The 57,671-nt window shown below is 42.9% G+C and carries 47 protein-coding genes, 1 other RNA gene and 1 pseudogene (1 of these 49 cut by a window edge); 20 read left to right on the forward strand and 29 right to left on the reverse strand.

The genetic code is table 11. The features are described from left to right. Window positions 1-21 precede the first annotated feature (21 nt). Both ftsY and I3252_RS00465 read left to right on the forward strand, forming a co-directional pair. Complete coding sequence (gene ftsY / locus I3252_RS00460; protein ID WP_238033979.1) at window positions 22-933, forward strand: signal recognition particle-docking protein FtsY; 912 nt, start codon at window positions 22-24, stop codon at window positions 931-933. 78 nt (window positions 934-1,011) lie between these two features. Continuing rightward, entirely contained in the window at window positions 1,012-1,584 is a 573-nt protein-coding gene (locus I3252_RS00465; RefSeq protein ID WP_238033871.1) for a methylated-DNA--[protein]-cysteine S-methyltransferase, read from the forward strand. Window positions 1,585-1,685: 101 nt separating this feature from the next. Here I3252_RS00465 and I3252_RS00470 read toward each other — a convergent pair whose 3' ends face one another. Next, window positions 1,686-2,435 carry a YebC/PmpR family DNA-binding transcriptional regulator gene (locus tag I3252_RS00470; protein WP_238033872.1) on the reverse strand — a complete coding sequence of 250 codons (750 nt, stop codon included), beginning with the start codon at window positions 2,433-2,435 and terminating at the stop codon, window positions 1,686-1,688. Between the two features lie 401 nt (window positions 2,436-2,836). On the opposite strand from I3252_RS00470, the gene I3252_RS00475 reads away from it, so the two are divergent. Then, window positions 2,837-3,667, forward strand: coding sequence for an ion transporter (locus I3252_RS00475; RefSeq protein ID WP_045446426.1), 831 nt, complete (start codon window positions 2,837-2,839; stop codon window positions 3,665-3,667). A gap of 48 nt (window positions 3,668-3,715) precedes the next feature. Here the strand turns inward: I3252_RS00475 and I3252_RS00480 are convergent, their stop codons facing one another. After that, complete coding sequence (locus tag I3252_RS00480) at window positions 3,716-5,017, reverse strand: AarF/ABC1/UbiB kinase family protein (RefSeq protein WP_060491174.1); 1,302 nt, start codon at window positions 5,015-5,017, stop codon at window positions 3,716-3,718. A 134-nt stretch (window positions 5,018-5,151) separates the two neighbouring features. Then, window positions 5,152-5,688, reverse strand: a complete 537-nt coding sequence (gene aroQ, locus I3252_RS00485; RefSeq protein ID WP_201601020.1) for a type II 3-dehydroquinate dehydratase — start codon at window positions 5,686-5,688, stop codon at window positions 5,152-5,154. Between the two features lie 477 nt (window positions 5,689-6,165). Here aroQ and I3252_RS00490 point away from each other — a divergent pair, with 477 nt between their 5' ends. Beyond that, window positions 6,166-6,381: a cold shock domain-containing protein gene (locus I3252_RS00490; protein WP_238033873.1), complete on the forward strand. Its 216-nt coding sequence runs from the start codon at window positions 6,166-6,168 to the stop codon at window positions 6,379-6,381. Window positions 6,382-6,670: 289 nt separating this feature from the next. Continuing rightward, window positions 6,671-7,825, forward strand: a complete 1,155-nt coding sequence (locus I3252_RS00495) for a DEAD/DEAH box helicase (protein WP_045446437.1) — start codon at window positions 6,671-6,673, stop codon at window positions 7,823-7,825. A 149-nt stretch (window positions 7,826-7,974) separates the two neighbouring features. On the opposite strand, the gene I3252_RS00500 is transcribed toward I3252_RS00495, so the two are convergent. From I3252_RS00500 to ilvA, 9 genes and pseudogenes are all read right to left on the reverse strand, one after another. After that, window positions 7,975-8,877 carry a sulfite exporter TauE/SafE family protein gene (locus tag I3252_RS00500; RefSeq protein WP_238033874.1) on the reverse strand — a complete coding sequence of 301 codons (903 nt, stop codon included), beginning with the start codon at window positions 8,875-8,877 and terminating at the stop codon, window positions 7,975-7,977. 208 nt (window positions 8,878-9,085) lie between these two features. Then, the gene (ccoS, locus tag I3252_RS00505; protein WP_238033875.1) at window positions 9,086-9,382 is read right to left on the reverse strand and encodes a cbb3-type cytochrome oxidase assembly protein CcoS; all 297 of its coding nucleotides are present in this window, start codon (window positions 9,380-9,382) and stop codon (window positions 9,086-9,088) included. Between the two features lie 125 nt (window positions 9,383-9,507). Next, on the reverse strand, window positions 9,508-10,281 hold the full coding sequence (locus I3252_RS00510; protein WP_238033876.1) for a YdcF family protein: 774 nt from the start codon (window positions 10,279-10,281) through the stop codon (window positions 9,508-9,510). Next, entirely contained in the window at window positions 10,271-11,377 is a 1,107-nt protein-coding gene (gene murB / locus I3252_RS00515) for a UDP-N-acetylmuramate dehydrogenase (RefSeq protein ID WP_238033980.1), read from the reverse strand. The genes I3252_RS00510 and murB overlap by 11 nt, the downstream gene beginning before the upstream one ends. A gap of 134 nt (window positions 11,378-11,511) precedes the next feature. Then, window positions 11,512-12,009, reverse strand: a complete 498-nt coding sequence (locus tag I3252_RS00520) for a low molecular weight protein-tyrosine-phosphatase (protein WP_238033877.1) — start codon at window positions 12,007-12,009, stop codon at window positions 11,512-11,514. A gap of 206 nt (window positions 12,010-12,215) precedes the next feature. Further along, the gene (locus I3252_RS00525) at window positions 12,216-12,656 is read right to left on the reverse strand and encodes a S4 domain-containing protein (protein ID WP_087815957.1); all 441 of its coding nucleotides are present in this window, start codon (window positions 12,654-12,656) and stop codon (window positions 12,216-12,218) included. Between the two features lie 125 nt (window positions 12,657-12,781). Next, window positions 12,782-13,480, reverse strand: a complete 699-nt coding sequence (locus tag I3252_RS00530) for an FMN-binding negative transcriptional regulator (RefSeq protein WP_345945875.1) — start codon at window positions 13,478-13,480, stop codon at window positions 12,782-12,784. Window positions 13,481-13,486: 6 nt separating this feature from the next. Beyond that, a pseudogene (locus I3252_RS00535) lies at window positions 13,487-13,624 on the reverse strand (excalibur calcium-binding domain-containing protein); the annotation flags it as partial. A 371-nt stretch (window positions 13,625-13,995) separates the two neighbouring features. Further along, window positions 13,996-15,549: a threonine ammonia-lyase, biosynthetic gene (ilvA, locus tag I3252_RS00540; RefSeq protein WP_238033878.1), complete on the reverse strand. Its 1,554-nt coding sequence runs from the start codon at window positions 15,547-15,549 to the stop codon at window positions 13,996-13,998. 195 nt (window positions 15,550-15,744) lie between these two features. Here ilvA and I3252_RS00545 point away from each other — a divergent pair, with 195 nt between their 5' ends. The 5 genes from I3252_RS00545 (at window position 15,745) to rpiA (ending at window position 19,748) form a co-directional block, all read left to right on the forward strand. Continuing rightward, a complete protein-coding gene (locus I3252_RS00545; protein ID WP_201539673.1) occupies window positions 15,745-16,119 on the forward strand; it encodes a metalloregulator ArsR/SmtB family transcription factor in 375 nt (124 codons plus the stop codon). Between the two features lie 297 nt (window positions 16,120-16,416). Further along, on the forward strand, window positions 16,417-16,821 hold the full coding sequence (gene arsC, locus I3252_RS00550; RefSeq protein WP_238033879.1) for an arsenate reductase (glutaredoxin): 405 nt from the start codon (window positions 16,417-16,419) through the stop codon (window positions 16,819-16,821). Next, window positions 16,811-17,557 (forward strand): arsenical resistance protein ArsH, encoded by a 747-nt coding sequence (gene arsH, locus I3252_RS00555; RefSeq protein ID WP_238033880.1) that lies wholly within the window; start codon window positions 16,811-16,813, stop codon window positions 17,555-17,557. The genes arsC and arsH overlap by 11 nt, the downstream gene beginning before the upstream one ends. Window positions 17,558-17,638: 81 nt before the next feature. Next, window positions 17,639-18,949, forward strand: coding sequence for an arsenic transporter (locus tag I3252_RS00560; RefSeq protein WP_238033881.1), 1,311 nt, complete (start codon window positions 17,639-17,641; stop codon window positions 18,947-18,949). 139 nt (window positions 18,950-19,088) lie between these two features. Further along, a complete protein-coding gene (gene rpiA, locus I3252_RS00565; protein WP_238033882.1) occupies window positions 19,089-19,748 on the forward strand; it encodes a ribose-5-phosphate isomerase RpiA in 660 nt (219 codons plus the stop codon). 115 nt (window positions 19,749-19,863) lie between these two features. Here the strand turns inward: rpiA and argF are convergent, their stop codons facing one another. The 3 genes from argF to dnaB all read right to left on the reverse strand — a co-directional run bounded on the left by argF (window position 19,864) and on the right by dnaB (window position 23,645). Next, window positions 19,864-20,781, reverse strand: a complete 918-nt coding sequence (gene argF / locus I3252_RS00570) for an ornithine carbamoyltransferase (protein WP_193012283.1) — start codon at window positions 20,779-20,781, stop codon at window positions 19,864-19,866. Between the two features lie 189 nt (window positions 20,782-20,970). Next, window positions 20,971-22,077: an alanine racemase gene (gene alr, locus I3252_RS00575; RefSeq protein ID WP_238033883.1), complete on the reverse strand. Its 1,107-nt coding sequence runs from the start codon at window positions 22,075-22,077 to the stop codon at window positions 20,971-20,973. A gap of 164 nt (window positions 22,078-22,241) precedes the next feature. Beyond that, window positions 22,242-23,645: a replicative DNA helicase gene (gene dnaB, locus I3252_RS00580; protein WP_055124901.1), complete on the reverse strand. Its 1,404-nt coding sequence runs from the start codon at window positions 23,643-23,645 to the stop codon at window positions 22,242-22,244. Window positions 23,646-23,993: 348 nt separating this feature from the next. On the opposite strand from dnaB, the gene pdxA reads away from it, so the two are divergent. The 4 genes from pdxA to I3252_RS00600 all read left to right on the forward strand — a co-directional run bounded on the left by pdxA (window position 23,994) and on the right by I3252_RS00600 (window position 27,766). Then, the gene (pdxA, locus tag I3252_RS00585) at window positions 23,994-25,085 is read left to right on the forward strand and encodes a 4-hydroxythreonine-4-phosphate dehydrogenase PdxA (RefSeq protein WP_238033982.1); all 1,092 of its coding nucleotides are present in this window, start codon (window positions 23,994-23,996) and stop codon (window positions 25,083-25,085) included. A gap of 145 nt (window positions 25,086-25,230) precedes the next feature. Next, window positions 25,231-25,614: a hypothetical protein gene (locus tag I3252_RS00590; protein ID WP_101212631.1), complete on the forward strand. Its 384-nt coding sequence runs from the start codon at window positions 25,231-25,233 to the stop codon at window positions 25,612-25,614. A gap of 349 nt (window positions 25,615-25,963) precedes the next feature. Beyond that, complete coding sequence (rsmA, locus tag I3252_RS00595) at window positions 25,964-26,827, forward strand: 16S rRNA (adenine(1518)-N(6)/adenine(1519)-N(6))-dimethyltransferase RsmA (RefSeq protein ID WP_238033884.1); 864 nt, start codon at window positions 25,964-25,966, stop codon at window positions 26,825-26,827. 96 nt (window positions 26,828-26,923) lie between these two features. After that, on the forward strand, window positions 26,924-27,766 hold the full coding sequence (locus tag I3252_RS00600) for a symmetrical bis(5'-nucleosyl)-tetraphosphatase (protein WP_238033885.1): 843 nt from the start codon (window positions 26,924-26,926) through the stop codon (window positions 27,764-27,766). Window positions 27,767-27,868: 102 nt separating this feature from the next. On the opposite strand, the gene I3252_RS00605 is transcribed toward I3252_RS00600, so the two are convergent. The 8 genes from I3252_RS00605 to I3252_RS00640 all read right to left on the reverse strand — a co-directional run bounded on the left by I3252_RS00605 (window position 27,869) and on the right by I3252_RS00640 (window position 42,474). After that, window positions 27,869-30,349: a site-specific recombinase gene (locus tag I3252_RS00605; RefSeq protein WP_238033886.1), complete on the reverse strand. Its 2,481-nt coding sequence runs from the start codon at window positions 30,347-30,349 to the stop codon at window positions 27,869-27,871. Between the two features lie 405 nt (window positions 30,350-30,754). After that, a complete protein-coding gene (locus tag I3252_RS00610) occupies window positions 30,755-32,539 on the reverse strand; it encodes an acyl-CoA dehydrogenase C-terminal domain-containing protein (RefSeq protein WP_201614220.1) in 1,785 nt (594 codons plus the stop codon). 320 nt (window positions 32,540-32,859) lie between these two features. Then, window positions 32,860-34,653, reverse strand: a complete 1,794-nt coding sequence (locus tag I3252_RS00615) for an acyl-CoA dehydrogenase C-terminal domain-containing protein (RefSeq protein ID WP_201614221.1) — start codon at window positions 34,651-34,653, stop codon at window positions 32,860-32,862. A 393-nt stretch (window positions 34,654-35,046) separates the two neighbouring features. Continuing rightward, window positions 35,047-36,759 (reverse strand): sensor domain-containing phosphodiesterase, encoded by a 1,713-nt coding sequence (locus I3252_RS00620; protein ID WP_238033887.1) that lies wholly within the window; start codon window positions 36,757-36,759, stop codon window positions 35,047-35,049. A gap of 54 nt (window positions 36,760-36,813) precedes the next feature. Continuing rightward, window positions 36,814-37,707: a 16S rRNA (uracil(1498)-N(3))-methyltransferase gene (locus I3252_RS00625; RefSeq protein ID WP_238033888.1), complete on the reverse strand. Its 894-nt coding sequence runs from the start codon at window positions 37,705-37,707 to the stop codon at window positions 36,814-36,816. Window positions 37,708-37,885: 178 nt separating this feature from the next. Continuing rightward, window positions 37,886-38,731 carry a methylenetetrahydrofolate reductase gene (locus I3252_RS00630; RefSeq protein WP_193008082.1) on the reverse strand — a complete coding sequence of 282 codons (846 nt, stop codon included), beginning with the start codon at window positions 38,729-38,731 and terminating at the stop codon, window positions 37,886-37,888. A 13-nt stretch (window positions 38,732-38,744) separates the two neighbouring features. Continuing rightward, complete coding sequence (ahcY, locus tag I3252_RS00635; RefSeq protein ID WP_238033889.1) at window positions 38,745-40,169, reverse strand: adenosylhomocysteinase; 1,425 nt, start codon at window positions 40,167-40,169, stop codon at window positions 38,745-38,747. 358 nt (window positions 40,170-40,527) lie between these two features. Continuing rightward, the gene (locus tag I3252_RS00640) at window positions 40,528-42,474 is read right to left on the reverse strand and encodes a TonB-dependent receptor (RefSeq protein WP_238033890.1); all 1,947 of its coding nucleotides are present in this window, start codon (window positions 42,472-42,474) and stop codon (window positions 40,528-40,530) included. 502 nt (window positions 42,475-42,976) lie between these two features. Between I3252_RS00640 and I3252_RS00645 the strand changes: the two genes are divergently transcribed. Continuing rightward, the gene (locus I3252_RS00645) at window positions 42,977-44,887 is read left to right on the forward strand and encodes a mechanosensitive ion channel domain-containing protein (protein WP_238033891.1); all 1,911 of its coding nucleotides are present in this window, start codon (window positions 42,977-42,979) and stop codon (window positions 44,885-44,887) included. A 174-nt stretch (window positions 44,888-45,061) separates the two neighbouring features. On the opposite strand, the gene I3252_RS00650 is transcribed toward I3252_RS00645, so the two are convergent. From I3252_RS00650 to I3252_RS00670, 5 genes are all read right to left on the reverse strand, one after another. Continuing rightward, window positions 45,062-45,694 (reverse strand): DNA-3-methyladenine glycosylase 2 family protein, encoded by a 633-nt coding sequence (locus I3252_RS00650; protein WP_238033892.1) that lies wholly within the window; start codon window positions 45,692-45,694, stop codon window positions 45,062-45,064. 157 nt (window positions 45,695-45,851) lie between these two features. Then, window positions 45,852-46,583 carry a Smr/MutS family protein gene (locus tag I3252_RS00655; protein WP_055124887.1) on the reverse strand — a complete coding sequence of 244 codons (732 nt, stop codon included), beginning with the start codon at window positions 46,581-46,583 and terminating at the stop codon, window positions 45,852-45,854. Window positions 46,584-46,651: 68 nt separating this feature from the next. After that, window positions 46,652-47,530, reverse strand: coding sequence for an indole-3-glycerol phosphate synthase TrpC (gene trpC, locus I3252_RS00660; protein WP_238033893.1), 879 nt, complete (start codon window positions 47,528-47,530; stop codon window positions 46,652-46,654). Window positions 47,531-47,600: 70 nt separating this feature from the next. After that, window positions 47,601-48,722 carry an anthranilate phosphoribosyltransferase gene (gene trpD, locus I3252_RS00665; protein WP_238033894.1) on the reverse strand — a complete coding sequence of 374 codons (1,122 nt, stop codon included), beginning with the start codon at window positions 48,720-48,722 and terminating at the stop codon, window positions 47,601-47,603. 108 nt (window positions 48,723-48,830) lie between these two features. After that, the gene (locus tag I3252_RS00670; protein WP_238033895.1) at window positions 48,831-49,454 is read right to left on the reverse strand and encodes an aminodeoxychorismate/anthranilate synthase component II; all 624 of its coding nucleotides are present in this window, start codon (window positions 49,452-49,454) and stop codon (window positions 48,831-48,833) included. A gap of 705 nt (window positions 49,455-50,159) precedes the next feature. Here I3252_RS00670 and glnA point away from each other — a divergent pair. After that, on the forward strand, window positions 50,160-51,569 hold the full coding sequence (gene glnA / locus I3252_RS00675; RefSeq protein ID WP_055124883.1) for a type I glutamate--ammonia ligase: 1,410 nt from the start codon (window positions 50,160-50,162) through the stop codon (window positions 51,567-51,569). A gap of 194 nt (window positions 51,570-51,763) precedes the next feature. Next, entirely contained in the window at window positions 51,764-52,561 is a 798-nt protein-coding gene (locus I3252_RS00680) for a DUF4124 domain-containing protein (RefSeq protein ID WP_238033896.1), read from the forward strand. 160 nt (window positions 52,562-52,721) lie between these two features. Here I3252_RS00680 and I3252_RS00685 read toward each other — a convergent pair whose 3' ends face one another. Beyond that, on the reverse strand, window positions 52,722-53,438 hold the full coding sequence (locus I3252_RS00685; protein WP_238033897.1) for an SIMPL domain-containing protein: 717 nt from the start codon (window positions 53,436-53,438) through the stop codon (window positions 52,722-52,724). 264 nt (window positions 53,439-53,702) lie between these two features. On the opposite strand from I3252_RS00685, the gene ffs reads away from it, so the two are divergent. The 3 genes from ffs to I3252_RS00700 form a co-directional block, all read left to right on the forward strand. Then, window positions 53,703-53,799, forward strand: an RNA gene (gene ffs, locus I3252_RS00690) — signal recognition particle sRNA small type. Between the two features lie 197 nt (window positions 53,800-53,996). Continuing rightward, on the forward strand, window positions 53,997-54,593 hold the full coding sequence (locus tag I3252_RS00695) for a LemA family protein (protein WP_083475715.1): 597 nt from the start codon (window positions 53,997-53,999) through the stop codon (window positions 54,591-54,593). Window positions 54,594-54,651: 58 nt separating this feature from the next. Continuing rightward, window positions 54,652-57,671: the 5' portion of a M48 family metalloprotease gene (locus tag I3252_RS00700; protein ID WP_238033898.1), read on the forward strand. The gene runs 49 nt beyond the window's last position; the window shows 3,020 of its 3,069 coding nt (coding positions 1-3,020); it begins with the start codon at window positions 54,652-54,654; its stop codon lies beyond the right edge, outside the window.

Raw genomic sequence — 57,671 nt, forward strand, 5'->3', positions numbered from 1 at the left:
AAAGGCAGCTGGTTTAACCGCATGAAAACGGGGCTAAGTAAGTCGCGTAAAAATCTTGCCGAAGGTATGGTCAGCATCCTGATCGGTGGCAAAGAGATTGATGATGAGCTATTGGAAGAAGTTGAAGATCAGTTATTGGTGGCCGATATCGGTGTCAACGCGACCAATCGTATTATCAAAAGTCTGACCGAGCAGACAGACCGTGGTGATTTGATTTATGCGCATTCATTATATAAAGCGTTGCAAACTGAATTGGTTGAGATTTTAACGCCAAAAGTCGCACCACTCATTATTGATACCAGCAAAAAACCTTTTGTGATTTTAGTTGTGGGTGTCAACGGTGTCGGTAAAACCACGACGATTGGTAAACTTGCCAAGCGTCTACAAGGCGAAGGTAAATCCGTTATGCTGGCTGCTGGCGATACCTTCCGTGCCGCTGCTACTGAACAGCTGCAAATTTGGGGTGAGCGTAATAACATTCCAGTCGTCGCTCAAGGTCACGGCTCTGATAGTGCCTCTGTTATCTTTGATGCCATGCAGTCTGCCAAAGCAAAAAATATCGATGTATTAATCGCTGATACTGCTGGGCGTTTGCAAAATAAAACCCACCTAATGGCAGAGCTTGAAAAAGTGGTACGCGTCATGCGTAAAGCTGATCCAAGCGCACCGCACGAAGGTATGATTGTGCTTGATGCCGGCACCGGTCAAAATGCGATTAATCAAGTAGAACTCTTTAACAAAGTCGTACCATTAACGGGTATTACCATTACCAAACTAGATGGCACAGCAAAAGGTGGCGTAGTCTTTAATATTGCTGAAACGACGGATGTTCCTATTCGTTATATTGGTGTCGGTGAGTCGATTGATGATTTACGTGCCTTTAGTCCAAAACAATTTGTCGCCGCATTATTTGAGACCGATGATAAAGAGTAGCGCTCGATAGGTTGTTTTAATAGATCATTTTAGTCGATGAACGATTTTTGAAAATATCATCATTTGAAAGGAAGCATCATGATAGTCACCACAGCCGCTTTTGGAGCACGCCAGCTAACGTTAATTGCGAGTGTCAATGAGCATAGTCGTCCTAAGCTGGTAGAAGTCAACTGGCTGCAAGCGGGTGACTCTTGGCACAGCTCAAAATCTATTCCTAAACTTAAAAAGCATTATGGTATTGACGATCAGAGCTTTACGTTTATCAATGAGGACAGCCTAAGCGAAAATGAGCCTGCCCAAGCGCTACTCATAGAGACTATAGCACAATTAAAATCGTATTTTAAAGGTGATCGTCAGGCATTCGATTTGCCATTAGATATCAGCTTAGGAACCAAGTTTCAGCAACGAGTTTGGCAAGCGTTACAAGATATTGGCTATGGCGAAACAATAAGCTATGCGACACTGGCACAAAATGTCGATAGTCCCAAAGGGTTTCGCGCGGTTGCTAATGCTAATAGTAAAAACCCTTTTAGCATTATTGTTCCGTGTCATCGTGTCATTGCTAGCGATGGCAAGCTTGGTGGCTATACAGGTGGACTAGATAAGAAAACATACTTGCTAGCTCTCGAAGGTGTCACTTGCAAAACTTAGTAGGAGCGAAGCGTTCGTCACATATTGCTAAACAAAAAAAGCCAAACGTTTTAAACGTTTGGCTTTTTGATGTGTGAGACATAAAGGCTTACTGGATAAAACTATTGCTCGAGCTGGGTCATTACGTCAGAAGAAAAGTTCACGTTGCTATAAACCTCTTGCACATCATCAATATCTTCTAACATATCAATCATTTTCATGACTTTTAGTGCATCATCGACATTGTCTATTTCAGCACTGGTAGACGGTGCCATGGTCACTTCAGCATTATCAGAGACCAAACCTGCAGCATTAAGCGCATCTTTAACATGACCGAAATTTTCCCATTCAGTGATGACGAGTAAGCTGTCACCATCATTCTCGATATCAAGCGCGCCTGCATCTAATGCCACTAGCATGACTTCATCTTCTAGACTTGTATCATTAAAGATGATTTCACCGCGCTTATTAAATAGATAAGCGACCGAGCCAGTAGTACCCAGATTGCCTTCATTTTTGGTAAAGGCGTGGCGTACTTCACTGACTGTTCGGTTAAGATTGTCAGTCAAGGTTTCGACAAGTACTGCAACGCCGCCGATACCATAGCCTTCATAGCTTACTTCGTCCATATTGTCATTGTCATCACCGCCTGTACCACGAGCTACTGCACGGTTGATGGTGTCTCGTGTCATGTTGACAGACAGGGCTTTTTCAATGACAGCACGTAGGCGCGGATTCTTGTTAGGGTCAGGATCACCTTGCTTGGCAGCAGAGACAATTTCACGAATAATTTTAGTGAATACTTTACCTTTTACCGCATCCTGACGGGCTTTACGGTGTTTAATATTTGCCCATTTTGAATGGCCTGCCATATAACATCCTTAAGTTTTGCGTATTATTTATTGTGCTTAAAACAAGTGTTTAATAACAATCTTTCACTATGAGTGTGTCATGAATGAGCGTATTTATACATTTTAAGATTCTTCAATCTGCATGATGACACACCTCAGATCACCTGTTTCTATAATATAGCTTGCACTATCTCTTTGAAGTAACAGAGCTACCGACACGTTAACGATTTGTATTTTGTTGAGAGTGCTTTTTTGCTACACTGTGGCAACTTAGTGATTGTATTCACATGTGACCTGTGAGCAATATTATAAACCAATTTTATCTATTTTGACTAACTTGGCCTTATCCAGCGTATTTTAAATCATTGGTTGCCATCAAGCCATTAATTTTATATCGCTACTGACTCGATACTACTGACTATATGAAGCAACCGACGGCTGAAGCCATTACCCACCTGCGCAACCGCATTCATATTATTATTGAAGGCACAGATACCCGTTTGGGTAAACTTTTTGATATTGTATTATTGATTGCGATTTTGACCAGTGTGGCTGTGGTCATGCTTGACAGTGTGCTATACATGCGCCTGCAATATGGCACTATATTCTTTTATGCTGAATGGTTTTTTACCATTTTATTCACGATAGAGTATGCGCTCAGGTTGTTTTCAGCACCCAACCGCGTGCGTTACGTCTTTAGTTTTTTTGGGGTAGTCGATTTATTGTCTGTGCTACCAAGTTACCTAAGCCTTATGTTTGTGGGGGTACAGTATCTATTAGTGATACGGGTTTTGCGTATTTTACGTGTGTTTCGCGTACTCAAGCTCAAAGCTTATATGCAACAAGCGGGATTTTTGGCCTCGGCGCTTAAAACCAGTCAGCAAAAAATCACGGTATTCTTTTTGTCGCTGGTATTATTGGTCACGATTTTCGGCTCGATTATTTACGTGGTAGAAGGCCCTGAAAATGGCTTTACCAGTATTCCACTGTCTATCTACTGGGCAGTCGTCACCATGACCACGGTCGGTTACGGTGATATGTCACCCAAAACACCGCTAGGTCAAGCGATTGCGAGCATGGTCATGATTACGGGTTATTCGATCATTGCAGTGCCAACGGGGATTTTTACTTCTGAGCTGGCACGTAATATGCGTCCACAACTCAATCCCGTCACCTGTCCTAATTGTGGCAAATTCGGTCATGCCATTGCAGCAGAATTCTGTGATCGTTGTGGACACGCTTTGCATATTTAGCCGTGTTTGTGCGTTGTCTGCTTTTTTAACACTTTATATTTTATATCGTTATACATCAATATATTCACTAACGAGCGGTGATAAGTCAATCTCAACACCGAGGTTGACCAAGTTCCAGTATTGTCCTGACACTGTGCGATCTAGCATCATGGTGGTTGCAGAAGGTTGGAATTGACCAAAGTACTTCAACGACGTCCGCATTTGAGCAATGACTTCGTGATGAACCTGACTTTGAGCAAAATCAAAAGCGCCTTGTTGATAAGGTTGAATAGACAGAGGCTTTAGCCCAATGGATAGCCATTTCTCATAAAACTCTCCGGGGATATTTTTATCGTCATCACGGCGAATATCAAGAGCGATGAGGTCCTGCTCAAGGGCAGTCACATCTCCTTTAATGGCATGCTTGGCAAAACGGCGGAACAATTGAACTTCGCTGTCACTATAGCTACGAATGCCGCCAAAATCATAAGCCACCACACTGCCATCTTTGCGAAAGGCAAAGTTGCCGGGATGTGGATCACAGTGCATACGGTATAAGCCAAATAGTTGTCCTGCGGTAAAGTGGAACAGGCGCTTGGCTATGTGTTGTTTGATGTCATTGTCCCAAGTCGCCGCGACGGTTAGGGTTTCTCCCATCTCTTCTGTTAAGGTTAAAATCCGTTTAGAAGAGTGGCTGCTAATGACTTTAGGGATAATAAGACCTTTGTCTTCTGCATGAAATGCGCCAAACACTCGCAAGTTATGCGCTTCTTTAATATAGTCCAATTCATCATGTAAACTTTGGCGAATCTCGTTGAATAGTTGCTCTTGCAATTGTTTGCTCATATTGAGCACACCCGCGATTTTCAGTGCCATGCGTACTTGTTTGAGATCACTATCACAGTTTTCATCGACATCAGGATATTGAACTTTAACCACCACTTTTTGACCAGATGGCAAAACGGCTTTATGCACTTGACCGATGGAAGCCGCCGCAAACGGTGTTTCTTCAAATTCGCTAAATAATTCTGCAACAGGTGCTTTAAGCTCGCGCTCAATTTGTGCACGTATCTGCGCATAGGGCATGGGCGGCGCATCTTTTTGTAGTTTTTCTAACGCTGTCGCTACTTCTGGTGGGAACACGTCTTTATATTGCGAGGCAATTTGCCCGACTTTCATCACCGCGCCTTTCATTTCACCCAACGTTTCGGCTATCTGAATGCCCACATCTTGCATCAGCTCTGAGCGTGCTTGCAAACGTTTTTCTTCGTCACTTGAGAGGTGCTTAAATGAGTTTTTAGCTGCTTTGCCGGCAATGCTTGCTGTCATGCCAGCCAATTTCATAAAGCGCTTTCCAGACGATTTTGCCATTCATATCACCATGTAGTGGGTTGTTTGCTCAGTCATAATTTTAGTATTTTAGTCAAACAATTGCTGTTTAACTCGTGTGCTATTGATAAAGCATAGTTATACAATTCATGATTTTCGGTAATCAGGATTAAGCATTAATCGCTGATTGTGACAGAGTAGAGGCTATCAAGCCAGTAGGACAATGCCATTTGATAACCCAGATGCCCCAGACCACAAATAACACCGACGGCGATATCGCTTAGATAAGAATGATGGCGAAAAGGTTCGCGCGCGTGCACATTGGATAAGTGTACCTCGATAAACGGTTTTTGTGTGGCCAAGAGCGCATCACGTAACGCAACCGAGGTATGAGTAAAGGCGGCGGGGTTAATGATAATGGCATCGACTTGCAGCGCTGTCTCCACTAAAAGTCCATGATATTGGATGTCATCTATCAGTTTACCTTCATGATTGGATTGTATACATATCAATTCAATACCGTGCTGAGCTGCGCGTGCGATCAGACGTTCCTCGATATCTGCCAGTGTCGTATGACCATAAATCTCAGGTTCGCGCTTACCCAATAAATTCAAATTGACCCCATTAACGAGCAACAACTTATGAGTGAGTGTTTTATCGGCATTTTGCTTCGAAGGTGTGACGGTTGGTATAGACTGAGAAGGAGAGGTCATAATGGTCTCTATAAAGATGAAACGAGGTTGAGGATTTATTATTTGTTATAAGGTTTATATACTGTATAAGCATGAAATGGCATAAGCGTAAAATTGCACAGTTTAATCAAACCTTTCTCTTTATGATAACAGCTTGATGGCGAGGTTATAAAAAAATTACATGAAAAATAAAGCTAAAGCTAAAAAATCATGTTAAAAGTCTTTATGTTGCTAAAAACCCGTGCTATGATATTTTTTATGCAATAATTATTGCAAGTTTGTTGCTACTGCCGAAGTAGAGCAATCAGTAAGGCAGTCGTTATGTTTGTAAATACTCACTGTGTTGCTACATACCATTATTTGCTATAGATGCGGTATGTAGGTGATAATAGTGAGGATAGTACTCTTAAGTTTTTGATTTCATCATCTTAGATCCCGTTTATATGCAATGTTGCAAAGGAATTTGGGGCTAAGCGGACTTTTTTAGGAAGCAATATTATGTCAGCTCGTGAGCAAGGTATCGTTAAGTGGTTTAATGACTCAAAAGGCTTTGGCTTCATTCAACGTGACAGCGGAGAAGATATTTTTGTCCATTTCCGCGCGATTCAAGGTGATGGCTATCGTTCTCTAAAAGATGGCGAAAAGGTCGAATTCAGTGTGGTAGAAGGTGATAAAGGCCTTCAAGCTGAAGAAGTCAGCAAAGTAGAAGAGTAATCTATCCAGTCATTAGAGCGGTTTAGCTATAATGTCTGTAGACACTACTGATATACTACTGAGTCAAGCCCGTTTTATCTTACCCATGTTGAGTCAAAATCAGCATGTTTGGTGGGATTAGGCGTTAGGCTTGGCTTTTTTTATGCCCGTATCTCAGTCAGCTATATATAGATTTCATATTGTTGCTGCTTAATTTAGATAGCAATATAACGGGTTATCATGAGCCTATTTATCATGAGTCTACTTATTATTAGTAATGAACAAGTGATTAATTTAAAAGGATATTTTTTTGAGTAATTTTACCACGTTTACTGATTTGCCACTTTCAGCACCGACCTTACGTGCCGTAAGCGATCTAGGTTTTACGGCATTAACGCCCATTCAAGCACAAATATTACCGCATACGTTGGCAAATCAAGATGCTATTGGACAGGCGCAGACGGGTACTGGTAAGACGGCAACCTTTCTATTGACTATTATGGAGGCATTACTCAAGCGTCCTTTTACCAATGATGAAGAGCGTTATTTGGGTGAGCCGCGCGCAGTGGTCATGGCACCCACTCGCGAGCTTGCTCAGCAAATATTTGATGATTGTATCGCTTTGACCAAATATACTTCGCTACACAGTGTTTGTATCATGGGTGGCACCAATTATGAGACTCAGCAGCATGAGCTTGAGCGTCAATATGTCGATATTTTAGTAGCGACACCTGGTCGTTTGATTGATCTTGCCAATAAAGGCATGGTCTATTTAGATCGAGTGGAAGTACTGGTGTTAGATGAAGCAGATCGCATGCTGGATATGGGTTTTATCCCTGACATCAAGCGTTTGGTTGGTCGGATGCCAGCCAATACAGACCGTCAAAGCTTACTGTTTTCTGCCACCTTTAACCAAGATGTGATGAATTTAGCCTATCGCTGGTTGCATGAGCCGCAGTTTGTTGAAATCGAGCCAGAACATAAAACCAGTGAGTTAGTCGATCAGCACTTTTACTTACTGACAGAAGATCAAAAATTAGAAGCGTTGCAGCGTATTATCAGTGATACGGCAGTGGATAAAGTGATTGTCTTTGCCAATCGTAAAGACCAAGTCAAGCGCCTGTATCATAAGCTGCGTCAAGCGCATAAAATTGTGATGTTGTCAGGCGATGTCATTCAACAAAAACGCGAAAAGTATTTACAGCGTTTTAAAGATGGTCATGCTTCTGTCTTGGTGGCAACTGATGTCGCAGGACGCGGTATCCATGTCGATGATGTTAGCCACGTGGTTAATTATACTTTGCCTGATCAGCCAGATGATTACGTGCATCGTATTGGCCGTACGGGTCGTGCTGGACAAACAGGCATCAGCATTAGTTTTGTGAGTGAAGATGATGCTTTTAATATACCAGCGCTAGAGAAGCATTTAGATACTAAGTTTACCCTTGAGCAGTGGCAAGAATAGTGATTTATAAGCCGTCAGTTCTACTATAGTGTATAGCTGTTGGAATCATAAAAGCCCTCAACGTCATGATTGATGTTAAGGGCTTTTTTATATGGCAGATTTTGATGTTAAATGATTTTATATTTTAACAATATCTATTATCGATGATTCTATTGAGCTTGTTCCATCATTTCAGAATGTTCATCGTGGTTCATGTTGATCGCGCCATCACTCATATCATGCATACTATGATCCATACCTTGGGGAGTTGTGCTGTTATCAGTTGGCATCATATTATGGCTGCTGTGATCCATATTTGTATTCATCGGCATATCCATCATTTGTGAATCGCTCATTTGCATATGATCGCCTTGCATATTGGACATATCATGCCCCCCATGCATGCTAGACATTGCTATAGGGACAAACACAACGGCTAAGCCAGATAATACCATGACAGCGCCATTAAGCTGTCTCAAGCGAAAACGTCCAATCTTGTCACGTAACCAGCCAACGGTTTCGTGTGTGGCGACTAGCATCGGTACTGTTCCTAAGCCAAATACAAACATGAGTGCAGCACCGCTTAGTGGATTGTGAGCGACTACTGCAATCAATAATGCACCGTAAACCAATCCGCAAGGCAAAAATCCCCAAAGCAATCCAGCCGTTAATGCTCGCGGAAAGGTATTGAGTGGAAATACTTTTTGACGAAGTGGGCTGAGATATTGCCAAAATCGCATACCAAAACGCTCAAGATTTTTTAAAAATGGTGCGCCAAGCATGGTCACGCCGACGAACACTAACACCAAGCCTAGCAAGATACGTGGCGTACTATTACCTTTCATTAAGGGTTCTAGCACAGTGGTGCCAATCAGGCCTGCCATCAAACCCAAAAATGCATAACTGGTCAAACGACCTAAATGGTAAGTTGCCACAAGAGCACGGCGCTTGGTAGGGCTGACGTCTTTCATCGATAGCCCAAATGCTGTCACCAGACCGCCACACATGCCTAAGCAATGCGGTGAACCAAAAAATCCCATTAGTAGTGCCGCAATAAGTAAAGCGGTGGTCATGGGGCGATTCTCCTAAAAAATGAAAAGCAAACCTACACATAAAATCGGCATTTAACCAACACTTAACAGTAGGCTGCGCAGATAGTACAAGCCTTGATAAGTGGTTATGGCATTCACCTTGTTCAATGTACTAAGTCGTACGATTTGCGCTCGGTTGCCATATATTTACACTTTTAATAGCTTTTACTATAGATAAGGTGGCTCAATGCTAGATTTTTGGCTGTTTATCAAGGTCAGCATGATCAATTGACTCTATATCAGGATGGCTCACCTTATCATCAGCGATTATGTTAGTCGCTGTGGTATCGTCATTTTGCGAAATAGGCGCTGAGTAATCATGAGCCTGTATGGTTTGCCGTCGCTCTTGTCGATCATCCAATATGATGCGCTGTGATGCATTGTCCAAATCTTCAAACTGGTTTGATTTGACAGCATAGCGTACCGCCCAGATGGCAACCACAAATAGCATGAGACTTAATGGAATTAACAAAAATATACTGAGCATGGTAACTCTCTTAAATAGCATTTTCTTTTATTATTATACACTCATCACAAGTATAGTGGATGACCGGTAGTGATTAGGGTAAGTTCTTAAAAGATATTGAATTGGCTACCTGCTTGTATTTAACTTTATTCGTCAGGTTTTTTTGCTGCGTTACCTCTAGGGGTTAACAGCTGCTGTGAGGTCACATCGTTGGCATGACGACAATTCATTTGAGGGCGTATCACATCGCGTAAATAAGCGGCAACCTCATAAACAGCGCGTCGAGAATGACTTAAGTTTTTCGCAGGTTTCATCCAGTCACGGCTCACTGGTAAAGGGGCGCTAAGTGGTGTGCTATTGATACCGTTTAAGGCAAACTGTCTACGAGCACGTGCCATATGGTAGCTGTCAGTAATGAGATACACATGACGCAGTGGAATACGTTTGGCGGTAAAACGCGCATTTTCGCAGGTATTCATACTGGCATTTTCACTTATCAGCCCATCAATACCATGCTCAATGAGCCATTGACCGAGCCACGGCGCTTCAGCACCGCTTAGTACAATAGGTAGGGGTAAGTCGTGATAAGCGCTGGCAGCGGTACGGGCACGGTTGAGGCTGTAGCTATTAAGAATAATCTGATTGTCATGATCATTGGTTAGTCCGCCGCCTAAAACCACATAAGCGGTAGGCGGTGAACTCAAGGCAGCAGAGGGTAGGCTGGGCAATGGCAAAAGCGTAAATAGATAAACAATCGCTTGGGAGAACAGCGGCGTGAATAGGCTGATGAGTACTAAAATAACAGTCGTTGAACCAAGTAAAAAGGTAATATTAATAATACGAAATAGCTTTATCATACGCTCAGCTGAACGCAAGTAATAACGCCATAGTCGCTTAGATAATAGCCGCTTAGACCACATGCTCATCATACCCAATAGAGCCGTCAGCATTTACCCAAACTGGCTCACGCGCTAACTGAATCGCAAATTTTTCATAAACCGTATTGACGATATGTCGTTGGGCATCTGCTACATCATCTTGAGTGGCGTGATAAGGGGCATGATTGGTCAGCACCAAGGCTTGCTGCTGATGGGTGACAATCGGTGCAATACCACCACCTTTCAAGCCTGTCTGTTCAATCAACCAGCCTGCCGCAACCTTTATCATGGCATCAGGCATAGCGTAGCCGACGATAGTAGGGTAGGTCGATTGTAAAGCAATAAAGTGCGATTGAGGAATAATGGGGTTTTGAAAAAAGCTACCACAATTTGGCAGCTGCTTGGGATTAGGGAGTTTCTGTTGGCGAATATCAATAATCGCTTGCATGATATCCGCAGGCACTGGCTGCGTACGATCGTCTTGTTCGGCATAGCGTTGTGCAACGGTTTGTACATCACCATAGCTGGCTAGGATTTTGGTTGCATCGGTATGCAGTCTGAATCCAACACAGCTGATTAACCAAGTATTAGGCGCACGTTTAAAAACACTGTCACGATAGCCAAACTCGCAGTCGGCGGCTGTGAGATGATGCCAAGTTTGAGTGGGTAAGTGATAGGCTCGTACATACTGTAAGCAGTCTTCTAGTTGGACGCCATAGGCACCGATATTTTGTACGGGTGCAGCGCCAGTTAGCCCCGGAATTAGTGCCAGATTTTCTAGCCCATACCAACCTTGACTGACCGTATATACAACCAAGTCATGCCAGTTTTCGCCTGCCATTACTGCGATATCGACGTGGCTATCTGTCTGAGCGGTTAGGCTGATGCCGCGCATTTGGGGCTGCAATACGATAGCATTCAGATGTGCTGGCAATAACACATTACTACCGCCAGACAACACAAATAATGGCTTGTTTTTCGCTATGTCTTTTGTATAATTTGCCATAAAATCGTCAAGCTGTGCTTCAGCCGTCAGTGTCACGACAGTATCCGCGACACAGGCTAAGGCCATGGTATTACCATGTGACAAATCGACTAATTCACGGGTCAATAAGCCTGCTGGCAAATCAGTGGTCATGGCAAATTGAGTACTAGAATCCAAGCGTGAAACTGAGGTCATAACATAGCCCATGTGGCAGATAGATAATGGATTACACAGTGTTTATTATAAAGGATGAAAGACATAAAGGTGGCAGAAAGTTAGCGTTATCGTTAGCAAGCTTTCCAGCTTTCAATCCACGCTTGTGCGCTTGACTCAATACGCTCAATTACCTCTTCAAAGTCATTACCATCACCTTTATAAGGATCTGGCACATCGTCGCCGCCATAAGTAGGATCTTCTTCACTAAATAAAGCCAACTTGGCCAAATTGTCTTCTGTCTCTATCAAGCTGTCTTTGATGGCTTGTAAATCAGCTAAATTCTGTGTATCCATTGCTAGAATTAAATCAAAATTACGAAAGTCATCGGCACTGACTTGGCGGGCGACCAGTTTATTGATTTTATAACCATGCGCTTTTGCATGGCGTTGCGAGCGAGTGTCGGGCGCATGACCAATATGCGAGTCACTCGTTCCTGCTGAATCTACTTTGATTGACAATCCAGCAATCGCTGCTTGCTGACGAAAGACTTCTTCAGCCGTTGGCGATCGACAAATATTTCCCAAACAAACCAATAATACAGAAGACGGAGTACAGGTTTTCATCAGCATAATATGACCTTGTATAACAAAAAAACATGCTATAAGAGACCGGCAGGTTAGTGCGGCTTTTATTAGCATGCAATTAATTAAGTAAATCGGCTGTCAGCGTAACGGTTAATGCCTTGAATGGCAAGAGTAGAAGCTAAACAATACGGTCATCTGTTCACGAATTTTCGATGATATTATTTATCATCTAAGGTCGTACTTTGACCAGCTTATTCTTGTTTGTGCTTAAAGCGTTGAAGGTCACGGCGCTCTTTTTTGTTGGGTTTATTATCAGGCCGTGCAAGATTGGCAAGTTTGCGCTGCTCAGCATGATAAGCGCGGCGCTCTTCGCTTTCTTCAGTTTCTGAATACAAAATTTCAGCAGCAAGCGCATTACCACGTTGCGCCGTTAGTGCTTCAACGATCACGGTCTTTTCAGTCATGGCAGTGGCTGAGCCTTGACGAATCTGTAGTTCATCGCCAATCATAATCTCTTTACTGGTCTTTACGCGGCTACCCGCATAATGTACCCGTCCGCTTTCTATGGCTTCTTTAGCGAGATTACGTGTCCGATAAAATCGTGCTGCCCACAACCACTTGTCGAGGCGCATACGCACAACATCAGGTTGGCTATGGCTAGGCTGATTGTGGTTTTTGTTGTGTTTACTCATCAAAACCTCATCGATATCCATAAAGTAAGATAATATTAATGGTGCTTTTTTTGCAAATTGAAAGAGCTTTGCGCTATCAAAATGTTTAAAAATAGATTTTTATGGTAAAGAGAGAAAGTCTCGTCTTAGCCATTATTCTGATTGGCAACTTTCATCGCCATTTCTGCCGCATCATTTGTCTTTAACTGCGCTAAACTGTTAATCACACCTGTGATATTTTCTACGGTTTTATTTTGGCTTAATTTAAATTGGGCTTGTATAGAATCGATGGGTAGCTTAAAGCCAATAATCCCTCGGCACATAGCATCGATATAAGTAGCAGGTGCCTCATCTAATGACCAAGGATGGTCGGATAGTACCTCTTGCCGTGCAGTCATGGTTGTTAATATCCATTTCAGCGTATCGGCGTCTTCAAGCAGCTCAATTTTGGATTGAATATGAACACTTTGATAGTTCCAAGTGGGCACTTCTTTATGGGTTTTCGCTTTGCTAGGATACCAGTTGGGGCTGATATAATGTCCAGAATCTTGAAAAATAATTAACCATGCAGTATCTGGTAAGGTGTTCTGATAAATAGGGTTTTTACGACCGAAATGACCGTAAAGATAGCCGTGCTGAGCATTAGAGTTAACACCAACACTAGCATCAGGCATAAAGTTATCGTTATGCCAGAAGAGTGGTATATGGCAGGCTTCGATGCCATCTTTGGTTTGAGCAACCAAGGTCGCTAAGGGATTGGCTGCGATAAATCCAATGATATTTTCTAGGTTTTCTTCGGCAAAAATAGCAGGAGTATTGCATGCTGTTCTCAGTTTATATTTGATATAAAATCAGCGACACCACTGCTGCTCACATGGGATACCATCATTATTACCATCCATTTTGGTATTCGGGCAGTGTTGTACAAAGTAAGTGGCTTCTGCGCATGACGTCATCTGAGAGCAATGCTTCCTGCCATCACAGGTAAAGCTTGGTGCTGATGCTGACGACGTGAGTACTGGTTTTACTGCCGAGACTGATGTTGACGTTGCATCTGAATCGACGTACGTTGGCGGTATGTCATCCAGATCAGTTGAGGTAAAAGTGGCGTCAACTGGAGTATCAGTCGCAACGTCAGCGATAGGGTTACTGGTCGAGTTTTTAGGTTGCAGCACCTTATAACCCAAAAGTGCTAAAACCAGTAATAATACAAAGATCAATATTTTTTGAGTCACGGTTTACCACCTAATCATGGTCGCTATGAATTAAGGAAAGCTACCAATGCATAACCACTGTTCATTCATCAATGGCGGCTTTTTGGTGATTAACAAACAGCCATTGATGGATTGATAGTCTATTTTTATTTCAAAAATAATTGATAACCAATATTGTCATTGAGCATGGTGCAATCATAGCCGATATCCAGTAACGCGTCTTGTAATTGACGAGAGTTACCCTCAGACGCTTGCAAACCGACCAATACGCGACCTTCGGCGGCACCATGATTGCGATAATGAAACAAAGTGATATTAAAGTCATCACCCAGTTTTTCTAAAAACTTCAGCAATGCCCCTGGACGTTCAGGGAAAACCACACTTAATAATTGCTCGTTTGCAACATGCGCATGACCACCAATCAAATGGCGAATATGCGATTTGGCAATATCATCATCGGTCAAATCATGAGCTGTATAGCCATCAGCTGCCAATTGCGTACGAATGGTTTTACGCTCTTTGTCGCCTTCTTTTAGTGCGATACCGACAAATATTGCTGCAGGTTCCATAGAGTCAGGTGATTTTTTGCTATCGGCGCGGTAATTAAACTCAGTAATATTGCGTCCATGTAAGCTACGACAGAAATTTAAGAAAGCGCCTGTCTGCTCAGGAATCGTCACACCAAAGATGGCTTCTTTTTTCTCACCAATCTCAGTACGCTCAGCGATATAACGTAGGCGGTCAAAATTCATATTGGCACCGCAAATAATACCAACGCAGTTTTTACCTTGCAGATTATGGGCTTCGATATATTTTTTCATGCCAGCAACGGGTAACGCGCCCGCAGGCTCAACGATACTGCGATTTTCTTCAAAGATGTCTTTAACCGCCGCACATACTTCGTCATTGGTACAAGTCACGACTTCAGGCTCGACTAAAGGACCTGACTTATCACTCTTTTGCATACGAACAATTTCAAATGGTAATTCACCGATTTGAGCAACTGCCACGCCGTCGACGAACAGTCCAACTTGCTCAAGCTTAACGCGCTCATTGGCTTCAAGCGCCGCTTTAAGAGAAGCGGATTGCTCTGCTTCCACCGCAATCACTTTGACATGCGGCGCAACTTCACCTAAGAATGCCGCGACACCTGAGATGAGACCACCACCGCCAACCGCGACGAACACATAATCCATATTGCGCCATTGCTGAGTTAGCTCAAGACCAATGGTACCTTGTCCGGCAATCACCAATTCATCATCGTAAGGGGGGATAAAGGTCAGACCTTCTGTTTCAGCGCGATTGATTGCATAACGGTTGGCTTCATCGAAGCTATCACCATACAAATCGACATTGCCGCCAAGCGCCTTTACTGCATCTACTTTAATGTCAGGTGTAGTGGTCGGCATCACAATGATATTGTTTAGGGCAAGTTTACGGGCAGAGTAAGCAACCCCTTGGGCATGATTACCTGCTGAGGCGCAAATGACGCCACGTGCTTTTTGCTCATCACTTAACTGACTAATTCGGTTATAGGCACCACGCAATTTAAAGGATTTGACCGGTTGCAAGTCTTCGCGTTTAAAACGAATGTCATTAGCAAAACGTTGGGTCAGCTTGGGCGCCGCTTCAAGTGGTGTTTGAATTGCCACGTCATAGACGGTGGCTTGCAAGATGGCTCGTACCCAATGTGACAGCATAATGTTCCCTAATAAAAAGTATGGATGAATAGAAAAATTAAATAGATTAGCCTATGCTGATTTTAACGGTCTTGCAAGACCCTATTGCAGTTTTTGCAGCGATTTCAATTTTTGATGAAAGATAGGGTTGGTTTTATCTCAATATTATTTAAATAAAATATTGAATTATTTCCATATGTCTGTATTATTGGACATATGGAAATAATTAATGCTATCGCCAGCTTTGCTGCGCTCTCTCAAGATACTCGTCTCAAGGCTTTTAGGTTGCTCGTCAGCCAAGAGCCCGTTGGTCTGCCAGCAGGTGAAATTGCTCGTCAACTGTCTGTGCCACATAACACGATGTCAGCGCATTTATCGGTGCTGGCTCGTGCAGGGTGGGTGGTGTCTCAACGGCACAGTCGGCAGATAATTTATCGCGCCTCACTGTCACATATGGAGGAGGTTATTCAGTTTCTATTGCAAGATTGTTGTGCGGGACATCCAGAATTGTGTGCATCTCTTATGGACAGTTTGAGCGGATGTGAGCGTGCTAAACCTGCTGATGCAGACAGTCTTTCAAATAATCAGTAAGCCCATAACGGGTTCAATAAATCTCTTTAATACTAGGGCGTATCATCAATTAGATTGTGAGGCTTAAAATGAGAAAAATTGTAGATAAACAAGAAAGAAATTGCCGTTAATATGAACATATTGACAAAATTTCTGACGATGTTTAGCAAAATTTAGCCATTTTAAGACCACTAAATGTATTCATGTGCTAATTGATGACACGCCCTAGGGCATGTCCTCATTTTTAGCTCATTTAGTTAATTTTTTTAAGATTGAGGACACACCCTAAGCATATTCATAAATATAGGTAAAATTACTATGACATCACTAATTTTTCACAATCCAAAATGCGGTACGTCTCGCAATACATTGGCCATCATGAAAGCATCAGGCGAAAATCCAGAAGTAATTGAATATCTTAAAACCCCACCAAGCCGTGATTATTTAGTTGAGCTGTTGGCAAAGATAAACCTTTCACCAAGAGAGCTGTTACGAAGCAAAGAGCCTGTCAATGATGAGTTAGGATTAGACAATCCTGAACTGTCTGACGATCAAATCATTGATGCGATGATTGCCCATCCCATTTTAATCAATCGCCCTATCGTGGTCACCAATAAAGGCGCAGCATTATGCCGACCGTCTGAGCGTATATTTGATTTGTTAGAGAATCCCGTGAGTAGTTTTACTAAAGAAGATGGGGAAGTGATTTATCATGGCAAATAAAATAGCAGATTTAGATGTAGTCGATTTGGGTGATTTGCCCAATATTAATGCAGACAGTATACAGCCTATCGATATTGAGTCTTTAATTAGTACACATGACCCGCGCCATGCGCCAAGAATATTGGTGCTATACGGCTCTCTACGCCAGCGCTCATTCTCTAAACTGGCCAGTGAAGAAGCGAGCCGTCTATTGCGTTGGTATGGTTGTGAGGTTCGAACCTTTGATCCGACGGGGTTGCCATTGCCTGATGCTGCTGATGCAGATCATCCCAAAGTGCAAGAGTTACGAGAGCTGGCGCAGTGGTCAGAAGGTATGCTGTGGGTGAGCCCAGAGCGTCATGGCAGTATGACCAGTATTATGAAAGCACAAATTGACTGGATTCCATTGTCATTAGGTAGTGTACGTCCAACTCAAGGCAAAACTTTGGCAGTGATGCAAGTCAGCGGTGGCAGCCAAAGCTTCAATACGGTCAACCAATTGCGCATTCTTGGGCGTTGGATGCGGATGATTACCATACCCAATCAATCATCTATTCCTAAAGCCTTTTTGGAATTTAATGACGATGATCGTATGGATAAGTCTCCTTTATATTTGCGTCTCGTGGATGTTTGTGAGGAGTTAGTGAAATTCACTTGGTTGACTCGTGGACGCTCAGCCTATCTGACTGACCGTTACTCTGAACGGGTAGAAAGCGCAGAGGAGCTGTCGCAGCGCGTCAATCAAAAATCACTCTAATGTATCCTCTCATCATTCATTTTCTAATACTTGCTCTTACATAATTGTTCTTATAATAATTAAGCCTAAAAAGGTTACTCAATGATCGCATTGATTATATTTATCGTGACTTTGGTTTTAGTGATATGGCAGCCCAAAGGACTGGGTATTGGCTGGAGTGCAATGGGTGGTGCGTTGATAGCCTTGGCTTTTGGCGTGGTAAAGCTCTCCGATATTGGCATTGTGTGGGACATCGTTTGGGATGCGACTTTTACCTTTGTGGCGCTTATCATCATCTCGCTTATCTTAGATAAAGCAGGATTTTTTGGCTGGGCAGCGCTGCATGTGGCTAGGCTAGGCAATGGGCAAGGACGTTTGCTGTTTCCTATGATTGTGATTTTAGGCGCGTTTATCTCGGCGTTTTTTGCCAATGATGGGGCAGCATTGCTATTGACCCCGATTGTTATCGCTATCTTACTACGTCTCAAATTCTCACCACCATCTGCTTTAGCGTTTATCATTGCGACAGGTTTCATTGCTGATACCGCAAGTCTGCCGTTAGTCACTTCTAATCTGGTCAATATTGTTAGTGCCAATTATTTTGACATTGGTTTTGGCCGTTATGCAGCAGTGATGATACCGGTCAATATTGTTTCTGTATTGGCGACACTCGCCGTATTATGGGTGGTCTATGCGCGGCACATTCCAAAACACTACTCCATTGCTGATTTGAGTGCACCAGAGTCTGCGATTGAAGATCCGCTGGTCTTTAAAGCGGCCTTTCCACTGCTTGCGTTGCTACTTATTGCCTACTTTACGACTGAGTCATTGGGCATTGCTATCTCCTTGGTGACAGGAGTGGCGGCGTTACTGTTAATGGCAATTGCAGGTCGTTGGTGGCAAAGGGGGCGTGATGCTGTTGTTTCTGTATCTGATATCCTGCGTCAAGCGCCTTGGCAAATAGTATTATTTTCCATCGGTATGTACTTGGTGGTTTATGGCTTGGGCAATGCAGGATTGACTGCCTATGGTGCTCAAGTATTGAATTGGTTGGGGCAGCAGGGTACGGTCATCGCAACAGTAGGAACTGGATTCCTCTCTGCTATTGTAGCCTCTGTCATGAATAATATGCCGTCTACTTTAGTAGGTGCACTGGCGATTGATAGTGCGCAGGTACCTGCTGCTACTCGTGAGCTTATGATTTATGCCAACGTGATTGGTAATGATTTGGGGCCGAAATTCACACCTATCGGTAGTTTGGCGACTTTATTATGGCTCCATGTATTGGCAGAAAAAGACTATAAAATCAGTTGGGGGCAGTATATGAAAATTGGACTGATTATTACCCCACCCGTACTATTGGTCACGCTACTGGCTTTGGTTGTTTGGTTGCCTTATCTGTCTTCATTTTAAAATTTGAGTGAATGTCTTGCGATTAGCGTGGCTATTACGCTGACATCCATTAAGCTCATCGGGTATAATGGCGGCGCATTTTACCTTTTTACCCTTTACTTTTTTTAAAGCGATACGTTTATTTTTCCAAGGATTTATGATGAGTGATCAGCAAGCACAAAAGCAAGCCGCCGCCAAAGCGGCTCTAAGTTATATCGAAGATGACATGATACTTGGAGTAGGCACAGGCAGTACGGTCAACTGTTTGATTGAATTATTGCCAACTGTAAAGCTTGCTGGCGCGGTGGCTAGCTCACAGGTCACTGAAGACAAACTTCGTGCCCTTGGTATTGAAATAGTTGATTTGAACTTTGCTGGTACGCTTGATATTTATATCGATGGGGCAGATGAGGTCAATGAGCATTTGCAATTGATAAAAGGCGGTGGCGGCGCGCTCACTCGTGAAAAAATCGTGGCAGCGGCTTCTAACAAATTTATATGTATGGTTGATGAGAGCAAAAGCGTTGAGGTGCTAGGTCGCGAGTTTCCTGTTCCTATTGAGGTACTGCCGCAAGCACGTTCTTATGTCGCACGGCAATTAGCCCGTATGGGCGGTGAGCCAGTTTACCGTGAAGATTTTGTGACTGATTATGGTAACGTCATCTTAGATACTTATGATTTGGACGTTAGTAATCCGATAGCGCTTGAGAAAGAGCTGAATAATATCGTTGGCGTTGTTTGTAATGGGATTTTTGCTGCCAATCAAGCTGATGTATTGCTTAAAGCAAGTAGCGGTGGGGTCGAGACGTTGATGCGTTAAATGGCTCGTTAGCTGAGTAATAATTGTCGAGCAAAAATTAAAAAGGCAGACCATACTAAATGTGGTCTGCCTTTTTTATACTTATCCTTTGATAAATAGGTTACGACTATATTTTTTAAAGTTTGATTTTGTCTTGTAATAAGAATTCCATCAAGGCTTTTTGTGCATGTAAGCGGTTTTCAGCTTCATCCCATACCACTGAGCGTGGGTCGTCAAGCATATCATGAGAGATCTCCTCACCACGATGCGCGGGCAGACAGTGCATAAATACCACTTCAGGATCGGCTTTATCTAATAGCGATGGCGTTACTTGATAAGCGGCAAAACGGCGCGCACGAGTGTTTTGTTCAGACTCTTGTCCCATGCTTGCCCATACATCAGTGACAATTAAGTTTGAATCTTTCGCTGCCTCTTGCACGTTTTCGACAATACTGACGCAATGCGAGAAACGTTTCATCAGCTCAGGGTCAGGCTCGAAACCATAAGGCGCTGCTACTCGTAGCTCAAAGCCAAACTGATGGGCCGCTTGCATATAGGATGCGCACATATTATTGCCATCACCGACCCAAGTGACGATTTTATTTTCGATACTACCGCGATGCTCATAATAGGTTTGCATGTCTGCCAGTAGCTGGCAAGGATGAAACTCGTCAGTTAAAGCATTAATAATAGGAACACTTGAGTATTCAGCAAAGGTCTCAACTTTTTCGTGGCCAAAGGTACGAATCATGATGATATCGACCATGCTCGATATGACACGAGCGGAGTCTTCTAGTGGCTCACCACGCCCAAGCTGGGTATCATTTGGCGATAAAAATATAGCACTACCACCAAACTGACCCATACCCGTCTCAAACGAGATGCGCGTACGGGTTGAGGATTTTTCAAATATCATGCCAAGCGTACGACCAACAAATGGCTGATATATCTCGCCAGCATGTTGCATCTTACGTAATTCGCTGGCGCGTTTTATAAGGTTTTCTAGTTCTTGTTTGGTTAAATCAGATAAGGTCAAAAAATGGCGCAAACTCATAGTAATCCTAGCAGTCGATCGCAGTCAGTGAAACGTCATCAGTCTTTAATAGCATCGCGTCAGTGCGTATACTGGGGTGACAACAAACTTTTAGTATAGCGCAATTAGGCTTAATGTAAATGTCCAATTTGCCGTGATTTATAAGTCTGGCAAACAGACATTACATGAATAGTGACGAGGTCAGCATAATTATACTTGTATGCGATTTGGGCGAATGCTTAGGCGGCATAGTAGCTCATAGCTAATAGTACCTGCATGTGCGGCGACTTCATCGACGTGCGGAGCATCGCCCCACAGTATTACTTTGCTGTCTAACGCAATGTCTTCTGGTGCGGTACTGACATCAATGACAATCATATCCATTGCCACGCGTCCAATGACTGCGCATCGATAGCTTTGATCGTTGGTAGTATCTATAACAGTGACATAGGCTTCATCGCTGATGACACGAGGGTAACCATCACCGTAGCCGACACTCACCAGCGCTGTTCTAGTGTCTTTCTGCGCTGTCCAACGACTGCCATAACCAATAGCATTGTCTGCCTGAACTGTTTGCAGGGCGATAATTTGTGCGCTGAAATCCATCGCTGGCTGTAAGTCTAATTCATGCGCGCTTTTATCAATGACAGGGGCGCTACCATATAAAATAATGCCGGGACGTACCCAATCATAATGATGCTCTGGAAAATTAACGATACCGGCTGAATTACATAATGAGCCTTTGATATCGTTGCTAACAGTCTCTTGCAAAGTGCTTAATACATCTGAAAAACGCTGAATTTGCATCGTATTTAATGGATGAGTGCTGTCATCGGCATTAGCAAAATGTGTGGCTAGTATCAGCTGATATCCCGCTTCATGCAGGCGCTTAGCCGCTGCCATAATATCTTCAGCGTTGAAGCCTAGACGGTTCATACCAGTATTATATTTAAGCCAAACCACTCTGGTCGCACTATTGGCTGGTGGGATATTGTCTAGTGCCCACTGCAACTGCGGCGCATGGTGAATCACGCAGCTAATATCATGCTCAATGGCTTGCTGCCACTCATCAGCGGTAAATGCCCCTTCAATCAAACCAATGGTTTTGTCCCAGCCTAACTGCCGAGCTTCTAGCGCCTCAGTCAAGGTTGCAACACCAACACCGTCTGCTTGTTGCAATGCAGGCAATACCGCTGCCACGCCATGTCCGTAAGCGTTGGACTTGACCATGGCGAGAACTTTAGAGTTTGCTGCCATTTTCTTAACTTGGTTTAAGTTGTGAGTAATGGCTTGTGGTTTGATTGTGATAGTACGCATAATTGGCTTCTTTATAAGTAGAATTATGAAATTATAAAGCCAGTACTGCATCAATTGGGCTAATGCAGCACTGGCTATTTTATTAAAAACTATTTGTTCGCTTATGATTAAGCTTTAGTCTTTATCAGGCTCAGCTTTATTAGGCTAAAATTTTATAAGATTGATTACTCGTCGTTCTCGAAACTGACGTTTTGATAGTATTCTGGTGTTAGGTTAATAAAGCGGGTAAATTGCCCTTCAAAGCCCAAACGTATAGTGCCGATAGGGCCGTTACGCTGCTTACCAATAATGATTTCAGCCACGCCTTTGTGGTCTGTATTCTCATTATAAACCTCATCACGATAGATGAACATAATCAAATCGGCATCCTGCTCAATCGCACCAGATTCACGCAAATCCGACATGATAGGACGCTTGTTAGGGCGGTTTTCTAGACTACGGTTAAGCTGTGATAATGCAATAACAGGGCATTCAAGCTCACGTGCTAGCGCCTTGAGACTCCGTGAAATCTCAGAGATTTCCCCAACACGGTTGCCATCTAGGTTTGGCACTTTCATCAATTGCAGATAATCGACGACGATGGCGCCAAGCTTGCCGTCATGGTTTTTGGCGATACGGCGGCAGCGTGAACGCATCTCAGAGGGTGGCAGCGCTGTACTATCGTCAATATAAAGGTGCTTAGATTGCAAGTGCTGAATGGCATTCATCATTTTTGCCCATTCATCTTCATTCATTTGCCCAGAACGCAGATGCGTCTGATTAATCGCGCCCCATGAGGACAGCAAACGCATGACGATAGACTCAGCAGGCATCTCCATCGAAAACACCACAACAGGCAGATCTTCGTTAAATAAAATACCTTCTGCCAAGTTCATTGCAAAGGTGGTTTTACCCATAGAAGGGCGCGCAGCCACGATGATTAAGTCACCTGCCTGCAAGCCTTGGGTTTTATTATTCAACTCAGCAAACGGCGTCTGTAAACCAATCATGCCATCGGGATTGGATTTTAGCTCTTGAATCTTATCAATAACGTTGGTCAAAACAGCCGTAATACCCACAGGTCCACGTTGTTCAGCGCGTTTATTATGCTGCTCATTGATGCTAAATATCTTACCCTCAACACTGTCTAAAATATCACTGACGGTTTGGTCTTTAGGATTATAGGCGAGCGTAAGCATCTCATTGCCAGTCGTAATCAGTTGGCGTAGAGTAGATAGTTCACGAACGCGCTGAGCATAGGCGGTCAGGTTAAACAAGGTCGCAGGACTTTGGCTCAAAATATCTGCCAAGTAGCTATCGCCGCCTGCACTTTTAAGGAGTTTTTGTGCTTCAAGCCAGTCGTGTACCATGACCGTATCATAGGGTTCGTTGACTGCCGCTAAATGAGCAATAGCATCAAAAATATACTGATGTCGCCCTGCATAAAAATCATCTTTGGTAACGATATCAGCAATCTTGTCGTACGCCTCTTCGATACTCATTAAGGACGCGAGCAATGCCTTTTCAATGTCGATATTGTGCGGCGGTGTCTGATTGAGTAAGTCGTCGGTTTTTTCGTTGTCTGCCATGATTGCCTAATGTGTCAAAAGTCGATATAAAAGAGGGTATAAATGGGTATGTGATATCAGGGTTTCATTGGGTGCTGATACAGCAAATAAAACGCCACATGCCACTATAATTGAAGTACCAAAACCTGAGCTCGGTGTTGACTGGTAAATGCTATAATCAAAAGCGAAAGTTTAACACATAATAGGCTTTTTTCGGCACCGATAGACAACTATCTATTCTAGATGACGGTTGTAATAAGTAAAAAATCATCTATACAATATTAAGTGTCAGTACTTATTTTTCCCATAAAAAATACAATAAAATTCACGACTCAATATAAATATAAAGGCGTAGTTACGATGCAAGATATACAAAAAAAATTGCCATTATTAATCACAACTGGTGAGCCTGCTGGTATTGGGATGGATATCGTGCTGCTATTAGCGGCTGAGGGTAAATTGCAAGATTTTGAACGCCCAATTTGGGTCACCGCCGATAGCACCGCTATGACAAAGCGCGCAGATGAGTTGGTTGCAGCTGATGTATTGAAAAACCCTGCCATCTGGCAAACTATTGATATCGATGCCGATGACTTTAATCTTAACGTTGTAGAGCAGATGTCGCAGCCAGATACGGACGTGGATAGTTCTTTTATTCTGCTTAATATATCTTGTGCTGAGCCAGTTGTCTGCGGACAAATTAACACGCACAATTCAGCAATGGTTGCTAAGCAGTTAGACATTGCCCATCAGTTGGCAACCAATAAAACAGTGGCCGCTATCGTCACTGGACCATTGCAAAAGTCTGCACTGATAGAAGCCGATATTAAACTATTAGATGGCACGATGTTTAGTGGTCATACAGAGTTTTTTATGCAGCAAAGTGGCTGTGATAAAGTCGTGATGATGCTCGCCAATCAAGCCATGAAAGTCGCGCTTGTCACCACTCATTTAGCGTTGAAAGATATCCCTGCTGCCATCACCGTGGATAATGTACGCCAAACCGTACAAATTGTCATTGATGATATGCGAGAGAAGTTTGGCTTAATACATCCACGTATTTTAGTCTGTGGTCTTAATCCACATGCAGGTGAAGGCGGACATCTGGGTATGGAGGAGATTGATATTATCAATCCAGTCTTGCAAGAATTTATCAAAGCAGGCGTCGATATATCAGAGGCGATGCCAGCGGATACCTTATTTACACCCAGACATCTAGCCAACTGTGATGCGGTGATTGCGATGTATCATGACCAAGGTTTGCCAGTGCTGAAATCACATGGTTTTGGTGATACGGTTAATCTGACTTTAGGTTTGCCTTATATTCGTACTTCGGTTGATCACGGCACGGCACTAGACTTGGCAGGAAGCGGCGGGGCGAGTGCGACTAGCTTATATCAAGCGTTGAATATGGCTAATGAAATGGCAGACAAATCGCTTATTAATAGACCTCTGGCATAAGTCGGTGCCTTAGCGAGATTTATCGCGCAGTATTTATTGGTTAGCTTTATCGTAAATAATGACTATTTATAAATCATTGAACATACCCTGATATAAGTGGTTCCATTATACAAAAATTCTATTACTCGTCATCCAAGCAAACAACATGGAGAAAGTTTTGGTGATTAGATTACTTATACTACTTTTGTTTCTTTGCTTAGCATCAGCTTGTAGTAGTGAAGTAAAACAACCATTCAGTTTGGATTACCTATACAGTGCAGATCCTACAGCTGATGCTCTGAAAGCTATTTCGAAGGGTGATTTACACGTTTATGCCACTTACAGTGGTGGTCCCTACACTCCCGAAATAAAGCGAGGGTGCGTTAGCGATGAAAATATTGTTCCAATAAGAGGAACGTCACATGGATATGAAACTTATAAGCAGCATCAATTCAATACTTCAGCGGATTTATACGCTAAATATTATAATTTTCAAATTAAAGCTTATCTCATTAGAAACGGAGATAAATGTTTGAGCTGGACAGACTAAGGTTAATGAGATCATCCCATATTCTGTGTAACAGCCATTTAGATTAAATGCTTACTAATACGCTCATCAAATATAATCACTCTTATATGAATAAGGGCGGTTGTTTAGTGAGGACTTGAACTTTATCCTGTAGACTAATAGTATCAATGGTTTAAGAACAAAAAAGGCACTGTGTCGATTGCGCTAAGGTATGAGCGGTTTATCAATAAAATGTCTCAAAAATACAGCAAATTTACGAGCTGTGGTATAATTCGTATTACAAAACGAGCCAATAAAAGCGCATATAAAACCAGCACATTGCTGCCATAGCGCTATAGCCCATTTATCTTTTACCCATTAAGACTTTTTTATGTCCAAAATTTCGTTTGATGCTCAGTCTATTACCAACAGCCTACGCGCTGCCAAACACCAACCGCGTAAGCGCTTTGGTCAAAACTTCTTACATGATCGCAGTGTTATCCGTGAGATTGTTGAGAGCATTCGCTTAGAGCGCGATGACAATTTGATTGAGATTGGGCCAGGGATGGGCGCACTAACTGAGCCATTATTGGCAGAAGTGGATGCGATGACTGTGGTCGAGCTGGATCGTGATTTGGCAGATAGCCTGCGTATTCGTATCGGTGCCAACAGCCATCCAAACTTTACGATCATCAAAGACAATGCCATGCATGTCGACTATCGCGAGCTATATAGCGATGAGCGTGGCAAGCTCCGTGTGGTTGGTAATCTGCCGTATAATATTTCTACGCCTATCTTATTTCATTTGCTCAGTTATGCAGATGTGATTCAAGACATGCACTTTATGCTGCAAAAAGAAGTGGTCGAGCGTATTACGGCGGATGTCGGTAGCAAAACTTATGGTCGCCTATCTGTCATTATGCAGTATCATTGCCATACCGATTATCTACTGACCGTACCACGTGGTGCTTTTAATCCGCCACCAAAAGTAACCAGTGCGGTTTTTCGTTTGATGCCGCATATCATTAAGCCAGTCGTCGCAGAGGACGAAGAGTATTTCGCGCTTGTGGTACGTGAAACCTTTAACCATCGTCGTAAGACGTTACGTGCCATCTTTAAAAAATCAACGTTGCTACCGACATTGAGCGAAGAAGATTTTGCAGCGTGTAGCATCGACCCACAAGCACGTCCTGAAGTCTTAAGTGTGAAGGATTTTGTGAATTTGAGCAATCAGGCGCGTAAAGTAGAGGTTTAAATCGAGTTACTGCCGATTCGTCGTCAAAGACATTTATATGGAAATGACGATATAAGATTTTCACATAAAACTATCACGTAAAAACACTGAGGATTTATGAGCTTTCGCCATCAGTATGTCATCGGTGACTTGCAAGGTTGCTATGCGGCGTACCTTCATTTACTTGAAATATTGGATTTTGATCCTGCGCAAGACAAGCTATGGTTTGCGGGGGACTTGGTGGCACGTGGTGAAGATTCGTTAAGTACCTTGCGTCATGTCAAAGCACTTTGTGAGCAAGGGGCAGCCGCGACAGTACTCGGCAATCATGATATCAATTTGATCGCTGTCTGGCGCGGTGCGGCAAAGATTAAAAAAAAGGATCAGACAGCGCCTATTTTTGCTGCCGATGATTGCGATGAACTGCTTGAATGGCTACGTCATCAGCCAGTATTGGCTTTTCCTGATGAGCAGACGGTATTAGTTCATGCTGGCATTCCACCACATTGGACGGTTGAGGCGGCCGCAAATCACGCGCAGCAGTTAGAGTCACAATTGCAAAGTAGTTTAAAACAGCTGGATCGTCTATTGCCGAATTTATATAGCAAGACTGCTGATGACTGGCATCGAGATATTAATGGCTTTACCAAAATGCGTGCAATTGCCAATTATTTCACTCGTATGCGGCTGTGCAAACAAGATGGCACGTTAGAATTTAGCTTTGTAGCAGGGTTAGAAGCGTCTATGCCAGAGGGTTTTTTGCCTTGGTTTGAATGGCAAGTGCCGCGGACTCGCAAGGTATTATTTGGGCACTGGGCAGCGTTGAAAGGTGAGGTAGACTTACCGCATGCGCGTGCACTTGACGGTGGCTGCGTTTGGGGTAATGACCTATTGGCTTATCGCTTGAGTGATGGAAAAATTATCAGGTCAAGTGCGCACTGCTTACAGCCAGAAACATAATATTAGGGTATGGGCTCATTTCTATCTCCGTTTTTAAGATGAGGGCACGCCGCAACTATTTGGCTTATCCAAACGATTTATTGAACCACCAAAACCTTCCCATTAGCTGGGTAGGTTCGGTGGTTTTTTGGGTTTAGGTAGTGAGGTTTTAGCATCGCCCGCAGCCTTGTTTTCAGGGTTGCTGTTATCGCTTTCAGGATGGGCAGTCGTCTCATTACCCTCAGTAAAGGCGTTATGCGCTTTATCATATTGAATATCACTACTATAAGGAACGCTATTGAGCTCCTCATCTATCAGCCCATCATCGAGTTCAATGGTTTTTTTGGTACTGATATGATTGGTAGTACTGTGTGTTTCCCGGCTTTTTAGCGCAGCGTCAGTGTCAGCATTTGAGATGTTATTATCGTAATCTATGTCTGTGATAGCCTGTTCATTTTGCATGCTTTTTTGCTTGGATTTAGGTAGGATTTTTACATCAGACAAACGGCGCACGACATAATTATTGGGAATAGTTTGCCCCCCTTTATGAGCGCTGGTATCGTCAAAAATCATATGTCCTTGGCTGTCGATACGAGCATACTTCATTGGCTTATCACGTGGCCAGAAAAAGTCTGAAGGATGGGTAAGCATATGGCTGAAAAGCTGCTTGGTTAAACGACTCCACTCCATGAATTTGACTTCTTTAGAGCGCAGTGCCACAAATAATGCGAGCGAAAAGCTGACCATGAGGTTCACCATGCCAATAAGGGCAACGCCTAAAATAGAAATAAACACAATCTGCCAATCCCACTGGTTGGCAGATATATTAAACAGTCCATGCGCCAAATTCGCCGAGGCAAACGCAATGTGGCGAATATCAATCGGTAAGCCAAATAAATAGCCAATTGTTGCAGTACTACCTAAGAACACCCCGAACAAGAAATTGCCCATAATGGCGCCAAGGTTGGCTTCTATAAAACCGCCTAAACGCTGTAACCAAGTTTTTGGTAGTAGGTATTGAAGTAGTTTGTGGCGCTGAATACGGGCACCGATTTGGTTGTAGACTGCCAAGTTATCGTAGTAACCAGCAATAAGACCAGATAAAAATAAATAAACGCCAGCAATGGCCGCGTGGGGCAATGCCAGTGAGTGAAAGGGGTCAAGATCATGCAGTAAGTGTGCAGCCTTGTCGGTATTGATCATCGGCGCACCAGTATATTGTAGCCATGCAAAAGAGATAATCAGAGCGACTGGTATTGCTAGCATGATATTGCCCATAATCGCCACAAACTGGGTACGTAAAATATCGACCACCAATTCTGATAGCTTATTTAACTGGTGTGACTTTTTGCCAGAACCGTCCGAGATAGTAGAGGCAATTGCCGCCGCCGTCATAGCAGGCTGTTTGGTAGCAACCGTACCATGAACGATATGGATAAAAACAAAACCCAATCCATAAATCATACTATTTACAAAGGCGCGTCCCATCGGTGCGAGGGCTAGGTTATAGGCTAATATCTTAAGCGTTGCCATAAAAGCAATAATAAAACCACCGATAGAGGCTTTCTTGAACATTTTTTGGTAGCCCGATTTATCGGTACTAATATAATGTTCACCCACACGGCTGGCATTTTCAGTGACTTTGCGCGACAGCAGCTTGGTATTATTATCAATTAAGTATCCAATACTATAACGGCGGCTCGCAGTAGTAATCAGTGCTTGAATCAACTCAATGAGCGCCTGATCGCGCTTATCATAATTATCTGCTACCAGTTCAGTTAAGATGCGCATACGCTGCAAGCTTTGGTCTAAACGCAGCATCATGTTGGTCAGGCGAATAGAGATTCCCGTTTTATAAATGCGCTTGCGTATGGTGGCAACGATATCTTCGCATTGTTCAATCATGACCAATAACGGCGCAGGATCTACCGCTTTTTCGGGCGTGATATCCGTTAAAGTATCAAGCTCATGCGCTTCTCGATACTGATTGACGTATAAGACTGCCTCTTGATTTTGTGCCACAAATGACGCTGAATAATTCAGCATTTGCGGATAGAATTCCATCAAATCTGGATGCAAGCCAATACCGCTGATACGATATGACAAAATGATAATCGCGTTCAAGATACTGTTTTTTGCTGTCGCAACTAAGTTTAAATGCTGCTCATCGACTTTGAGTAGCTCAACCAGTTCATCCCATTTGTCTTTTTTAATATTGGCAAGCCAGCGCTCATCAGAGCGTTTATCAAATAAATAACCGACCAATTCTACGACAGAATCTTCTTGTGGCAATAGCGGTAAAAAACGGTGTCCGATAAGGCGACGTAGACTATTAAAAAAGCCCTGATCCGACATGATGCCGGTATCGGTATATAAAGCAATTTGGCGATATTCAATAATCAGTTTCAAGACGAAACTTGACAGTCCATCTGCATATTCTGGATGTTGACGTAAAATGTCAATCAGCTCTTGAATGTTTTGATTGGCTAATGTGGGCTCTTTATCACTCACTCGTAGCTCATCGATTAAGCGCTTGAGTACCGCAGGATCTGGCACATCACTTAAGGCTGTAATCTGTTGTAAAATGTGTTTTATTTCTGACACATTGCATCCCTTGTGGTGGTTATTTCAGTCATTGTTATTATTGAGTATGAGCAAAGATATAAGCGCTTTGAATGGCTATATTGGTTATCAATGTCGCGATATCTACCACTATTGATGGTTAGGTTTCTAATTTGCAGCTCACTAATTTGGAAGTCATTGGTTCAGAGCTTATTGGTTTCGGCATTAAAGATATTTGTAGCAATCTTAATGTTGTGACTTTGCGTTATTTTAATCGTAACAATGCCTGAGCGGTTAATTATTTTGTTAGCAGTTATTTTGTGGCGCTCATTATATCGATTGTGGAAACCATCACTGTGATGATATTTTTGGCAAAAAAAGGGACAGTAACGTGACTGTCCCCTTATCGTAGTGCGGTATGGCTTACTTTATTATAAAAGTAAGAAATTAGCTAGCAGGTACATCAAAGTAGCTAAGATCAAAGTTCATCATTGGATCACTACCAGCTTGAACCATTTGTGCATGAGCATCAATGCGTGGCAAAATACGCCCGACGAAATAATCGGCAAGCTTGGCTTTATTGGTATAAAACTCACCTTCTTTACCGTTAGCGGCTTCTACCATCAACGCAAACATATACGAATAAGCGAGGTAACCAAAGGCATGCATGTAGTCAACGGCACAGCCATTGACTTCGTTTTTACGCTCGCTAATGTTGCTAAGCACAGTGTTTGTCAATGCTTCAATCGTGTCGGCAGCATCTAGCGTTGCTTGTTTGATGCCATGATCCGCTTGCATGTTATTGACGAAATCACGAATTTCACCTAAGAAATGGGTAACGTATTTGCCGTTATTTTTCGCCACTTTACGACCTAGTAGATCGAGTGCTTGAATACCGTTGGTACCTTCATAAATCTGCGCAATACGGGTATCACGAACGATTTGCTCCATACCCCATTCGCGGATGTAGCCATGGCCACCGAATACTTGCTGGCAATCAATGGTGGCTTCTAATGCTTTATCAGTCAAGAACGCTTTAGCCACTGGCGTCAATAGAGCAACACGTGCGGCAGCAGCTTGCGCAGCCTCTGGATCAGTACTAAATTTCTCTTCATCAAGATTTTTAGCCACGTACATCGCAAAGCAACGTGAGGCTTCGGTATTGGCTTTGGCATTTAATAGCATACGGCGCACATCGGCATGATGAATGATGGCATCGGCTGGTTTTTCTGGACTTTGTAGCTGAGTATCGCTACGACCTTGACCACGGTCATTGGCATATAACGCCGCATTCTGATAAGCAAGCTCAGAACCACCAAGGCCTTGCAGACCCATAGTGACACGCTCATAGTTCATCATAATGAACATTGATGACAGACCCGTGTTTTCGGCACCAACCATCCAGCCTTTAGCGCTGTCAAAGTTCATGACACAAGTGGCTGAGGCTTTGATACCCATTTTATGCTCGATAGAGCCGACTGCTAGGGTGTTACGCTCGCCTAAGCTGCCATCTGCATTGACCAAAAATTTTGGTACGACAAATAGTGAAATACCTTTTGAGCCTTCTGGCGCGTTAGGGGTTTTTGCCAATACCAAATGAATGATATTTTCGGTTAAGTCATGCTCGCCGCCAGTGATAAAGATTTTGGTACCAGAGATATCATAGCTACCGTCATCATTAGGGATAGCTTTTGTTTTGATGATACCTAAGTCAGTACCAGCATGTGGCTCTGTCAAGCACATGGTGCCCGCCCACTCGCCGTTGTACATTTTTTCTAGGTAAGTTTGCTTTTGTTCTTCAGACGCCGCTGCGTTTAGGCAAAGCGTTGCACCAACGGTTAGGTTTGGATATAGCGCAAATGATTGGTTGGCAGTGAATACCATCTCTTCAGTCAGCATAGTCACCATTTTTGGGAAACCTTGACCACCGTATTCAGCGTTACCGCTTAAGCCAACCCAGCCTGATTCAGCATACTGTTTATACGCTTCTTTAAATCCAGTAGGAGTCGTGACGACGCCATTACCTTCAAAGGTTGCGCCTTCTTCATCGCCGCTGCGGTTGATTGGCAAGAGAATGTTTTTTGACAGTTTTGCCATTTCTTCCAAAATCATATCGACGGTTTCCATGTCGACATGAGCTAAGTTTTCGTTGTTTTGCCAAAATTTAGGCGCGTTAAATACATCATTTAAGATAAAGCGCATGTCATTCAGAGGGGCATTATAAACAGCCATAAACATTCCTTTGGTTCAAATAAATAAAATTAAAGTTGTTAAAGATATCAATTGTTCTTTTGGTCTAACCTTAGCGGTTAATAATCAAAGTTTAGCAAATAAGCTTGCGCACGGGTGTGTTTCTTCGTGAATTGTGCGTACACCAAAAGTATTGATAAAGGATAGCCTTTATAAAAATAAGAATAGGTTTTTACAAAAGGTTAGGTTTTTTGACAGTGTTGACTCTACTCGTTATTAATTTTAATAGCGCTAAGAAAATCGGCAACACACCTGAGTATGTTGCCGATAAAAATACAGTATTAGCAGTATTTAACGTCTAATTAAAAAGCGAACTGATCAACGTCCATGCTCATGTATGGTTCAACACCAGTGCTGATACGCTGTACGTGAGTGGTGGTACGTGGCAATAGCTTAGCAAAGTAGAACTGCGCGGTTTTTACTTTCGCGTCGTAGAAGGCTTGTTCGCTAGTACCGTTAGCAAGTTCAGTTTGTGCTACTAATGCCATGCGTGCCCATAAGTAGGCTAGCGTTACATAACCGCTGAAATACATGTAATCAACCGCAGCGCCGCCAACTGCATCTGGGTTTTCAGTGGCTTGCATGCCGATGCGTGCAGTCAAATCACCCCATTCTTTAAGGTGTTTGGCAAGTGGGCGAATAAACTGACCCATCTCGTCGTTTTCTTTATTTTCTTCACAGAATGTCTGAATGATTTTAACAAAGTTTGCAAGCAGTTTGCCTTGTGAGCCCAATACTTTACGACCTAGTAGATCGAGTGCTTGGATTTCAGTAGTACCTTCGTATAAGCAAGCAATACGCGTATCACGCACGTTTTGCTCCATGCCCCATTCGCTGATAAAGCCATGACCACCATAAACCTGTACGCCATGGTTAGCCGCTTCTAGACCCGTTTCAGTCAAGAAAGCTTTAGCAATAGGTGTCAATAGTGACAACATTTGATCAGCAAATTTAAGCGCATCGCCTTCGCCTTTTGCGACGGTATCGGCAAAATGTGAGAGGTAATAGACTAAAGCACGACCACCTTCAGCAAAGGCTTTTTCAGTCAACAGCATGTTACGAACCGCTGGATGAACGATGATAGGGTCAGCTGCTTTTTCAGGGGCTTTAACACCAGATAATGAACGCATCGCTAGACGATCTTTGGCATAAGTCAATGAGCCTTGGAACGCATATTCTGCTGCGGTTAAACCTTGCACTGCGGTACCAATACGCGCCACGTTCATAAAGGTAAACATGCATTGTAGACCACGGTTTTCAGGGCCAATCAGATAACCCGTTGCGCCATCAAAGTTCATCACGCAAGTGGCTGAGGCTTTGATACCCATTTTGTGTTCGATAGAGCCACAAACGACGTTATTGTTTTCACCTAGGCTACCATCTTCGTTGACCGTTACCTTAGGAACGATAAACAGTGAGATGCCTTTTGTGCCAGCAGGCGCGCCTGGTAGACGAGCCAAGACAATGTGAATGATATTGTCCGTTAAGTCATGCTCACCCGCTGAAATGAAGATTTTTTGACCAGTGATGCTATAGCTGCCATCTTCTTTAGGCTCAGCTTTGGTACGGATAATACCCAGATCAGAACCTGCATGTGCTTCAGTCAAGCACATGGTGCCTGACCATTCACCGCTGATCATTTTTTCTAAATATATGTCTTTTTGCTCATCCGTACCGTGATGCTCGATGGTTTGAATGGCACCATGCGATAAACCAGGGTACATAGAGAATGACCAGTTAGCCGTACCAACCATTTCATTAATGACGGTCGATAATGAAAACGGCATGTTTTGACCACCGAAGTCTTCTTCAGCAGATAAGGCTGGAAAACCAAGCTCACAATACGCTTTGTATGCTTCTTTAAAGCCCTTTGGCGTAGTGACTTGACCATTGTTAAACTGGCAGCCTTCAGCGTCACCACTTTGATTCAATGGTGATAGCTCATTTTCAGCAAAGCTTGCCGCCATTTCAAACAGGCTGTCCATTAGCTCGCGATCCGCTTCTTGGAATGCTGGCAGGGTTTTATAATGGCTTTCGCTGTCGAGTAACTCATGCATCACGAATTGAATGTCACGTAAGGGCGCTTTGTATTGCATAACTTCCTGTCCTTTTGAGAATATAACCAATCATCATCAAGGGTAGGCACATGACTGCACTGTTATTTAGTGCACAAGTCCAGCCCATATTAATCTAACGAGCCCATATAATTGCTAGGCAATAATGCAGATTGACGATGTTGTCGGCTATATAAAATAGTATTGAAAAGAATGGCGATGGTCAGAGTAAGCTTGAAACTTAATAAGCTCTAACAAATTCACTATAAAAGATAGGCTTTCAGAGGGGATTATACAAGTTTGGTGACAGCACTGATAAGTCATGAACCTATCTTGCATCGGTTATACAATCGACGTTAGGCGTTAAGAGGACATGCGAATAAGCATATGAAAATACTAATGATACTGGATAAATAAACATCCGTTAAAGGGGGTTTATTTGGCGGCGTACTGCTGAATCAACATCTCAGTCGCAGCCTCTGCTGGCACTGGTTTGCCAAACCAATAGCCTTGACCCTGTTGACAGCCCATTTTTAGCAACACATCGCGCTGTTGTTCGGTTTCGATGCCTTCGGCGACTACCTGCATATCAAGTGCCATTGCCAAGTCTAAAATAGCTTTTACAATGGCATGTTGGGTACGATCGGTGTCGATGTTGGATATAAAACTTTTGTCAATTTTAATAAAATCAAACGGATATTCTTGTAAGTAACTCAAAGAGGCATAACCGGTGCCAAAGTCATCCAACGCCAAACAAATTCCCAGCTCTTTGAGCAAATTAAGCTGTTTTTTGACATTTGCATGACGCTGAATTAACGATGATTCAGTGACTTCAATATGTAGCTGATGCGCAGAAATACGGTGTTGCACCAGTAAACTGCTCACCATCTCAGAAAACTCAGGGAGGCTAAATTCGGCAGCATCTGCATTGATACAGATATGTTGACAAAATCCTTGCTGTTGCCAAGTCGATAACTGCTTAGCAATTTGAACCGCCATGTGCGAGAACAGCTCAAACGACAGTTTATGAGTGATAATGGCATTGATAAAATGTATCGGCTTTAGCAGCCCGCGAGTCGGGTGTTGCCAACGTACCAGCGCTTCAAAACCAATAATGATGCCCGTAGCCAGCTCAAACTTTGGTTGATAATAAGGAACAAACTGATTTTCAGTGGTAGCGGCTCTAAGTTCCGCCTCTAACTGCAAGCTACCCGCAGTGGCTTCGTCAATGGCCGTATCATACCAGCAAATGTCATCACCACCTTGCTGCTTGACATAATGCAGCGCTTTTTCAGCCTTGGTCAATAATCCTGTCACTTCGTCGTCGTTAGTGGGAAAGTAACTGACCCCGACGGAAATATGACAATAAATCTTGGCGTCTGTCGCAGTGTTTTCATCTAAGGAGAAGGGGCGTTCACACATTTGCATTAAGCTGTCTAGCTGATGACGTACCATATTAGCGTCATTGGATTCGAATAATAACGCAAAATCATCGCCGCCAAAATGAGAAAAACACTGTAAATTATCGAGCTTGAGGTTCTTCAGGCGTGTGACAAAGTTTTTTACCAAGGTGTTGATGCCGTCAGGGCCAAGCAAGCTTGCTAGATTGCGATAACGGTCAATATTGAAGCGCACAATTACGACTTCCTGATAGCTGTCCAACAATAGGTCGCTGGTCTGACTCAAGAAAACTTTACGGTTTGGTAACCCAGTCAATTGATCATAATTGAGCAAATGCGCCACTTGCTTTTGATCCTTGACGACCGAGGACATATCACGCACCATACCGATATAGTAAGTCTTATGATTGACACAGATTTTGCGATAAGTCATGTGACAGTCAAGTGTTTGTCCATAACGGTTCAGCATCGAAAAGTCGTTTTCATAAAAACCATTGCAGTCTAAATGGTCAGTGATATCTGCTAAAACGGCCCTTTCCTCATCTGATAAAAATTCTGCTGCATAAACACCAAGTGGTCTGCCAAGCAAAAATGACTCACTGTAGCCAATGATAATCTCATAACTGGCATTGACCGATAGATAGCGTAAATGGGCATCCAAGATGAATATTGCATCATCAAGCTGCTCACATAACTCGGCCAGCAGTTGCTGCTTGTCTGCGATGGAAATAGGGGCGAAAGCAGTCATAGTTGGACTCATCATATCGAAATAGAGCAGCAGTTAGGATTACGCATATGGTATTTACTCATAATAGCTCAAAGCATGCAGAGTCGCCAACGCCACCACGGGTGCAGTCTCGGTGCGTAAGATTCTTGAGCCAATTTGCCAAGGTTCAAAACCAGCTTTGGCTGCTTGCTGGCATTCATCAACACTCAGACCACCTTCAGGGCCTATTAGCAGCTCAATATAAGGAGATTGTTGCGTTAAGACTGTTGGTAGCGACTTAGGCGTTGCTGGTTGTCCTGCAGCTGGTACGCTCAATTGCAGACGCAAATCTGCTGGTTGTTGTAATATTTGATAATAAGGGTCTTGGCTAAGGGTTGTGACAATAGTACTGGTAGTAGGAGGGCGCACGTCCATTTGCGCATCGGAAGAGTGAGTCACTGACTTTTTTAACCAGTCATTTATGGACACAGGCGCAATAATAAGCGGTGGACGGTTAAGACCGCATTGTTCACACGCGGCAATGGCAACTTGCTGCCAATGTGCCAGTTTTTTTTCTACTTGGGCAGGCTTTAGATTGACCTCGCCATGATGGCTACTTAGCAATTGAATAGCAGTGACACCAAGCTCGGTGGATTTTTGAATCGCATAGTCCATGCGTTCACCGCGGCTCATCACTAGACCGATCTTAGTGAAGACAGCGGCACTTCGGTCAGTATCTACATGTGCTAATAATGTCACAGTGGCGTGTTTTTTACTGATGGCTTGTAGCTGCACCTGATACTCGCCGCCAAAGCCATCGAATAATATGCCTTGATCGCCAATATTGGCACGCAATACACGGCACCAATGATGGACGATACTCTCTGTTAATTCGGCACTATCTCCAATAGCCAAGGTGCTAAGTTGAGGATGGAGTGAGCCTCTTTCATCACTGATGTCATTGCTGGTGTCATAAAAAAAACGTCGCACAGTTGCTTAGTCCTATTGTTTGAATAATATTTTCAAATATCTTAGCAGAATATCGTTTGAGAGGGTAAAGGGATTATCTTTAGTAGAATTTGCATTAGTGCAATTCTTATACCAAAAAGACTGGCGCTCCTAGGAACGCCAGTCTTTAAAAAATACATTCGATAAATACGATGAGCAATTAAGCTAAGCCGAGTGCTTCAACCAAGCGCTTGTTTGGCTCAACCTTATTCATGCTATAAAAATGCATGGCAGGTACACCCTCAGCAATTAAGCGCTCGCATAAACGATAGACGACATCAAAACCAAATTCACGAATGGCTTTGCGGTCATCGCCAAAGTCAGACAACTGCTTACGTACATAACGCGGAATATCAGCGCCACAGCTATCGGCAAAGCGTACCAAATTACTTGAGTTAGTAATTGGCATGATACCAGCGATTAAAGGCTGAGCAACCGTATCGATACCACGCTTCTCTAAGGTATCACGCAAATATAAGTAACTATCAGCGTTATAGAAAAACTGAGTAATCGATGCATTAGCACCCGCTTGGTATTTATTGACCAAGTTGTCAACATCAAATGCAAAGCTACGCGCTTGTGGATGCATTTCAGGATACGCTGCGACCTCGATATGGAAATGATCGCCTGAATGTTCACGGATAAACTTAACCAAGTCTAACGCAAACGGCAGCTCGCCCATACCGACTTGACCTGACGGTAAATCACCACGCAGGGCGACTAAGCGCTTGATGCCCAAACCTTTATACAGATCGAGCAATTCAGCGATTTCCGCCTTATCATCACCGATACAAGATATATGCGGCGCAATGTCAGTATCACCGCGTGCGCATAGTGCTTGGACGATATCTAAAGTGCGATTTCGGGTTGAACCACCAGCACCGTAGGTCACTGAAAAATACGCAGGTGATAGCTTATTCAGCTCATCATAAGTACTGAGTAGTTTTTCATGACCTAGCTCGGTTTTGGCAGGGAAAAACTCAAAGGAGAAAGCAGGCTTAGTCACAGTCTGGCTCCTATTAGTATTTATAAGCGTCAGGCTTAAATGGACCTTCGACAGGTACGCCTAAATACTCCGCTTGTTTTTCAGTCAGCTTAGTTAGCGTACCGTTAAAACCAGCAACCATCGCCGCAGCCACTTCTTCGTCTAGCTTTTTCGGTAAGACTTTAACGTATAAGTTATCATTGCGCTTATCTGCTGGCAAGTCAGCGAATTTTTCTTCGAACAGATACATTTGCGCCAATACTTGGTTGGCAAATGAGCCGTCCATTACGCGCGATGGGTGACCGGTTGCATTACCCAAGTTCACTAGACGACCTTCAGCAAGCAGAATCAAATAATCGTTTTCATCGTCTGAGCGGAAGATTTGATGCACTTGTGGCTTAATCTCAACCCAGCGCCAGTTATCACGCATAAACTGCGTGTCGATTTCGGTGTCAAAGTGACCGATATTACAAACGACAGCACCTGGTTTAAGAGCCGCTAGCATATGTCTGTCACAAACATGGTAGTTACCGGTAGTGGTGACAATCATATCTGTATCTTCAAGCAGACGGGTGTTGATGTTTTCTGCGCCGCCAGTGTTATCGCCGTTGATATAAGGTGACAATACTTCAAAGCCGTCCATACAAGCCTGCATAGCACAGATAGGATCGACTTCGGAGACACGGACGATCATGCCTTCTTGACGTAAGCTTTGCGTAGAACCTTTACCTACATCGCCATAACCGATGACTAAGGCGCGGCGACCAGCAAGGAACATATCAGTAGCACGTTTGATAGCGTCGTTTAAGCTATGACGGCAACCGTATTTGTTGTCATTTTTAGACTTAGTAACCGCGTCATTGACGTTGATAGCTGGTACTTTAAGCGTGCCTTTATTTAGCATCTCAACCAAGCGATGGACGCCTGTAGTCGTCTCTTCTGAAATACCATGAATATTATCCAGCAATTCAGCATAATCATTATGAATCAATGCGGTCAAATCACCGCCGTCATCTAAGATTAAGTTAGCATCCCAAAGCTGACCTGATGCTTCACCGCCAACATGGATTTGTTGACGTAAGCACCACTCGTACTCTTCTTCGGTTTCGCCTTTCCAAGCATAAACAGAGATACCCGCAGCAGCAATCGCCGCAGCAGCATGGTCTTGGGTTGAGAAGATGTTACATGATGTCCAGCGTACTTCAGCACCTAGCGCGACGAGTGTTTCGATAAGGACAGCCGTTTGGATGGTCATGTGGATACAGCCAGCGATTTTCGCGCCTTTAAGCGGTTGGTCGGCTTCGTAGCGACGACGCAAACCCATTAGGGCAGGCATTTCAGCTTCGGCTAGCGTGATTTCACGGCGACCGTAATCAGCAAGGCTGATGTCGGCGACTTTATAGTCGGTGAAAGAGGGATCGATCGTATGGGCAGATGGGGTGTTAGACACTGCGTCCATAATATGCTCCTATCAGTGGTAAATGATTGATAAAAAGAATAAAAACGCAGGTGCCGTTGTTTGCGCTGTCAAATGCTCAGATAAAATAATGAGCGCATAACAGTTACCGAGCCTAACATAAGGACTGATTAGCAGGGCTTTAAAGCCTAAATGCACTATCAGATATTATGGCGCAACACCTCTCGGAGGTCGTTATTGTAATTGATGAGTCATGAATTGTCACCTCTTGGATAACATAAATAGCTGACGGTATAGGCACGTAAGATGGGAAGCGGTAATATGTAGCAATAAAAAAGGCCATCGATGGATGACCTTTTTTATTCTCATTTCAGACAGTCCAAATAGTACTAAGAGAAAATTAGTACCAGTTATAGGTTAGAGATGTGAAGAAGTTGGTGCCGTCTTGATTGTAACGCGAAGCATATTGACCAAAACTCTCATTAGTTGAGTAATCTACGTTAGTCAAATTGTTAATACGACTTGTCCATGTCAGATTTGGACTCAAGTAATAATTACCACTGATATTGAATAACGTATAGTCCTCTATAAAAGTGCTATTATCTGCAACATTATAGGTTTTACCCACATATTCTGCTTCAGTACGAATATCGAACTCTGCAGCTTGGTAACCTATATATACCAGGCCAGTATTTTCAGGGCGATACACTAATTGTTTGCCTTTGTTAGCTCCTGAGTCCTCTTCAGCATTGGTGCGAGTGTATTGACCACCAAATAAAATATTACTGAGCTGCCAGTCTGAGGTAAAGCTATAACCTGACAAGCTTGCTTCATCAATGTTCAGTGCTTGATATTTGTCAATACTATCATCGTATCTGTTATCAATAAGATTGTCGACATCACTATTAAAACCAGTCAAACGAGTAGTTTGTATCGTATTGGTAGATTCAATAAATACTTCTACATTTTTACTCTTCTCGACTTTTAAATCTTCATTTGGAACATAGTAAGCGCTCTCGATGTATAAGTCATTGAGAGTAGGCGCTCTATAGCCAGTAGCGAAGCTAGTACCTAGGCGTAGGCTAGGCGCTAGCTTTACAGCATAACCAAGACCAAATGTAGTTTCGTGACCAAATTGTGAGTTATCGTCGAAACGAACATTGGCTTGAAAATCGTAAGCATCCTCATTTACTTGATAACCAGCAAAGCCACTCTTAATATCACGGTCATTTATTTTATAGCTGTCTTTACCGCCGGCACTAGGAGTGTTATCTGTAAGGTCTACTTCCTGCTGCAACCATTCGGCACCTGCTTGAAATTGTCCTACAGGTAATTCATAAGTGCTTATCAAATTCGCCTGTTTCTGTTTGGTTTCAAAGGCATCGCCCACTTTGTTATCAATCTTATCCAAGCTCTGACCCGCTGATAGTCGTACTGCCAGCTTATCGTTTTCGTATTGTGAAAATGCTGATACGGCACCATTCTCTTGATCAATCTCTGCATTGGGACCTGGTCCAAAACTAAAGTTATCAAACTCTGTCGTTGACTTAGAAAAAAGTCCAGTTGCGCCAACGCTTATATTTTGAGTAATAGGCATACTAGCATTTAAGGCAAAGTTATTGCTCTCAAAGCCATCGTCATCTTTATCATTGCCTGTTCGGTTGTCAAGCGCGCTGATACCTTTAGTTTGATTCCGACTAGCGGAAAGACTCAGTTTTGCGCCTTGAGCATTTGCAAACTGCGCTGTTGCACCATAAACATAGTGGTCATGTGAGCCAACACCTGCGGTCACAGAAAAGTTAGTTTGATCAACGTCACTGCCTTTAGTAAATATTTGAATGACGCCGCCCATAGCATCTGAACCATAAATGCTAGAGCCTGAAGCACCGTATAAAATTTCAATACGATCAATTTGATCGGTCGGTAATAAGGCTAAAGCGGGCTGACCTGTTGACATTGAGCCATAACGAATACCATCTATTAGCACTAATACACGCTTACTATCATAGCCGCGAAGATAGAAATTACTGCTTTGACCCATACCACCATCTTGTTTAATGCTAAATCCTGGCTGCCGTCTAAGTACTTCTAGAACCGTCTGACCTTGAAAGCGTTTTAAATCTTCTTTATCTACAACCCGAGTTTGTGCAATCACATTACTGGTTTTAGTGGGGGTACGGGTTGCTGTTACGATGATTTCATCAAGCTCAACTTGTGGTAGCTCGCTATCGTTAATAGTAGCAACGTCAGGTGTCACTGCCATTGCTGTGTTAACCGCAAGTAAACCCAATGCGCTTAAGATACTCAAACGAAGGTAGGTACGTGAAGATGAACGTGATAAAGACATAGTCAATTCCAAAATAATCATATTAAAAAATGCAGAGAAAAAAGTAACCATACTGACGTTAATATGGCTAAAAATTACAAAAAACAGTGGACAAGCAAAACTGCGTTCATTATCTACAAAACAGACCGCTTTATAAACCACTTTAACCTAATGTTTATTCACGGTAAGCTGAGTAGTTTTCATGATAGATTGCGGTTTATTCACTTAATGATTGTCACTCTCATTCATAGGAGATATTTATAAGGAGTGTCGTGAAAGGTAATAAAAAATCAGAAGTCATAAGCAAAGGTGAGAGCAGATCATTCACATAGATGACCATAAAAACGTGTAATCAAAAGCACTGCTGTTATAAATAATTGCTATTATAGGGAAGCACTCATTTGTTCTTCGTTGTACCATTCATAATGCTAAGAGGTTTGTTTTGTCTATTAAGTATCGCCTGATTCCTATGATTATTAGTTCCAAGTTGTCTTCACCATACTCAATCATCAAAATGCCACTAATGGCAATTTTATTTTTGCTTGTGATGCTGTTGAGTGCGTTGTTACCCAATAATGCATTTGCTGCTGAAGCTAGCGCACTGGGAATGGGTGGCAGTACCAGTGAGGAGTCGGCGAGTACGCCGATACCAGATTCATTCGGACGCGATACACCGCGCCATACCGTACAGGGCTTCATCAGTGCGTTAGGTGAAAATGACTATCTGCTGGCGAGTAATTATTTAAACTTATCAAAGTCTGACAATCCAACCACAATCGTTCGTCAATTCAAGCAAGCGCTGGATGCAGGTGGGCGTTTTCAGCCTGATTTGCAGATTAATAATACGCCTGAGGGCAACCTAACTGATCAGCTACCACCAAGCCAAGAAAACGTCGGTGCGATTAATGTGGGTGAAAAAAGTGTGCCACTGATACTTGAAAGAGTGGTATCTAAGCAAGGAGAGCAGTACTGGCAGTTTTCTACGGATACGCTCAGCTCAGTACCAGAAGTCATACAAAATACCGAACCAACGTTAGTGTCTCGCTATACTTTTGATTCCTTAGAAGGCAAAAAGCTGTTTGGTTATCAAGTGGCGGATTTAGCCGCAGCGTTAATGATGACTGTCGGCAGCTTTGTGTTTACTTATATCATGGTATGGCTGCTGTACCATCTATTACGAATCATCTATCCTCGTGTGCGCGGCGTACCATTGCCATTACCTGATAAGGTCGTATTGCCGCTGGCAGTGGTCATTATGGCGCTGATACTGTCAGAAGTGATGGTGTATGCAGGCGTGTCGGTGACGCTACGTGAACCGATCAATCGTTTTACTGAGATTGCATCTTGGCTTGCATTAACTTGGTTGCTGTTACGAGTCATCGATGCCATATTCACTCGTGCGGTAAACTTAAGTTATAAGAAAAATTATACTGAACGTGTCTCTATCTTGGGGCTGCTACGCAAAGTGGTCAAAGCGTTGCTGCTGATCTTTGCCGTGATTGTTATCTTCGGTAATTTGGGTTTCGATTTGACCACGGGTATTGCCGCCTTGGGTGTGGGTGGTTTGGCATTAGCACTGGGTGCGCAAAAAACCATTGAAAACCTTGTTGGTAGTGTCGTGGTCGTGGCGGATTCGCCCGTACGTATTGGTGATTATTGTAAGTTTGGCACTTATGAAGGCACAGTCATTGATATTGGTATTCGCTCATCACGTGTGCGCACCTTGACGCGCACTGTTGTGACTGTACCAAACGGTGATTTTTCATCGATGCAGATTGAAAACTTTACATCCCGCGATATGTTTCGCTTCTTCCATCAGTTATATATTAAACGCACTGCTGATATTGATGTGGTCTTTAAGATGGTCAAGGACTTGGATGAGTTTATAGATGAGCATTATTTGACCAACCAAGAATGGAATCAGGTCAATATTTTAGAGCTACGTCAAGACTGCTACATCATTCAATTACAGGCGTATGTTAATGCTAATGGCGTGACTGAGTTCTATGACAAACAGAACGTTTTGTTTGTTGATTTATTGAACCAAGTGGCGAAATATGATGTCGAGCATGCTTTGCCAACGCAGCAGCTTATTGTCAATCAAACTGAGCTTGAGCATCACATAGAAAACGAAATTGAAGATAAGAATAAGGAAGGTAACGTCGCCGAAACGACAAAAGACATGTCAAACGATGACCATGCTGATGATGCTAGCGACAATAAGGATAACAGCAACGATGATAAGCATGCCGTGGACTTGAGTAAAGATAATGTCAAGGCAGATGAAAAGAGCAGCCAGCAAACGACTAAATCCGTAGAGAGTAAAAAAGACAATGCGTTAAAGGCATTGAGAAATAAAAGCCGTATGATAAAGAAGATCAAGTTCAAGTACGCAAAAAGAAAATCTGGCTTTTCTATATGGAATCAGCCATAAAATTATGGATTGAAAGCTGTATAAGATCAGCACTTGAGGTAAGTATCAAGCGTTCATCTTATACCATCCACAAAAATTAGAGCAGCAAAGAAAACGAGTGCTAGACTAAGCTTAAGCTAAGCTAAGCTAAGCTAAGCGAGTTTGACATAGTGAATCGTACTTTGGTGTTTGGTATTATAAAGGGACAGCGGTTTGATTACGTAATAAGCCGTAGTATGACCATAGTAACAGACTGGCAGCGCTGCGATGTGGTGACCAATCTTGTGTTAGATTCTTTAACTGTTTCGGCGTTGGGCGTTCCGTTAAGCCTAATAACGCCATCGCCGCTACTTTAATCGCTAGATCATCGATCGCAAGTACGTCTGCACGTTTCAGAGAGAATAATAAATACATCTCAGCCGTCCAGCGACCAATACCAGTAACGGCTGTCAGCACTTCTATTGCTTCTTCATCAGGCAAAATTTCTAACGCAGCAAAGTCTATATCATGATCGACTAATGAGCGAATATAACGGGTTTTTTGTTTAGATAACCCTTGCGCTCTTAAGTCCTCATCTGTTGCTTTGATAATCGCCTGTGGATTCGTCAAGGCGGCATTAAGTAATCGTTGCCAAATACTGGCTGCTGCTGCCACAGACAGCTGTTGACCAACCATTGCTCGCATCAACTGCTCAAACCCGCCGATATTATGCCGTAGACTGGGAATACCAACTTGTTCATAGATAGACAAAAATCTTGGCTCGATAACAATCAAAGCCATGATGTGTTCATGTAGCTGTTGCGTGTTCTCAGTGGTCTGTATGCTCATAAATGCTTATCCTCATTTATGCAAATACCGCTATCGTTAGATGTTAAATATAGTGGCTGTAGTAGATAAAGATTAAATAATGATTTTATGAGCATAACAAAAAGGACTGCCAATAAGCAGTCCTTTTGATTCTTCATACTAACTCTAACACTAAAAACTATTCACCATCAGCTTTAGATTTTTTGAGCAGTACCAATACTGCACCGTTACCCCCATCTTTTGGCGGTGCAGAGCAAAATGCCAATACTTCTGGTAGTTGACGCAGCCAACCATTGACGCAGGTTTTTAAAATGGCTTCACTGCCTTTACCATGGACGATTTTTACCATGGTCTCGTTTTTCTGTTTTGCTTGGCTTAGGAGTTGAGTCATTGCCACGCGTGCTTCTTCGATGGTACAACCATGAATATCTACGGCGTCATACCAACGTAGCTTGCCTTTTTTAAGCTGATCAAAGATTTTATTCTGCAAAGTCGGCTGTTTGTAAGATAAATAGGCCTCAGCAGCGACAGGGTTTAGTAGTGCTTGCATATCTGATAAGCCTGCACCTAAGTCACTCGCTTCACTGCCTTGGGCAGCCGCACGTTTAGACAGTGTGGTCGCATCAGGTTTGCCTGCTTTGCTCGCATTGGCAGGAGAGCGAACGTTTTTGTCTTCAAGCTGATTGACGCCATGCATTGCTTGCATAAACAGCACTTTGTCATCGTCAATATGCTCGCTAGCCATTTGCTTGACAGTCTTGTTTACTTGCTTTTGCGTGGGCAATGAGACAGGCTCAGTAGGCTTTTGGTTTTCATCTTCAGGCGAATTGGTATCGCGACCTTTGCTAAGTTGGCCTTTTAGCTCTTTGAGCTGGTCTTGCATTTCTTTTGAAAATAGAGAGTTTGACATAGAAGTTAACGTATCGTTGGTTGATGAATGAATGATTGATTTAAACTGTTCAGTAGACTTAAGCCACTTTACCCGTCTGCTGCGACGCCCGCAAGTAAGGATTGTAACGCTTGTCCAGGATGATCAGTCTTCATGAACTGTTCACCGATTAAAAAGTGCTGAATGTCATTATCTAACATCAAACGAATATCAGCGCTATTATGAATGCCACTTTCGGTGACGATAAGCGGTTTAAGCGTGCTATCCACATCAGCTGCCAGTGCGTCGATTAAAATATTTTTTAGATCTAGCGTGGTTTGCAAGTCGACATCGAAAGTATTCAAATCACGATTATTAATGCCGTAAATATTATGCGCTGAGCGCGGTAGCTGTAGCGCACGTTCAAGTTCGGCTTTAGTATGGACTTCTATCAATACATCCATACCCAATTCGATACTTAGCGCATGCAGCTCTTGTACTTGGATGTCGTCAAGGCAGGCCATAATGAGTAGAATACAGTCAGCTCCCATCAGATAAGATTGATAGATCTGGTACACATCTATCATAAAATCTTTACGCAGTATGGGTAGGCTTACCGCATTAGCTGCTTGAATAAGATAGCTATCATCACCTTGGAAATAATCGCGATCAGTCAATACAGACAGACAGCTGGCGCCCGCTTGCTCGTACTGCTTGGCAAATAGGGCAGGCGCGAAGTTGTGATTGATAACTCCCTTAGAAGGAGAGGCTTTTTTAATCTCAGCGATGATACCAATACCATGCTCTTTAGTGCTAGCCGCTCGCAGCGCCGCCGCGAAGCCACGACGTGGTTTGTTATCCGCCGCTACTTGTGCTTTTATCTTTTCAAGAGATAATACCTTGCAAGCGGCGTTTACTTCTTCCACTTTAGTGGCGACAATGCGTTGCAATACGGAAGGAATATCGGTCTTGGTTTCTGTATGAGTCATGCTGGTATCCGAATATCGTTGAATGTAAATAGACAAAATAGCTAGAGTGCACAGTAATGGTGCTTAGCCGTTAAGCATGAGTCACCAGTTGCTGCGTGTATATGGCGAGAGACTCAAGCTTGAGTAACGCATCACCATTTTGAATGACTTTTTGTGCCCGGCTCACACCATTAGCATAGTTGCTGGCAAGTCCTGCGGTATATATGGCCGCGCCTGCATTTAGTGCAATCATATCACGTGCTTTAAGTACAGCACGATCTTGAGAGTTTTCTCCTGATAGAGCCGCGCGAATAAGCTCAAGACTTTGCGCTGGAGAATCTACATCGAGACCAATAAGGGTTTGTGACTCAATACCTGCATCTTCTGGCATCATCTCATAAACAGATATCTCACCGTCTTTTAATTCAGCGACAGTGGTTGAGGTAGCGAGACTGATTTCATCCAAACCGTCTTTTGCGCCCACAACCATGACATGACGTGCGCCTAAGTTTTTCATGACTTTAGCGATAGGCTCGCACAGCTGAGCGGTAAAGACACCGATTACCAGATTGGGTGTGCCAGCAGGGTTGGTTAATGGTCCTAAAATATTAAAGATGGTGCGCGCTTTGAGCTCGCGGCGTACTGGATTGGCATAACGCATCGCACTGTGATGATTGGGCGCAAACAAAAAGCCGATACCTTGGTTTTCGATACATTCTTTAGATTGCTCAGGAGTAAGTGCCAGACTGATACCTGCTTGCTCAAGCAGATCTGAGCTGCCAGAGTTGGTGGAGACGCCGCGGTTACCATGCTTGGCCACTTGCGCACCAGCAGCGGCAGCAACCAATGCTGATGCAGTAGAAACGTTGAATAAATTGGCACCATCACCGCCAGTTCCGACGATATCGACTAAGTAATCACAGCCCCGTGGTTCGATATTGGCTGCTAACGCACGCATTGCACTGGCAGAGGCAGTAATCTCATCGATGGACTCACCTTTCATACGCAGACCAGTCAAAACAGCACCCATCATGGCGTCGCTGCATCTGCCTTGCATGATAATCAGCATCACCTGATACATCTCATCAAAGGTTAAATCAATGTGCTGAAAAATTCGCCCCAAAGCTGTCGTCAGTAGCGTATGTGTCTCTTCATCAGACAGTTGAGCAATGTTAGCTGGGTTAGGGCTTTCATTTGTTTTTGTTGTACTCATTATGATCTCTCTTAATATTTTTATACGTTAATTTTAAATTATAAATAGAATAGGTTTTATTTTAATTTTGTTATTAACGGCTTTTTTAGAACATGCTTTAATAAACTGTTAGCCGACTTGTGGTAGTTCATCTGAGGTTAGTGCTGACAAATGATGCGTTTGCAAAAAATTGTTGAGCAGCTGATAACCTGCTTCGCTTAAGATAGACTCAGGATGGAATTGTACCCCTTCTATCGCAAATGTTTTATGACGGATACCCATGATTTCTTCAATACTGCCATCACTGTTTTGTGTCCATGCGGTCAGCTCAAGACAGTCGGGCAGGCTAGTTTTATCAATGACAAGCGAATGATAGCGCGTGACTTGTACGGGATTAGGCAAGCCTACAAAGACACCTTGGTCAGTATGATAGACAGCGGATAAGCGGCCGTGCATGACTTCACCAGCCTTGACCACTTGTCCACCAAATGCCTGTCCAATTGCCTGATGTCCTAGGCAAATACCTAGTATCGGTATCACGCCCTGAAAAGTCTTGATAGCTTCTAGAGAGATACCAGCCTGATCAGGATCGCAGGGACCGGGGCCAATGACGATCGCATCTGGCGCAAGGGTTCTAATATTTTCAATAGTGGTTTGATCGTTACGCCAGACGGTGATGTCCTGCTGTAATTCACCGAAGTACTGTACAATATTGTACGTAAAACTGTCGTAATTATCGATCATCAGAATCATTAGCGTTCTACTTATTGAGTTCTACTTATGGAGATGGTTATATAACGCCGTTATCTTACCACTATTTTGTAGACTATCAAATGTAGGGTGCAGGCGACCCAAATAAGTGGTGAATAACAATACATTTTGCTTGTTGGATGACATTCGTTAACATCTCAAACGCACTAAAAAAGCACACAATTTTTATTTATACATTCAATATGCACTAATTTAGTGCAGTCATGTGTTATTAATGACTCTGGATAAATAATTTGTATGACACCACTGACGATAAATCTACGGCTGAAATATTTTCAAAGGCATTATAAGTTGCTGTAATTATTATTAATAACTATCGTTTTATCCTCTATATTTTCAGCGTTATAAAAAACTGGCATAGCCTTTGCATTATTACTGTTATGATTATCTTTGGTGATAAAGTGGTTCAATAATTATTATTAACGAGTGCCTGAAGAGTTCAGCATAATGAGTGATATGTTGTTAGAATAATATCGAACCAAAACACTGGCGGGTCTTATTAAGCGCATAACTCAGATGACTATCTTGACTAATAATATTGACAGTGCTGAGAATAAGCATAATATTAAACAAGATATTTAGCGCTAAACGCAGCGCTGACTGTTATCAAACCAGAGATTTTTAACCAACAGATTGTACTTATAATTTCAAATCGCAATAACCTAATCAACACAACGGAGACTATTTATGTCGAACAAACTACTAGATCTTATCCAATCCTCTAATGCTAAATGGGTTGATTTTCGCTTCACTGATACACGTGGTAAAGAGCAACATATCAGCTTTCCAGCGCATAGCGTTGACGAAGAAGTGATGGAAGATGGCAAGATGTTTGATGGCTCATCTATTGCTGGTTGGAAAGGTATCGAAGCGTCAGATATGATCTTGCGTCCTGATCCAGAGACGGCTTTTCTTGACCCGTTCTTTGATTCACTTACCGTAGTTGTTACTTGCGATATTATCGAGCCATCAACGCTACAAGGTTATGATCGTGACCCACGTTCTATTGCGCGCCGCGCCGAAGAGTACTTAAAGTCAACGGGCATTGGTGATACTGCTTATTTTGGTCCTGAGCCTGAGTTTTTTATATTTGATGATGTGAAATGGTCAATTGATATGTCTGGCGTTAGCCACAAGATCACAGCCGAAGAAGCGGCATGGTCGACTAATAATGACTATGAGTGGGGCAACATGGGACATCGTCCACGTGTTAAAGGCGCTTACTTCCCAGTACCACCAATCGATAGCTCGCAAGACATGCGCTCTGTTATGTGTGAGCGTTTAGAAGAAATCATCGGTGAAGGCTGTGTCGAAGTTCATCACCATGAAGTTGCGCCTTGCCAGTCAGAAATTGGTGTCGCTTTCAATACGTTAGTCAAAAAAGCCGATGAAGTACAGCAGCTAAAGTATGTTGTGCATAATGTTGCGCATCAGTTTGGCAAAACGGCTACCTTTATGCCAAAACCAATCGTTGGTGACAACGGTTCAGGCATGCACGTGCATATGTCAATCTCCAAAGATGGTGTCAATACTTTCTCAGGTGATGAATATGCGGGTCTTTCTGAATCTGCACTGTATTTCATCGGTGGTATTATCAAGCATGCGCGTGCGTTGAATGCGATTACCAACCCATCGACTAATAGCTATAAGCGCCTAGTACCGCATTATGAAGCGCCTATCAAACTTGCGTACTCAGCGTCTAACCGCTCAGCGTCTATCCGTATTCCACATGTTAGCAGCCCAAAAGCGGTACGTGTTGAAGCACGTTTCCCTGATCCAGCGGCCAACCCATACTTAACGTTTGCAGCGTTACTAATGGCAGGTCTTGATGGTATTCAAAATAAAATACATCCAGGTGAAGCGGCTGACAAAAACTTGTATGACTTACCACCAGAAGAAGAAGCACTCATCCCAACCGTTGCGGAGAGCTTAGAAGTTGCACTACAAGCCTTGCGTGATGATCACGAGTTCTTATTAAAAGGTGATGTATTCACTGAAGACATGTTAGAGGCGTTCATTGCCTTGAAAGAAGAAGAAGTGCAACGTGTCAATGTAACCGTGCATCCAGTTGAGTTTGACTTATACTACAGCTGCTAATTTATAGCTAAAACACTCAGTTATTTTGAGACGTAAAAAAACCAGCTAAGTTATTCTTAGCTGGTTTTTTTATGTCTCAATAATAATTTGCTAAATCAACGGATCTGTCCTCTTTGAAATTATTACTGATTTAACATCCAAAGTATCGCATAATAGATATTCATAATATTAGGTACTCATTAGGTTGACTGACTATGACTTCATTATCAAAACCGGTTTTTTCAAACAGTAAGTTAGGGTTAGCACTGATTGCTGCTACGATGGTTAGTATGGCAACTCTCTATGCTCCTTCAGTGAATGCTGCGCCTATTTATAAAGTTATTGACGAAAAAACTGGTCAAGTCACCTTTACCGATCGCCCGCAAAATTATGAGCAGCAAGCAGGTAAACAAATCAGCCAGACGGGTGTCACGACGAAAGAAAGTCGCGTCAGCTCAAGTAACAGTGATAACGCGAGTAGTACGCCTCCTTCTAGTAATGTTAATACTACTACGCAAAATACTGCTGCTAAAAATAGCCCTGTCGCCAAACCAGCCGTCAATTACCAGCTTGCTATTGCTGAACCAAGCGCAGAGCGTGCATATCGTCGTCCAGCCCAAAGCATTGATATCAATGTGCAAGTGAAGCCGGAGTTACAAGCAGGTGATAGTGTTAGTATTTATTTGGATGGTAATGAAGTCGCGCAAGGTCTTAGCGCCTCGATTGCAACGGTAGATGTTTTACCAGGATCGCACAAGATAAAAGTCGTGTTAAAAAATGAGAAAGGTCAAACACTCAAACAAGTAGAGCGTACGGTGTATGTGATTCAAAACAATATAACATTGCAAAATAATAAGAAAATCGCGCAACAGCTTTTAGCTTATCAGAATCTACCTTGGTATCAAAAAGTACTGTTAAAAATGCGTCAAGAGGGCAAACAACCGAATATGCAATCATTTACTAAGCCTATAGTGGACAAACCCATGACGCTTGAGCAACCGGTGATAAATTAACTTGTAGGCAATGTGTCAATCATGGATAAGTATAAGAACCCATACAAAATAGAGTAACTTTATAAGTTGATTTCTTCTATATAAACATAAAGGCAAGCGCTGATTGCAGCGCTTGCCTTTATGTTTATCAGGATATTTATCAATTCTATATATTTATAACTTATTTAGTCAATTCAATCGTACCATTAGCAGTTACTGAGATAGTACTATTGCCAGATTCAAAACTTTGGCTAGGTACTGATTCGTCTGCTGCGCCTGCTTTCATACTCATAGCACTATACATCGGACGTGGGTAGTTGCTACCTGTATTTAGATTCACATTGACCACACGATAGCTACGAGCATCCCAAGCGCGTGTTAGGTTTTTAGCTTGTTGCTGAAAAGCACGAGACGCATTGGTCATCAGCTTTTGCTCAAGCGCATCCTTTTTGGTATCTGAGACACCAAAGTTCAGATTGTCCATCACCAACGTTTCTTGTAGGTCAGCGATGAGTTGGCTGGTGGCTGCAAAGTCGGTACTTTTTAAATCGATGTTTGCTTGTCCTGTCCAGCCAATGATTTTGTCATTTTTATCATAGCGAGGGTAGGTGCGCTGTTGTCCGGTGCTTACGGTGACCGTTGGATAGCGCTTAGCAATTTTCATGGCATTATTAATTGAGGTGTTGAGCGTTGTCGCTAGAGTTTTAGAATCCATTGCCTGCGCTTTTTTATATAAGCTGGCTCGTACTTCATCATTCTGGATTTCTTCTTTTACTTCTGTCTGAAAAGTAAGCTGATCGTAGCCTGTTGGTTCTGCATGTGCGCTACCCATCATGGCTGTGAGTAGAAATGCAGTACCAGTCGTTAGAGCGGCTTTATTAAGTAAAGTGATTTTCACAATGATCTCCTGAGTGAGTTATATCAATAGTATTTAGGTTAGCCATACATAGGTAAGACTCGCCTTTATATGAGAAGCTGTCCATTTTAGTTATTAGTTGATACCGAGTATGCTCAACTTCCTCAACTAAAATAGCAAAATTTAACAGGCTTGCTGTGAGAATTTTGTCACCTAAGTTACAGGGCGTTTGGAGGTAATAGAAAGAGTTTTACGATAGGGGTTGTAATATTTAAAAATTCTTGTATAATTTGCAACTGGTGGCTCCATTGGTAGCCTCGCAACATTGTTCTATGAACCCCGCCAGGACCGGAAGGTAGCAACGGTAATAGTCACAGTGTGTGCCGAGGATTTGCTTTTGGAGTCGCTTTTTTTTGCCTAAAATTTGATACCTGTTTTGATATTTAATCAGAAATGCTCGTTTGATCTATTAAGCCCTTCATTGTAAAGGGCTTTTTTTTCGACCTTTTTTTGTCCGATTTTGACCTTTGATTGATTAAGATGGGTTAAAATACAATGTATTAACTTTTATTAACATTCTGGACACTTTAGGGTTTTCTTATGAAGATGTTTGTTTGGTTGTTCATTGCCTTCGTGCTACTAGTGATTGTGTTTGGCGTATCTATATTTAATAAATTGGTACGCGCTCGCAACCAAGCGAAAAATGGTTTTGCTCAAATCGATGTACAACTGAAGCGCCGTCATGATTTGATTCCAAATTTGGTTGAAACTGCTAAACGCTATCTGACGCATGAAGAAGAGACGCTGACCCGTGTGATTAGTGCACGTAATCATGCCCAGAGCTTGCAAGACTCCAATACACATCAGCCAGACTCGCTTGAGCATATGGCGCTATTTGCCAAAGCTGAGAGTATGCTGTCTAAAGCGTTAGGGCAGTTTTCAGCGGTTGTGGAAGCTTACCCTGAGCTAAAGGCGGACAGTATGATTAAAGAGTTGATGGATGAGCTGACCAATACTGAGAACCGCATTGGCTTCGCCCGTCAGCACTATAATGACAGCGTGATGTTCTATAACAATGACCGCGAGGTATTTCCCAACAATCTTATTAGTACGACTTTTGGCTTTCGCCCGTTAAGCCCGCTAGTTTTTGAAGACAGAAAGGTGATCGCTCAAGCACCTGTCGTCAATATGGGCTGATATTGAATTATATTCATATGTTCAGATGCGTTTAGCTATTTTTAAGTCAGGCATATAGATGGATTTTTTTGGTGAACAACGCACCCGTACCCAGCGAAGTCTGTTGCTCTATGGGCTATTTTTTCTCATTGTCTTTGCCCATCTGGCAGTAGCGCTGGGTATCATGGCGCTGCTGCTAACGATATTTACTGGTGGCATTTATCATTGGGTGTTGATACTGGTTGCTATCTGGACAATCGGTAGCTTTGTGATCGGTAGTTTTTTAGAGTACAGACGTTTAGAAGCCGGTGGTCGCGCTATTGCTCAGCGTGTGGGCGGGGTTCGGCTGTTTATCGACCACAGCCAAGACGCGTGGGAGCATAGTCAAGGGGTTGCCCATCAGCATGGGCCTATACCAAAGGTTCGTTTCAGCGCCTACCATATCGCCGTGCGTGATGAGCGAGACTTCCCGCCTGTCTACCGTCGTTACTACGAGATTGCCCAGCAGCTAGCCATTGCTTCGGGTGTACGTATGCCGATTCTGTATGTACTGCCTGATGAGCAAGGTATTAACGGCTTCGTTGCTGGTCGTCATAGTCAAGATATGGTATTGGTCGTCACTCAAGGCGCGATTGATAAGCTGTCCGATGAGGGGCTGTATGGGCTGATAGGGCATGAATATGGTCATATCTTGCATGGTGATGCCACTTTTAATTTGCAACTGATGGTGGTGCTGGCAGGCTTGCAATTACTCTATGACTGGAGTGATTCTATTAATAATTTTGGCGCTGGTAATCAACGCAGTCATCAGAATAGCCATCACAATTATTTTGATGATGCGGTCAATCGACGCAATCTATTGTCACAAAGAGCCGTCGATAGCCATGCGCGTAGCACTGAAGCCCAAACCGCCAACTTTACCACCCATAGTGAATGGGTAAGCTATTGGCAAAGTCAATCACAAAGCCAGCAGTCGTCAGCTAAGAGCCAGTCACGATGGCTACAAAATAATAATAAGTTCGATAGTCAAGCACCGCGCAATATTTGGACGTTGTTAATACATGGATTGAGTTTTTCGAGTATGGCCAGTGCGCAACTGATTAAACACAGCTTTAATCGCCAGCGTGAATTGCTCGCCGATGCCACCAGCGTGCAGCTCACACGCTCGCCGGCTATTATGGAAACCTTACAAGCCATTCATCAAGATTCGCTTGGTTCGCGCTTAACCAGTATCGCCGATATCAATGGTCTTAGTCATTTCTTCTTTGCCAGTAGTGGTGCTGATTTGGGTGACGTCTCTTGGTTTGCTACCCATCCGAGCTTGGCTGAGCGAATGAGTGCCATTAATGCCCACGCTTATCATGACTTTGCGGTAAAAGTAGCTAAAGAAAAGCGCATAAATCAACAGAAAATAAAAGAGATATATGAGCAGCGGCGATTAGGGGATTGGGGCGTCATAAAAGCAAATAGCCTAAGCAAAAATAAACAAGAAAAAAATAGCCAATCATCAATATTTGAAACCCAATCAGCGTTAGATAACAATAAAAGCAATAACAATAAAAGCCTTACTAATAACAGCAATGATGTTATAGACAAAGAAATTACTGCTTTTCCTGCAAATGAAATAAAGAATGAGTTGGACGAAGATCAGGGGCTAGAGTTTGTTATCAAGAAAGATGTCGTTGTTGAAGGACGTTTACAGGTTCAAGCGCAAAATACCGGTATTCATCAGTTGCTCAAGCCATGGCAAGCAAAACCTGATAGCGATTTGCCATCGGATACATTGATTGATATCGACGATAGACAAAAAGTTTCACTGCCGCAGTATATACTCAATCACAGTTATCATCCGCTCGGGGCGCAAGCTTTGATTGAAGCAGTTATGTTGTGCCATCAAGGTCGTATATTATCAACGACTGAGAGTTATGACTTGAGTGATATCTGGCTTGGACTTGCTAACGATAAAACGTCTACTGCTGAAATCAATAATAACGCTAGCGCTAATATTAGCAGCAACCCCCAATTTTTAGTGCATACGATAGATCATAAATTATTAGCGGCAGTGGCACATCTTGATAGGCGTTTAGACAACGCATTGATTGCATTGGCAATAAAGCAACTGAGTCAGCATGACCTGTCAGAAACTGCTATCAATGAATTACACTTCAGATATGAAGCGAGTCATAGCAATCAAGATCATCAACATTATGTGCAGCAAAAAAAGTGTCGTACAATGCTGATGCGCTATCAACAGGGTATCATTGAGCTATTTGAACACTATCTAACGGCAGATTTAAGTCAACATTTGACTGATAACATAGCCAGTGAAGATGGTGCTATGGATAAAACTAAGCCAGTATCAACGCACTCAGGAAAAATCGACTCTCGGTTGCCATCGATTTTATCATTATGGCAAGCGCTACAGTTGCAGCAATTATTACCTATATTGTCTACTGTATTGAACGAGAAATACGTGCATGCTCAGCCTCAGCTATTACGGTTATGGCAGCAAGCATTGCAAGCGGGTAGAGATGATATTTATGACCAGCTTGACCCTTCAGGACAGGTATTTGATGGTCTCGATGTTGCAGCGAGAACCATGCTTGTTTTATTCGCTTATCGCCTATCAAAAGATGTCAAGGGTCAAGTCGTATCAGCACTAGATAACTCAGTACACGTTTCAGCACCTATTTTAGCACTCGGCTATAATAATGACAGTGTTGCTCACTATATCGTGGATTTGCGGCGTCATGCACGTTTGATTGATATTGACTTAGCCGCCGTTAGTGACGCAAATTTGCAATGGCTACTATTGACTGTGCAAAATATAAATAGTATCCAATTATTGGCAGTGATAGAAACGGTGCCTATTTTTATAGCGCCTGCCAGTCAGTCGCCTGCATCAGAAGCCAAACGTAATGATAATTATAGACAGAGGCAACAGGGCGGCGATCAAATAGATTATAATGCTCATAGACAGGACGGAAATGCAGGCAATGACAGTCATTCTTATGCTTATCATACTTACCGGCAATGGCTGAGCACATTGCATACGGTGATGTTACACGATACGATAGTCAGTCAAGATGAATATGATTG

The organism is Psychrobacter sp. Ps4 (genome assembly GCF_022129285.1).
GTDB classification, from domain to species: domain Bacteria; phylum Pseudomonadota; class Gammaproteobacteria; order Pseudomonadales; family Moraxellaceae; genus Psychrobacter; species Psychrobacter immobilis_A.

Bases quoted from the DNA above. Each gene is read 5' to 3' on its own strand.
- ftsY (WP_238033979.1), top strand. From the start codon at position 22: ATGAAAACGGGGCTAAGTAAGTCGCGTAAAAATCTTGCCGAAGGTATG.
- I3252_RS00465 (WP_238033871.1), top strand. From the start codon at position 1,012: ATGATAGTCACCACAGCCGCTTTTGGAGCACGCCAGCTAACGTTAATT.
- I3252_RS00470 (WP_238033872.1), bottom strand. From the start codon at position 2,435: ATGGCAGGCCATTCAAAATGGGCAAATATTAAACACCGTAAAGCCCGT.
- I3252_RS00475 (WP_045446426.1), top strand. From the start codon at position 2,837: ATGAAGCAACCGACGGCTGAAGCCATTACCCACCTGCGCAACCGCATT.
- I3252_RS00480 (WP_060491174.1), bottom strand. From the start codon at position 5,017: ATGGCAAAATCGTCTGGAAAGCGCTTTATGAAATTGGCTGGCATGACA.
- aroQ (WP_201601020.1), bottom strand. From the start codon at position 5,688: ATGACCTCTCCTTCTCAGTCTATACCAACCGTCACACCTTCGAAGCAA.
- I3252_RS00490 (WP_238033873.1), top strand. From the start codon at position 6,166: ATGTCAGCTCGTGAGCAAGGTATCGTTAAGTGGTTTAATGACTCAAAA.
- I3252_RS00500 (WP_238033874.1), bottom strand. From the start codon at position 8,877: ATGACCACCGCTTTACTTATTGCGGCACTACTAATGGGATTTTTTGGT.
- ccoS (WP_238033875.1), bottom strand. From the start codon at position 9,382: ATGCTCAGTATATTTTTGTTAATTCCATTAAGTCTCATGCTATTTGTG.
- I3252_RS00510 (WP_238033876.1), bottom strand. From the start codon at position 10,281: ATGTGGTCTAAGCGGCTATTATCTAAGCGACTATGGCGTTATTACTTG.
- murB (WP_238033980.1), bottom strand. From the start codon at position 11,377: ATGACCACTGATTTGCCAGCAGGCTTATTGACCCGTGAATTAGTCGAT.
- I3252_RS00520 (WP_238033877.1), bottom strand. From the start codon at position 12,009: ATGCTGATGAAAACCTGTACTCCGTCTTCTGTATTATTGGTTTGTTTG.
- I3252_RS00525 (WP_087815957.1), bottom strand. From the start codon at position 12,656: ATGAGTAAACACAACAAAAACCACAATCAGCCTAGCCATAGCCAACCT.
- ilvA (WP_238033878.1), bottom strand. From the start codon at position 15,549: ATGCTGTCACATTGGGTACGAGCCATCTTGCAAGCCACCGTCTATGAC.
- I3252_RS00545 (WP_201539673.1), top strand. From the start codon at position 15,745: ATGGAAATAATTAATGCTATCGCCAGCTTTGCTGCGCTCTCTCAAGAT.
- arsC (WP_238033879.1), top strand. From the start codon at position 16,417: ATGACATCACTAATTTTTCACAATCCAAAATGCGGTACGTCTCGCAAT.
- arsH (WP_238033880.1), top strand. From the start codon at position 16,811: ATGGCAAATAAAATAGCAGATTTAGATGTAGTCGATTTGGGTGATTTG.
- I3252_RS00560 (WP_238033881.1), top strand. From the start codon at position 17,639: ATGATCGCATTGATTATATTTATCGTGACTTTGGTTTTAGTGATATGG.
- rpiA (WP_238033882.1), top strand. From the start codon at position 19,089: ATGAGTGATCAGCAAGCACAAAAGCAAGCCGCCGCCAAAGCGGCTCTA.
- argF (WP_193012283.1), bottom strand. From the start codon at position 20,781: ATGAGTTTGCGCCATTTTTTGACCTTATCTGATTTAACCAAACAAGAA.
- alr (WP_238033883.1), bottom strand. From the start codon at position 22,077: ATGCGTACTATCACAATCAAACCACAAGCCATTACTCACAACTTAAAC.
- dnaB (WP_055124901.1), bottom strand. From the start codon at position 23,645: ATGGCAGACAACGAAAAAACCGACGACTTACTCAATCAGACACCGCCG.
- I3252_RS00590 (WP_101212631.1), top strand. From the start codon at position 25,231: ATGGAGAAAGTTTTGGTGATTAGATTACTTATACTACTTTTGTTTCTT.
- rsmA (WP_238033884.1), top strand. From the start codon at position 25,964: ATGTCCAAAATTTCGTTTGATGCTCAGTCTATTACCAACAGCCTACGC.
- I3252_RS00600 (WP_238033885.1), top strand. From the start codon at position 26,924: ATGAGCTTTCGCCATCAGTATGTCATCGGTGACTTGCAAGGTTGCTAT.
- I3252_RS00610 (WP_201614220.1), bottom strand. From the start codon at position 32,539: ATGGCTGTTTATAATGCCCCTCTGAATGACATGCGCTTTATCTTAAAT.
- I3252_RS00615 (WP_201614221.1), bottom strand. From the start codon at position 34,653: ATGCAATACAAAGCGCCCTTACGTGACATTCAATTCGTGATGCATGAG.
- I3252_RS00620 (WP_238033887.1), bottom strand. From the start codon at position 36,759: ATGACTGCTTTCGCCCCTATTTCCATCGCAGACAAGCAGCAACTGCTG.
- ahcY (WP_238033889.1), bottom strand. From the start codon at position 40,169: ATGGACGCAGTGTCTAACACCCCATCTGCCCATACGATCGATCCCTCT.
- I3252_RS00640 (WP_238033890.1), bottom strand. From the start codon at position 42,474: ATGTCTTTATCACGTTCATCTTCACGTACCTACCTTCGTTTGAGTATC.
- I3252_RS00645 (WP_238033891.1), top strand. From the start codon at position 42,977: ATGGCAATTTTATTTTTGCTTGTGATGCTGTTGAGTGCGTTGTTACCC.
- I3252_RS00650 (WP_238033892.1), bottom strand. From the start codon at position 45,694: ATGAGCATACAGACCACTGAGAACACGCAACAGCTACATGAACACATC.
- I3252_RS00655 (WP_055124887.1), bottom strand. From the start codon at position 46,583: ATGTCAAACTCTCTATTTTCAAAAGAAATGCAAGACCAGCTCAAAGAG.
- trpC (WP_238033893.1), bottom strand. From the start codon at position 47,530: ATGACTCATACAGAAACCAAGACCGATATTCCTTCCGTATTGCAACGC.
- trpD (WP_238033894.1), bottom strand. From the start codon at position 48,722: ATGAGTACAACAAAAACAAATGAAAGCCCTAACCCAGCTAACATTGCT.
- I3252_RS00670 (WP_238033895.1), bottom strand. From the start codon at position 49,454: ATGATTCTGATGATCGATAATTACGACAGTTTTACGTACAATATTGTA.
- glnA (WP_055124883.1), top strand. From the start codon at position 50,160: ATGTCGAACAAACTACTAGATCTTATCCAATCCTCTAATGCTAAATGG.
- I3252_RS00680 (WP_238033896.1), top strand. From the start codon at position 51,764: ATGACTTCATTATCAAAACCGGTTTTTTCAAACAGTAAGTTAGGGTTA.
- I3252_RS00695 (WP_083475715.1), top strand. From the start codon at position 53,997: ATGAAGATGTTTGTTTGGTTGTTCATTGCCTTCGTGCTACTAGTGATT.